This is a genomic window from Oceanospirillum sanctuarii, from assembly GCF_002150805.1.
Classification (GTDB): Bacteria; Pseudomonadota; Gammaproteobacteria; order Pseudomonadales; family Halomonadaceae; genus Oceanospirillum; species Oceanospirillum sanctuarii.
Map to the genome: position 1 here is coordinate 1 of NZ_MTBA01000014.1, position 57671 is coordinate 57671.

Consider the following 57671-nt stretch of genomic DNA (forward strand, 5'->3'; position numbering starts at 1 on the left):
CGCCGATGGTAGTGTGGGGTCTCCCCATGTGAGAGTAGGACATCATCAAGCTCTTATCTTAAAAGCCCGTCTCATTTGAGACGGGCTTTTTTCGTTCAAAGCTAGTGGTTTTCCACAGAAACTATTAGCGGAACATCCGGCAATAAAAAGCCCCTGAGTCACTTATGACGCAGGGGCCTCATACTGTCGAATGAAAAACCGAGATTTATTCGTCTGAGGTTATCTCAGCAGGTTCCGGTTTGGGTTCTATCTTCAGCTGAAACAGGCTGGCTTCACCCAGTCGGCTGATATTATCTTCCTGATCTTCTGCGCCTTCACGGACGATGACGTGTCCACCCTGCCCATGCTGACCACCGATAACACTACCCACCAGATAACTTGGGAAGATACTTGAGTCATTCTCATAATTCGGGTTATGGATCAGGCCGATCATCTGGAAGCGTCCCCGGGTATTACGCAGTGATTCCAGAGAGTCTTCAATCAGCTTCTTGTGAGACAGTTTACTGAAGAGACCATCAAGAATGATCACGCTCTCTCGGGAAGCTCGTTCACGCTTACGCTGAGGGCTTGCCACCAGACGCATATCCCGTTCAATAGCGAATTCCGACAGCTTAACCAGCCACATCAGAGAGACGGCTTCACGCTGTCCTTCACTCATCTGCTCATTAAGACTGAAAAGACGACCATGGGCACGGATTGCAGTATGGCGTAGACGAATCGCGATATTTCGGAAAAGCGAGCGATAGATACGACGACGAATCAGTTCCTGTAGGTCTTTCTGCTGTTTGTCTTCGCTATAGCTTTCAGGGTTCTGCTGCTGACGTTTACGGCTGATTTCCTGATGGGTTTCAATCTCGCTTAGAAGGCTGGCAACCATATCGGAAATCGCCTGCTCATCAATCACTTCTGCCTGAATATCAAAGTGTGCACCTTCATCGCTGCTATGGCTCTTGGCGACTCGTTTCAGAATCTGAAGGTTACCGGCGGCATCGGCAATAATACGGCTCAGACGCTCCTGCAGGCCCGCTTCAACCTGGTTCTGAGATGCACGCAGCTGTTCAACACGGCTCTCATGCTGCTTCAGCTGGCTCTTCAGGGTGACTTCAAGACTGAGCAGGTCGTTGAGTGACTGATCACTGAAACCTTCCTGATCTGGATCCTGAAGCGCTCCAAGACGAGCTTTCTCTGTTGCATTAAACAGCTGTGCTTCTTTCAGAGACTGAGACAGCAATTGCTTCAGCTGTGTCATAAGTTGAGCGATCAGTTTCTCCTGACGGCTTAACTCTTTACCCCGTTCGTTCAGCTGCTCTGCACGAAGGGATTCAATCAGCTGTGATTGTAAACTCTGCAGCTGTTCGACAGGCTGTTCATCATCTTTCAGTTGCTGCGAGTAAGCTGCAAAGAGTTCATAAAGAGGGCTGTCCTCAATCGCTTCTGTTAGCGGTATGGTGTGCTTAGAGTTGTAATCCAGCTCACGCAGTTGCTCCAGCCATTCCATTGCCAGCTCGTCGATCAGTTTCATCAGGCTTTCTGAACGACTGATCTGATGACGAAGATCTTCGATTCGTTGCTGCAGCTCTTTACGCCCTGTCTTCAGCTGTTTGATCTGCTGATCCAATGTCGCCAGTGTTTTATCCAGCTGACTGTCAGCGCCCTTGCTGCCGCGCATCGCCAGATAATCTTTAATACGTTGGAAATTCCAGCGCATACGACGGGTGCAGCGTTCCTGCTGGGCGATCAGTTCAGCTTCGCGTTCTGCGTGGTTTGCCATAAAGCTGACATCATCGCTGGCAACATAAGCGCTCAGTCTCTCCAGACGGCTCTGCTCGCCATCAGCAAATATCTGTTCCAGCTGCGAGGTCAGAGATTTCAGTTGCTGTTGCAGGTGTTCTTTTTGAGCCGAGGTCTGGCTGACACCTTCTTCCAGTTGGGCGATCTCAAGTTCAGACTGGCTGACACGGTTCTGTAGCTGTTGATACTGTTCTTCACCACCGGCCTGAACATAGTTTTCTGCTTCCAGCGCCTGACGCTGAGACTGGTGCAGAACCTGCTCCAACTGTTCGATTCTTGGCAGCAGAGGGTTCAGCTGAGGCTCTGTCTCTTTGATCTGTTGAACAGCCTCAGTCAGCGCGGTATCACCCCCCAGTTCCAGATAACGCTGGAAGTCAGCAATAGTACTCAGAGATTCCGGCGTTAACTGGTTTTTCAGGTGTTCGGCATCCTGATTGAGTTCGCTAAGCTCCTGACTCAGTTGTTCTAGTTGGTTAGGGCTGTTTTCGCGGATTGCCTGAACGGCCAGTTCAACTAAGGCATAGGATTCGCCATAAGGGTTGTACAGCTCAATCTCGATGCGGATCTCTTCCTGCCGTTGCTGCAGGTAAGCGATGCGTTGTTGAACCTGTTCTCTCAGCTGACTGATGCTGTCCGGGTCTGTTGCGGCTTTCACCGCCAGCGTTTCATAGCCCAAAGCAGCACCCATGAGTGGCTGGCCAGCATCCAGACAAGCTTTCAGGCCGGATTCGCAGAATACTGGTAGGGCAAACTGCTTCTGCAACAGGAGTTTAGCGGCTTTCTGTGCTTCTTCCTGATCGGTCAGTACCGGTGCAAACAGAAAGGCTGCAGCCTGAATCAACAGCGGCTGTTTTTTGCTGCTATCCGGTTCCAGTTGCTGAAGCGCTTCATGCAGAGGGCGAGGGGTTAAGCCCTGCTCCTGAAGCAGAGTCAGTGCTCGCTGCTCCTGATCGCTGGCCGCCAGTGGGTCGGTATCTAGGTGCTTGATATAATGATCCAGTCGCGGCAGCTCTTTTTCGATCTGGCTGGCTTCAGCCGCCAGTCCCGGATAAGCCTTTTGGGCTTCTTTCAGCCAGTCTGCCGGTTGCTTATCGGCATGTTGCTGACGGAAAGCATCCAGTGCCTGTGCAGAACGCTGATGCTGTCGGATCTCGCTTTCCAGTTGTTCCAGATGCTGTTTGAGCTGACGTTCCTGTTCCAGAAGCTGCTCTTTCAGACCCACCGGTTTCGCATCGCCGAACAGATGCTGGAAGTGATCCCGCTGCAGCGCCAGAGGTTGCAGCTGTTGCTGTACCTGACGTGCCTGAGTCAGTGCGCTTTCAAGGGGCTGCTTTTGTTGCAGTAGGTTTTGGTGCTCTTCCTGAATACGCTGAATAAAGCCTGTTGGCGACTGGCCGGGATAAGCGGCATTAAAGGCTTCCCATGAGCTGCGGTTCTGCTCCAGCTGTGTAAGCTGATGGTTCTGTTGCTGAGTTTGCTGCTGCAGAGCGATCAGTTTTTTTTCCAGTTGCTGCTGGTGATCGGACTTGTTTTCCAGTTGTTCACTTAACTCTGCCAGTTGCTCCTGAAGTTGCTCCTGACGGGCTACTTTCTCTTCCAGTAACAGAGTTGGATCACTGCCCGGATGTAGCTGTTTAAAGGTCTGCCACCAGTTGTCCACTTCCTGAAGCTGGCCGGTTTTACGCTGATGTTCACTCAGTGCCTGCTGAGCGGAATCAGCTTCCTGCAGCGTTTTAGCCTGAGTTTCATCGGGTTGTTCCAGCTCGTCTTCTGTGAACAGGCCTTCACTGAGAGCATCACGGTAATAACTCTGGTTGTCGATAAAGGCTTGAGAGCGACTGGCGAAAGACTCTTTCTCCTGCTCGGCCTGCTCCAGTTTCTCTTCCAGCTGCACCAACTCCTGCTGGCTGTTTTTCAGAAAGAGTTTGTCTGCCAGATAGTCTTCCCGGGCGCTGTTGCTGTCCCAGTCGAGGAAAGTCTCACTGGCGTCCTCAAGACGCTGTAAAGCTTCAAGGCGAGCGGCATCATCAGAGAAGTTCTGACTGCCTGCGATCAGCTCACGGGCTTTTTCCAGCGGATACACATTGGTTTTGCGATCACTGACCCAGTCCGCCATCGGGTGATGCAGCAGACGTCGGGTCGGGTTACCGCTGAAGCCTGCCTGATCCATATAGGCCTGAGCGCGATCCAGCGGGCAATCTAACAGACGGGCAATCAGCTGACCGGTAACCACAGGCTCGGTTTGACCCGGTAACAACGCCAGTTGCAACGCATCATCGTTTCCACTGATATTCGCCTCTGTGCTCGGAATACCCGGCAGTGGCGATTGGGCGATATGCAGCAGAGTATCCCGGCTGGTGGCCATGCGTGCCTGTTGCGCACGCAGCTCTGACTGAGCTTCCTGCAGTTCGGCTGCCTTCTCGTTCAGGCGCTGCAGCTGATCAACTTTGCTTTGGGCTTTAAACTGATCCTGTTCGGCGGCATCGATACGATGGCGAAGCTCCGAAACCTTCTGCCCCGAGTTAATGATCACATCTTCAATGAACTCTTCCGCCTCATCGGTTTCGCCCTGAGTGGCACCGGCGAGAATCTGAGGTGCGAGTACTTCATAGAAGAACGCCTGATCCGGCTTTTCACCCTGACGGGGACGGATGGCGTTAAAGATCTGGCTCTTATCCGCACCACCTTCTTTCTGGAAGCCTGCTAACTGTTCCAGTTCTTTGCGGCTGATATGGCGACTGATGGATTCCAGCCACTCATCACGGGTAGACGGGCGGATGACTTTGATGCTGCGGGCGTTATTGAGAAAATCCCGGTTGCTGGCCAGACGTACTTTGCCATCGAGAGTAGTTTCCCGAATCGGGCACTCTTCCAGTGAACCCTGGAAGTAGTAAAAGTGACTGTCACTATCGCTGTGACCGTAGAGACCAAACACCCAGTTTTCACCGGTTACCTCTTCGCCAGCCTGAGCCAGCAGATCATTTTGCTGACGATCCTGCTGTGCGGCACTTCTGAATTCAACACGGATATGGCTCCAGGGACGCTCCTGACCCTGAACACGGGCCGGGCTCATTTTGCGGCGGGTGTTGGACATCAGCTTACGGTCGCGGGACAGCATACCGATCAGACCGTCACTTAGGGTGGTTTTACCAAAACCATTTTCCATGCTCACGGCGGTGGATTGGCCGTGCAGGTTCAGCAGCAGGTGGCGCATCTTAGGTTCCCAGGGACTGGAAACGTCGCCGTGCTTGTTGAGCAGGTTAGCAATTTCAATTCGGTTGATCACAGACATGCTTAGTGCTCCCCGGATGGAAAGAGACCGTCAGCAAAATCGACGGCTGGTGCAGGGTTAGGAAGAGACTGAGATGAATCGCTGTTATCAGGATCACTGTCAGCAGAATCTGTATCCTGAGCGGTTTCATCTGCAAGGCTGAGATCATTCAGCAGATGGTGAATATGGTGCACGCCGATCTGCTCCGCCTCCAATGCTCCCAGCAGAGTTTGCTGGTAGCTGTTGCCGGTAGCCTGATCGGTTTCCTGCTCATTGGAAGTGCTTTGTTCGCTGTTTTTATCACTGACCCGCTGCAGATGACCGGCGGCTTCCAGTAGTTCGATAAAGGCACGCACCCGGCGGGGGATATCATCACCTTTCTCATCCGCCAGCGTCTTCACCACCGCAGAGAGTGCTTCGGTGTGGGTTCCGGTCTGACGCAGCTGTTCAATATGCTGACGCATCGCTGCAGTCAGTTCCTGAGGGGCAACAACGGCTTCCTGATAGAGGCTGACATCGGTCAGAGAGCGGTTATTTCGGGTGTAGAGCAGCCCCATGAGCAGTAACCAGAGGTGCATAAACCAGAGAGCAACTTCCTCCTGGGTTTCCTGACGCAGGCGCAGAGCCTGATAAACCGGTTGCTGGCTGAAAAGCGCTGGCAGATCCGCATCCGGCAGGCGTTGCAGGACAAACATCTGACTGCCGGCAGCGATACCCGGGTAATCTGTGGCATCCAGAATGGTCAGTTGCAGACCCTGACCGCCCAGAAACTGGCGCAGTTGGCTCAGTTCTTCTTCGCTGGACTGGGCCAGCAAGGCGCAAACATCCCGTTCTGAAATCAGGCCCGCCCGTGACGGACGGCGATTACGGTTGGCCGGACGGCTTTCGGCCATGCGATAACGTAGCAGGTAGGCGTAAACTTCGCCCATTTCACTCATATTCATCGGTTAAATTCCTGATTCCGGTGCGTTTGGACCGGAATGGGCGGTCTGTTCGGTATGACGGATTATCTGGTCTGCGGATGGCTCTGAGATTCGAAGCATCAGGGTTGGGTTGTCGCCCTGCAGGCGTCGTCCATCCGGCAATGTAATATCCAGGGTTTTATCGGGATCCAGCGCGATCACAAGGTTCTGCTGCAGCTGGTCGGGATCAACAAACATATTCAGCAGCTGAGGCAGGAAATCCTCGTCGCCAATCCGGCTCCAACCATCCTGAATCGCATCTTCAAGGGATAGCGGGCGCTCCGCCAGATGCTGCCGCAGAGCCTCACCATGGTAACTGAGGAAACGGTGCAGAGCTGTATCCTGACGTTCATCGTCATCGCTGCCATCAAACACCAGTGCTTCTTCACTGCGTTCGCTGCGCTGATCCTGCAGTAGTTGGGTAAAGTCGTTAACGGACGGGAAGCAGGCTTCCACGGCAAAGGGCATGGTGCGTTCGACAACGGCCTGAGTCAGAGCCTGTGCCGGTGGTTTGCGGGCAATATCCAGAGCCAGCTGGCTGAAGTCGATGACACCCATACTCCGGATACGACCATCGGCGATATCGGTGAGCAGTTCTGTCAGGCGACGACTGAGGTTCTCAATCGCATTCAGCACCCGGTTAAGGCTCTGGGTCAGCATCAGCAGTTCCCACTCCTGCGGGTGTTGCTTCTGCCATTGCTCGAAAGCTTTTTGCTGCTCCGGGCGACTCAGCAACTGACGGCATTCCAGAATGGTGCGTTGAATACTGTTAAGAGCATTGTGGTAGTGACGTTGATTTTCCTGAAACGCCTGCAGTTTACTTTCACGGGTCGGGTTTTCCCGGATACGCCGGATATCCTGAGTCAGGCCGCGAATAGCCAACAGAATCGAGTTACAGATATCCGGTACACGGGCGTAATCGCCACGGGTGATTGCGGTCAGCGCTTTAGCAGCATCGTATTCACTATAGAGCAGGTCTTCCACCTGACCCGCCAGATTCACCGCCTGACGGCCTGCGGCAGTTAAGCGTACATGGCCGGTCTGGGGCTGACGCTCGACCAGTGAGGTGCGCTTGGTACTGGCCAATGTCTGGCGGGTTTCACCCTGGCTTTCCTGTTGAGAAGCGGCCCGATTGATGTAGTAAAGCTCGCTGGGCGTAGACAGGGTGTTGATGACAAAGGTCAGGTCATCGGCACTCAGGTTTGGATAAAACTCGCGGATGAAATTCCGGCATCGGCTTTGGGAGACAAAAGCACCATTGGTGATGAAGTCTTCTTCCAGCAGGAAGTCGAGCAACAGGCTGGCCAGATCGAGCCAGTATCCATCCTTGAGTCCGGGGCGTTGCTCCTGGGAAACCCGAACGTGGGGTGACTGGCGTTCGTGGTTGCTGTCGTGCAGATCCAGCAGCCGAACCGTTGTCACCAGAAGATTGATCCAGGGGGTCATAGTTAACGCGTTGCCTGTAGTTTTCGTCTTTTAAATGCGTTTTAAGTGCCTTTCAGCCGGTTTCGGCAGCACTTAAATCTGAGCTGAATTGGGTCTCCGCCAGACGTGGATTTTACGTCGCGGAAACCGTCCATTATGCCACAATCCAATGCTGCCAGGCTAAGCGTAAACTGATCAGAATAACCAGTAATACAAAGACACGTCTGACCCAGACATTGCCCATGCGGATCGCGGAATGAGAGCCGCACCAGGCACCTAACATCAGGGTTGAACCCATGGCGATACCCAGTCCCCAGGCCACATGGCCCAGCCAGGCAAAGGTGACCAGAGAGGTGAAGTTGCTGATGAAGTTCATGGTGCGGGCTAGCCCCAGTGTTTTCAGCATCTCCATACGGTAGAAGTGCAGGGCGCTCGCGGTCCAGAAGGCACCGGTCCCGGGGCCTGCGACGCCATCATAGCCTCCCAAAATAAAGCCGTGGATACCCTGAAACAGACCGCTTTTCTTTTCCGCATTTTCATCCGGAGTCGCAGGGCGGGAGATCAGGGTGTAGATAGCTGTGGCGATGATGATCAGCGGCAGGGCTTTGGCGATAAATTCAGCATTAAGGATGCTGGCGATGAAAGTGCCTGTGGTTGCGCCGATCAGGGTACCAAGCGCCGCTACTTTCCAGAGTGCCGGATCAAAAAGCCCTTTGCGAAAGAAGGTGATAGTTGCCGTTAAAGATCCAAAACTTGCGGAGAGTTTATTGGTGCCGAGGCTGAGGTGAGGTGGTATGCCTGCAGTCAGCAGTGCAGGAATGGTGATAAGACCACCGCCGCCGGCGATCGCATCAATAAAGCCAGCCAAAAAGGCCACCAGCATCAGAAACAGCAGGTGGCCCAGAGTTAAGTTTTCCGCCAGGGGCAGGATAATGTCCATAAAGTCCGCATCGTCAGGGTGCGGACGGGGGACAAGTTACAGATGGCGCTGTTTGTCTTCGTCCGCAATTGCGTTGAGTACATCCACCACCAGTCCGCTTTGCTGTTCCATCGCTTCCAGATGTCTCAGGGCTGTGACGCAATCACCGGACTGAGCCGCAGCAACGGCAGCTTGTCCTTCGCGGTGAACCGCTTCATGGGGGGCTTCGAGATGGCTGAAGTTATGCAAGCTGGAGAAGCGCTCGCGGCCATCGCCCTGATAATACCATTTTCCCAAACGGCACTGGTGGTGATCGGTAAAATCTTTTGCAGATTTACGGTTCAAACCCAGATACGCCTGATAAACCTCATTTTTATAGACAATGTGGTCGAGCTTAACGGTTTCGATAAAGCCAAGCGTGGTGGACGTATCGATGGTTTTCTTCATGCTGCGTGAGAGGGCGACAACGGAATTGATCAGGGTTTCCGCTTCGCCAACCGCTGTGTTGATCTCACTGGATTCCTCATCCATCGCTTTGGCGCTGTCAGCTGTTTTGCGGGTCTGTTCTTCAATCACAGAAACCAGAGTGGTGATCTCAGAGGTTGCATCGCTGGCTCTTTGGGCAAGGTTGCGTACTTCATCTGCTACCACTGCAAAGCCACGGCCATGCTCTCCGGCACGAGCCGCTTCAATTGCAGCGTTCAGTGCTAGCAGGTTGGTCTGTTCTGAGATGGTATGAATGATGTTAACGAACTCAGAGATACGACCGGACGCATCATCGAGTACAGCCACCTCTTTATGAGTGGAACTGGATTGCAGGCTGATCTCCTGCGCTTGCTTGTTGATCTCGGAAAGCAGGCTCAGGCAGCGGTCAAACAACTCGTTGGAATCTTTCAGCGAGAGGCTTTCTTCCATCAGGGACTCTGCAGAGTAGGCGACCTTCTCTCGAACTTCGTTCAGGGAGCTGTGGCCGGAACCCCAAAGGGTATGAAACCTCTTATTCAGCGCTTGCTGTTCAGAGTCTGCGGATTGCGTGTCTTGCTGCTGGTTTAGCTGTTGGCTCAGACTCTGGTTTTCCGACATCAGGGACTGGTTTTCCTGTTCCAGTTGACGCAGGCGACGCTCTAATTCATCTATTTTTTGTTTATTGCGGTTCCACATAGGTTGCTCCGGGCCTCTGTAGGGCCTTGATGTCCAAAGAATTCTTCCGTGATTATTACAATGTAATAAAACGCTAATCTTAACTTAAAGGAACTTGAATGTAAGATTTGTTTTGTCGCAGCTGATAATGAACTGACCGCATGATTAGGTGATGGTCGGAGCGCACGATATAAGGAATGGATTAGGTGTTGAAGACAGGGGTACAAGGCACTGTTAATTCAGCAGGGTTAACAGAGCACCGTTAATAAAGCACTACAGGAGGTGTAGTGCTTCGGGGTTAGCGGATCAGGTCAGAAGATTTAAAGACCTGATCTATCAAGGCGTTAATCAGAGATGTTCAAGCACGGTGACTTTTTCCGGCTCTGCCAGCATGGCGGCGATAGTGCCCGAGATCTCGTTACGCTCCGGTGAGCGATTCCAGCGCTGCCAGGCACTGTGGTCACGCCAGAGGGTGAAAATAAAGCGGTGATTAGGATGCTCTGCATCCTTCAGGGATTCCCCTGAAATAAACCCGTCAGCATGTAGCGCTTGCTGAAGAATGCTGCGGGAGAAGTTTTCGTAGTCTGGTTCCAGTCCGGGGATAATGATGCGTTCTATCATTACCTTGATCATGGTGTTCTCCTTAGTTTTTCTCTTGCTTACTGTTTTTCTTATTGCGTTTGTGTCGTTGTAAATTTCCGGTCGAACTTATGCGCTATGACTCATTGAGTTGAAGCCTCTAAGTTGATCCGGGGGGCGGGTCTGGTAAACTTCCCGCCTTTATTTTTTCAGGAATCGATCATGTCTGAACTGACCTATACCCATGAATTAGACACCTCAGGCCTGATGTGCCCGGAACCTGTGATGATGCTGCACGGCAAAGTGAAAGAGATGGCGGAAGGTGATGTGTTAAAAGTGATCGCCACCGATCCATCAACTACCCGTGATATTCCTAAATTTTGCCAGTTCCTGGGTTTTCCTCTGCTGGAGCAGAAAGAAGAGGACGATCTCTTTTTCTACTACATCCAGAAAACCGCTTAAGTCATAAGGCCCGGCTGATACGCTTCTCTGTTCGCCTCATGAATTAAACTGGCAGCCCAGCATCATGCGCTGAAGTGCTGCCAGTGCCTCAGGCTCTTCCCGTTTAATCTGGTTCGCTACCTTGTATTGAAAGTAGTAACTGGTGCCTTCCAGTTCGCTGAACGGGAAAAGGCAAGGGTCACCGGGCAGCACCGGTGTATTGGTAACCTTATTTTCATCGACCAGCATTGCCTCGACCCGGCCGTCACTGAACAGCGCCCAGCTGTAAATCTCCGATAACTGATAGATGGAATGCTCCGGTATCAGGGTTAATGCATGGGTGCCTGTGGTATCCGGTAGTTCCTGCATCACATAGACCTCGTCAGAGGGCACAAACTCATAGGCATCCAGACTGGCTCTTAGCTCCTGTACTTTATGCTCCGGTGGCTCACTGAAGACAACTTCAGATTCCGGATCATAGTAGCCCTGCCAGAGCCCTCCTTTAGGATCATCCGCCTGTTCCGCTGAAATCACACTGGTCAGCCAAGGGATAATGCCGACGACATGCTCGTCTTTCTGCATGCCCCAGCCCAGAAGGGGAACGGCAAACAGGCTTCCCGGATCGTGGGGGTGAGAGTACACCATGCAGAGGTGGTCGAGTTCAGGCACGATACGAATCAGCTGCTGACTGGCAGGATCGTCGATCGGCTTCTTGCTGAAGAGGCTGATCACATTATCCCGGTTAGCTGTTTGAGCGGCGCTGTGAGTCATGTTGCCTCCTTCTCCGCTGGGGAGCTGGTGGTCAGAAGCGGCAGCTTTGATTCATTCGTATCATTCAGAGCTGCCCTTACTAGAAAAAATAGTCGATAACTTATTGTTTGAGAAGTTGATTTTTAATTGGCAAAAATGGAGCAGAGGTTTGCAGTCCTGATATTTAAGCCTTCAACCTCTCTGGGGAAAGAGGCCGCATTGGCGTAAAAGACGGTTCCAGACCGCAGTATGTCTCTGGTTGGCCTGTTGAAAGGATTGCCACAGGGCTTCAGGTTTATCCATCGATAGCCAGCGGTTCTGATAGCTTTTCAACTCAGGAGTTGCGTACTCTTTTGGCAGGTTATTAAGGGTGGCATCAAAAATCTGATTCACTGATGGCAACAGCTGATTCGCCATGCGGCTGTGATGAGCAATCACCGGCTGGATGCCCTGCAGGTAGTATTTATGCAACACGTTATAGAGGTTTTTGGAACGCGGTGTACTGCCGCCATTAAGGCAGACAGGGCGTTGGGCAAGTTTGGTTTCCAGAAGCAGGGAGACCCGATTCAGTGAGTGGGTACTGACCTGCAGGGATTTCAGCAGGCTATGGAGAATAGGCTGGCTATTCAGTACCTGCAGCTGCTGCTCAAGGGTGTTGTTTGGCTGAGGGTTATCGGTGACCTCTGCGAGCTGTTTTAAAGCTGCTGCTACACTTTGGTATTCCGGACGGGCATCCGGCAGGAACGCCTGCTGAGACTGGCTCAGTTGATTGGTCAGTTCATCACCGGCAAAAAACAGCTGATGGCTGACTAAAGGGCGGATTTGTTGTTTGTGCCGGTATGCGTCCTCAAGCCGTTGGATAAAATCACTGTCCTCAGCCAGCCATTGCTCACGTTTCTGATAGCAGGGTTCCAGTTTCTGCCAGAACGCTTGCTCATAGATAAAACGTTGTGACGGCATCATCACCTTGCCGAGATTGCTGTTCTTCTGGTTGATCAGTGACATCAGACCACAACGCTGAAAATCCCAAACCTCCACTAAACCCTGCTCAAAGCTTGGAATCTCAATAAGGCGACTGCGACGATCAGGATAGGCTATTGCGGGAAGCGAGGCTGCCTCTTCCGGTTCCAGATCGAGAATATTGCTCACCCGATCCAGGTAATCCTGATAGCGGTAACTGAGGGTATTTTCCTGCTGACAGCCACTGATGAGCATGACAAATAAGACTAACAGGGTGATGGACAAGAATCGTGGGAAGGGGTTGCTGCTGCCCTGAAGACTTGAACGGAGGCGGGTTTGCGCAGATAAGTTAATGTTCACTTTTCGCCTCCGTTATCCTGTTGCTGACGGTTATACGGCCGTTGCGTGTTTCCGGTTTGTGACGAAAAAACGCCAACCCAGAAGCACCGCCGCCATGCTCAAACCGGCAATCAGGCCGTACCAGAAACCGGCAACCCCCATGGCAGGAACAATCAGATCGGTCAGCGAGAGGATATAGCCCAGTCCCATACCCACAACCCAGTAGGAGAAGAGGGTAATCGGCATAATGATCTGGGTATCTTTATAGCCGCGCAATGCTCCGCTTAAGGCAACCTGTAGCGCGTCTGAGATCTGGAAGATCGCCGCCAGATGCAGAAGAGTAATCGCCAGCGCAATGACTTCTGCCTGATCGGTGTAGAGTGTTGCGATCATTCCCGGCAGGAAGTACATGATGCCTGCCGTGAAAAAGCAGGCGAAAACCGTGCAGCCAGTGCCCACAAGACTGATGCGCTTGCCATAACCGTAACCGGCGGAGCCAATACCGTTACCGACGCGCACCGTCAGTGCCATCGCAAGGCTTAAGGGCACCATAAAGGTTACCGAGGTGACATTCAGCGCGATCTGGTGTGCAGCTACCTGAGTAGAGCCCAATCGGGCGATAAAAAGTGCGATGGTGGTAAAAAGCCCTACCTCGAAGAAGATCGCTATACCGATAGGAATGCCTACACCGGACATCTCCTTAATATCGGACCAGCGCGGCAGTGCAGGGTGGTCCAGCAGCCGGGTCTCTTTATAGCGATGATTAAAGCGGATGTAGCACCAGAGCAGAATCACACCGGTCCACATAGCAATCGCCGTTGCAAAACCACAGCCCATGACGCCCAGAGCAGGAATCGGCCCCATGCCGTAGATGAGCACCCAGTTGGCGACCAGATTGAACAGCAGCATACCCACGCTGATCAGGAGTACTGGGCGGGTAAAACCTAAACCCTCGGTATAGCTACGCATGGTCTGGTAGAAGCCGAGTGCCGGGAAACCGATCATAATCCCCAGCATATAATCCCCCACCAAAGGCACCAGATGATCCGGCACCTCCATTAAATGCAGAATATCCGCGTAAAACAGCATGACGCCGATACTGAGCATGCTGATCAACAGTCCAAGCCAGAAGCCCTGAAAGGCAAAAGGGCCAACCTTTTGCGGGGTATCTGCGCCTAACCATTGGGCGATAAAGGGTGTCAGGCCCAGCAAGACACCGCTCAGGAAGAGAAACAGAGGCATCCAGATACTGGTGCCCAAGGCTACTGCAGCCAGGTGATCAGCACCCAGACGGCCAACCATCAGGGTGTCGATAACGCCCATGCCGGACTGAGCCAGCTGAGCGCCCATAATCGGCAGCGCAATCGCCAGAAGATATTTGATCTCAGTAGAGAGTGATGGAAAGACAAAAGTCTTTTTTGCTGATGTTTGCATATCTGGTCTGAAAATCCTTGGCGGTAAAAGCACTGCCCGATAAAAAGCGGATAAAGATAACCGGGTTGCAGGTGAAACCAACCGGGCAGGGGATTGTACTCAGTCGCCCCCGCTTTGTCTTGAGTAGGGGCTGCGTGATCAATTTTATTTCCGATTGCTGCCAGCGCGTTAAGTGACTTGTTACGGATCAAAAAGAGTGTAGAAAAGCCCGGTGTTTTTTTCCGGATACCCTGCATAAGCCGTATAATGCGCCCTTTTTTCCGTCGTTAGAAAATGATTGTTGAGGTTACTGTGAGCGAGCAACACCGTTGTGAAGATCTGATCCGGATTTTTGACCAGCTTTTTCTGGAGTCAGAGCAGACCCGTCTGGTGAAGGGGGATGATGAACCTATCTATCTTCCGGCATCCATGACAGGGAATGAGCATCAGGTGATTTTTGCCCATGGTTTCTTTGCCAGTGCCATGCATGAGATTGCTCACTGGTGTGTTGCCGGTAAAGAGCGTCGCTTACTGGAAGACTATGGCTACTGGTATGAGCCGGATGGCCGTTCCGAAGAACAGCAGCGTCTGTTTGAAAAGGTTGAGGTGATTCCTCAGGCGATGGAGAAGTGTTTCTGTCTGGCTGCAGGTTTTCGCTTTCGGGTCAGCGTAGACAATCTGAACGGCTCTCCGGGGGATACCCGAAGCTTTGAAGAGAATGTTGACCGTCAGGCAGAAAAGTATCTGACAGAAGGTCTTCCTGATCGTGCTCAGCGTTTCTTTGATGCACTGTCCTGCTTTTATCAGACAGGAGCCCGAACCGGCTTGTCTCCAGTCAAAGCCGATCCTGAATTAAACAAGGCTGAGGTTGCTGAAACTGAATGCTAGGGCGCTTTAGAGTCCTGATTCTAAAGAGGTTTGATGTTGATCAATAAATGAAAACGATTTGCAATAAGTATTGCATTCGGAGTTTTTATTGGGTTAAATACCAATTATTCTCATTTCGATGATTGATTAGAACTGCAAAACTTTTTCCGTCAGGAGACACGTTAATGGCTCAACAAGGTTTCACTCAAAAAGCATTTAAGAAAGCGGTTGCTGCTCTGGTTCTGGCTGCAGGTTCTGCTGCCGCGTTTACTGCACAGGCTGCTGATGAGATCAATATCTATTCTGATCGTCAGGCGTTCCTGATGAAGCCGATTCTGGATGCTTTCACTAAAGAAACCGGCATTAAAGTTAACGTGGTATTCGCTAAAAAAGGCCTGATTCAGCGTCTGAAGAGCGAAGGTGCAAATAGCCCTGCAGACCTGCTGCTGACTTCTAACGTAAGCAACCTGACCCGTGCGGTTGACGCTGGCGTGACTCAGAAAGTTGACGATGCGGTTATCAATAAAAACGTACCGGCTAAATTCCGTGATGCTGATGGCCAGTGGTTTGGTCTGACGACCCGTGCCCGTGTTGTCTACGCATCTAAAGATCGTGTGAAGCCGGGTGAGATCGAAACTTACGAAGATCTGGCTGATCCTAAATTCGCTGGCCGTATCTGTACCCGTAAAGGCGACCACACCTACAACATCGCTCTGATTGCTTCTATGATCGCTCACCACGGTGAAGCTGAAGCTAAGCAGTGGCTGGAAGGCGTTAAAGCAAATCTGGCGCGTAAGCCTCAGGGTAATGACCGTGCACAGGTTAAAGCGGTTAAAGAAGGCGTTTGTGATATCGCTGTAGGTAACAGCTACTACTACGGCAAAATGCTGACTAACGACGAGCAGCGTGCCTGGGCAGAGTCTGTCAACATCGTTTATCCGAATCAGGGTGATCGTGGTACTCACGTAAACATCAGTGGCATGACCATGACCAAGAGCGCGCCAAACCGTGACGCAGCTCTGAAACTGATGCGTTTCCTGACCGAAGATGAAGCGCAGAAGATCTACGCAGAGCAGAACTTCGAATATCCGGTTAAGCCGGGTGTTTCTGCCAGCAAGCTGGTCGACAACTGGGGCGACTTCAAAGCTGATGATCTGCCACTGTCTGACGTAGACAAGTTCCGCAAGCGTGCCGCTATGGTGGTGAACGAAGTGGGCTACAACAACTGATCAGCGGATGCTGAAATCAGTAATCACTTTGGCTGATGTTTGCCCGGGCTGTTATTACTGCCCGCTGGCAGATGTCGCCAAAGTTGTTATAACAGGCCGGCCTAAGGTGCTGTTATAATTAGAAATTCCGGGGCAGCCATGGCTGCCCTTTTGTGCGTTCTGAAAAACACTTTTTATCGTTTCTGACAGGTAGGCGCGGATGGTTTCGCAAGCAGAGGAAAATACAGTAGTGAGTGGTCGTTCCCGACTGGCGACACTGTTTCAAAACCGCTCGGGCAATGGCTACTGGCAGTTTGCAGTATGGCTGATTGCGGCCATCGTCTTACTGCCGGTTCTGGCTGTACTCTGGCTGGCGTTTTTCCCTGAAGAAAACATCTGGCCTCATCTGCTTTCTACTGTTCTGCCGGATTATGTCATCACCACGCTTGGTCTGATGCTGGGGGTCGGTGTTCTGGCCGCGTGGTTGGGGGTGTCTACCGCCTGGGTCACCACCATGTACGATTTCCCCGGTCGTAAAGTCTTTGAATGGGCGCTACTGTTGCCCTTCGCGGTCCCTGCCTATGTGATCGCTTACGTTTACACCGATATGCTGGAGTACTCCGGCTGGGTTCAGATGGGATTGCGGGATCTTTTTGGCTGGCAAACGGCGCGGGATTACTGGTTCCCTGAGATCCGGAGTCTGGGTGGTGCTGTGGTGATGCTGGCGCTGGTACTGTATCCCTACGTTTTTATGATGGTACGGGCGACCTTTATTGAACAGTCCGCGTCTTTGCGTGATGCTGCCCGAACTCTGGGTTGCAGCCGTCGAGAGGTGTTCTGGCGTGTATCCTTGCCCACTGCTCGTCCTGCTCTTGCCGTAGGTTTAGCGCTGGTGCTGATGGAAGCCCTGAATGACTTCGGTACGGTGGATTATTTTGCGGTGCGTACCCTGACTGCGGGTATTTATGATGTTTGGCTCAATATGGGCAATATCGGTGGTGCTGCTCAGATTGCCAGTGTGATGATGATCTTTATTCTGGTGCTGATCGGCCTTGAGCGTTATTCCCGTCGTCGTCAGAAACAGTTTTCCCGTGGCGATCGTTTTAAAGCCTTTCAGCGCACCCGTCTGACCGGCCGCAAGGCGGTTGCCTGCTGGCTGATCTGCCTGATTCCTTTGCTGTTTGGCTTTGTCGTGCCTGTACTGTCGCTGGCCCGCCATGCGGTGGTTTATTTTGATGTTTCCTGGACACCGGACTTTTTCCAGATGAGCTGGAACAGCTTTATGCTCTCAGCGGTAGCGGCTATCGGTACTATCCTGTTGGGTTTGATTCTGGCTTATGGTAAGCGACTGGTGAAAGCACCGAGTGTGCAGAAGGCGGTGCGCCTTTCGGGCCTGGGTTATGCTATGCCTGGTGCTGTTCTGGCGGTAGGTGTGATCATTCCTCTGGCTGCTTTTGATAACACCATTGATCGTCTGTTTGAGAGTTGGTTTGGCATCTCTACTGGGTTGCTGTTGAGTGGCACCGTATTTGCGGTGATCTTTGCTTATATCGTGCGTTTTCTGGCGGTATCTGCCGGAAGTATCGAGTCCAGTCTGGATAAGGTAACGCCGAGCATGGATATGGCGGCCCGTTCTCTGGGCTACAACACTCTGCAGATTCTCTGGAAAGTTCACGTGCCTATGATAAAACCAGGTGTTCTGACAGCGGCACTGGTGGTGTTTGTGGACTGTATGAAGGAGCTACCGGCGACTTTGGTGCTGCGTCCTTTTAACTTCGATACCCTGGCGACCCACGTTTATCAGTTTGCATCCGATGAGCTGCTGGAAGAGTCTGCCTTGTCGGCGTTGGTGATTGTACTGGTGGGGATTATTCCTGTGATTCTGCTAAGCCGCTCCATTATTGCCTCCCGTAATGAGAAGCCGCAGAGCTGATCCATGACGCGAGCAAACAGCAGATAAAAAAACGGAGCAGCCTGATTCAGGTGCTCCGTTTTTTTGCCTGATTGAACAGACCTTACTAAGAAGTCAGAACTCTTCGCTACCGCCACTCAGTGTCTGATGTACAAACAGCATGGAGAGTACGTTAGCTTCCGACTGATACGGATCCATACCACGTTCGGCCATCCACTCGTTACGCAGATCCTGCCAGTTGTCGTAGCCAACTTCGTAGAGGCTGGCGGCAGGCTCAAGGGCAAAAGGCGTATTCATCTGATAGCTGTCGAACAGCATATCCAGCCAGTGTTCATCTTCGCCCGCACCATCCACGTAAACGATATCAGTATCAATATCCGCCTGCAGTTCGCGAATCACCTCTAAAGCGCTGACACCGTGCAGCATCAGATCATCAATGTCGATTCCGGCATCATCAAACTGATGGCTACTAGTGTCCAGCCAATCATCTTCCGGTGTGATCAGGGTGCTTTTTACCTGGCCATCCGGCGTCGACCAGCAAACCGCGATGGGAAAACCATCTTCATCGGGGCTTGAGCACTCAAAGTCGATAAAAATCGGAAACTGGGTCATTAGCTACCTCATTAGCAGGGCTGAAACTATCGGGTAAACGGAAAAAACGACGCGCATTGTCACTGGTTTTGTGGGCAAGATCCAGCTCAGAAAGCTTCATGTGCTGGCTCATCTCTTTCAGTACCCAGGGAAGGAAGGCGGGGCGATTGGTTCTGTCTTTCGGCTTCTTATCCATGTTACGGGGCAGCAGGTAAGGCGCATCGGTTTCTATCATCAGGCGGTCGGCCGGGATGTTATGCACCAGCTCCTGCAGGTCGGTGCCACGGCGTTCATCACATACCCAACCGGTGATGCCAATATAAAGATCCAGATCCAGATAACCGAATAATGCTTTCTGACTGCCGGTGAAACAGTGGATAACGCCATCGGCGATATGATCGCGATAACTTTTCAGAATCTCATGCTGGCGCTCAAAGGCATCCCGCTCATGCATAAAGAGCGGCTTCTGAAACTCAATGGCAAGTTCAAGCTGGGCTTCAAAAGCTTTTTCCTGCTCCTGAGGTGTCGAGAAGTTACGGTTGAAATCCAGACCGGTTTCGCCAACGGCAACACACAAAGGATGCTGCAGCAGATCTTTCAGATTCATAGGAGTCTGGCTGGTAAATTCGGAGGCATCGTGGGGATGAATACCAACGGTGCTGCGCAGCTGTTCGGGAAATTGCTCACAGAGCTTCAGGGCTTCTTCTGATGAACTCAGAGAGGTGCCGGTAACGATCTGAGTCAGTACGTTGGCTTCCAGAGCCTGTTCTATAATTTCACTGTGTTTGCCGTGAAAACGGTCACTGGTCAGGTTAACGCCGATGTCGATCAGAGCGGCAGGGGCTTTTAGCAGTGAATTTTGTTTGCTGTCACTCATTAGTTTCCTGAATCCTGATAGAAATAAGGTGCGAATTTAACTACTATTGACTTCCCAAAGGAAGAAATCCGGCATTGATCGCCTTTAATCTGAGACCACAAAATTGGAGTAGCCCATGGCAGGGGTATTAGCTAGCGTAGATTCCCGTACACAGTTGGTAGGTGAAAACCGGTTAGAGCTTTTGATGTTCCGTTTGCTCACGGGGCAGTTGTTCGCCATCAACGTGTTCAAAATTCAGGAAGTGATGCGTCTGCCTGCACTGTCCAATTTGCCGCACCATCACCCGTATGTAGTGGGTGTAACGCACCTGCGTGGCCAGACCGTAACGGTTATCAACCTGAGTCAGGCGATCGGTATGCCTGCTCTGCAGCCTACAGAAGAAAGCAATCTGATTGTGACCGAGTATAACAACTCTGTTCAGGCTTTTCTGGTAGGTGGCGTAGACCGCATTATCAACATGAACTGGGATGAGATCATGCCGCCGCCGCGTACCACCGGCCGCTCTCACTACCTGACTGCCATTACCCGTGTTGAAGAGAAGATTGTTGAAATTATCGATGTAGAGAAAGTATTGGCTGAGATCTCGCCATACCTGATCAGCGTGGATACTGAAAACCTGGATGATCAGATCCGTCAGGCTGCCAGCAAAATGGAAGTTCTGATGGTGGATGACTCCTCAACGGCTCGTGCTCAGGTTAAAGAGACTCTGGGTCATCTGGGGATCACCATTCACGAAGCCCGTGATGGCCGTGAAGGTCTGGATAAGCTGCGTGCTATGGCCGATGCTGGAGAAGATGTTCCGAACAAGCTGCTGATGCTGATCACGGATGCCGAAATGCCGGAAATGGACGGTTATCGTCTGACCCGTGAGATTCGAGAAGATCCTCGCCTGAAAGATCTGTTTATCACGCTGCACACTTCATTGAGCGGTAGCTTTAACAAGGCGATGGTACAGAAGGTGGGTTGTGATGACTTCCTGTCCAAGTTCCAGCCGAAGCAGTTGTTTGATCTGGTGGTGCGTCGTATCTGTGAAGTTGAAGGCCTTGAAGCGCCTGCGGCATCAGAGTAATCACTACACTGAATAACAAAAAGCCCGCAATCCATGCGGGCTTTTTTGTGTCTGAATGTTTTATCTTGCCGTTCAGAACATCATCAATTTTATGATGATTTAAGCATTAGTCTGTCTGAATCGGAACTTTCTTTTCCAGAATCGGTTCTGCCATGCGCTCACTGAAGATTTTACGGATCTCCTCGATACGGCGGCGGTTGGCGCCAAGGTCAGAATAGCCAATTCGCGACGCGGAGCGTACCGCGATAACGCCCGGTACCTGAAAGTAAAACTCGACGTCATCAATAAAACCCATCAGCGGCGTGCGAAAGTCTGCACGCAGATAGTGAGCATGTTCACGGGTCACTATGATGGTATCTGAGCGTTCTGAGAGCAGACCTTCCATCTGGTCATAAGCCAGTGACTGTTCTGCGGTGTAGAGAATTGGTGGTACTTTCTGGCTTTCCGGAGTATCCGGATGAGAGGCAACACAGTTGGGCGTGCCTGGGCATGGCTTGAGGCGGTTGTTTTCCACCCCCAGGTTAGGAATATCGTGCATACAACCTGTTAAAAAGGCGATAATGGTTCCCAACATAACTGTTTGTCTTAATACGGGAAAATAAATCATTCGGGTTTCCTGTCTGATCATCCTGATACGACTGTTTAAAGTAGCAAGTTTTAGGTGGATACCTCAACATCGGATCCGTTTTTTTACAGATAATTCCAAAGTTTTTTACAGGCATTTCATGGCGTTAGTTAGATTAGAAAAAGTCAGTATTGCATTTGGTCATCATGCGTTGCTGGATGAAGCCTCTCTGGTCATCAGCAAAGGCGAGCGAATTTGTGTGGTTGGCCGTAATGGCGCCGGTAAATCCACCATGCTGAAGCTGGTTTCCGGCGAGCAGACACTGGACTCAGGCTCTCTGTGGTGTCAGCCAGGGCTGAAAATTGGCCAGCTGGCGCAGGACCTGCCGGCAGCCGGTGACGATACCGTTTTCGATATTATTGCTGATGGCATTCCTGATGTTGGCAAGCTGATCCGTGATTATCACCATCTGGTGATGAACATTAACGGTGATGACGATCTGAAAAAACTGGAACATCTGCAGCATGATCTGGAAAGCAAAGATGGCTGGGCACTGAGTCAGCGTGTTGAATCCATTATCTCCCGCCTGAACCTGCCTGCTGATACGCCGATGAAATCCCTGTCCGGTGGTTGGCGTCGTCGTGTAGCACTGGCCCGCGCTCTGGTGAGTGAGCCTGATCTGCTGCTGCTCGACGAACCGACTAACCATCTGGATATCGAAACCATCGCCTGGCTGGAACAGCAGGTGAGTGAGTTCCGCGGTGCGGTTCTGTTCATTACCCACGACCGTGCCTTCCTGCAGAAACTGGCAACCCGTATTGTCGAGCTGGATCGTGGCAAGCTGACGATCTGGGAAGGTAACTACCCAAGCTTCCTTGAGCATAAAGAACACATGCTGGAAGTAGAAGAACGCCAGAATGCTGAGTTTGACAAGAAGCTGGCGCAGGAAGAAGCCTGGATTCGTCAGGGCATTAAGGCTCGTCGTACCCGTAATGAAGGCCGGGTGCGAGCACTGCAGGATCTGCGTAAAGAGCGCTCTCAGCGTCGTGAGCGTCAGGGCACAGCCAATATCACGCTGGATAAAGCGGAATCCTCCGGTAAGCTGGTGGCTGAACTGGAAAATGTCAGTTACAGCTGGGGCAATAAGCCGATTATCCGCAACTTGACCACTCAGGTGATGCGTGGTGACCGTATCGGTCTTCTGGGCCGTAACGGTGCGGGTAAATCCACCCTGTTGAAGCTCTTTTTGGGGCAGCTGGAACCTCAAAGCGGCAACCTGAAAATGGGTTCTAAGCTGGAAGTGGCTTATTTTGATCAGCTGCGTGCTCAGCTGGATCCCGAGCGCAGCGTGATGGATAACGTCGCGGAAGGACAGACCAGCATCACCATTGGCGGTCGTGATAAGCATGTAATGAGCTACCTGCAGGATTTCCTTTTCAGCCCTGAGCGTGCCCGTACGCCGGTTAAGGCGTTGTCAGGCGGTGAGTGTAACCGTCTGCTGCTGGCGAAACTCTTCACTAAACCTGCCAATATGTTGGTACTGGATGAGCCAACCAACGATCTGGATGTGGAAACGCTGGAACTGCTGGAAGAGCTGATCGCCAGCTTTGACGGTACTGTGTTCCTGGTGAGTCACGACCGAGCCTTTATGGATAACGTAGTGACCAGCGTTTTCGCCTTTGAAGGTGACGGAGTGGTACGTGAGTACGTTGGCGGCTACAGTGATTGGGTGCGTCAGGGTGGTAAATTCCCTGAAGAGATCGCGGGTGGTGACGGTAACAGTTCGCCAGCTACTCCTGCAAAGGCAAAAGAAGAGCCTAAAAAGGTTGCTGAACCTGTGCAGGAGAAGCCGGCTGCTAAAGGGAAAAAGTTGAGCTACAAGCTGCAACGTGAGCTGGATCTGCTGCCTGCTGAGATTGAGAAACTGGAAGCCGAGCTGGAAGAATTACACACCATCACAGGTGATGCGGCTTTCTATCAGGGTGATCCCGTGAAGGTGGCCAAGACTCTGGATAAGCTTCAGCATAAAGAAGGTGAACTGGAGAAAGCGATGGATCGCTGGGTAGAGCTTGAGGCGATGAAGGAAGAATAAGCTTCTTATCTCGTTCAAAGTTGTATCGCTTACGTGAAACGAAAAAGCCCGGAACAGAATGCTGTTCCGGGCTTTTTTGATCGTGTTATAAGCTCAACTTCGGGGCTTATTTCTCGTCCTGAATGCGAACAGCCAGAACGTCACACTTGGCACCATGCAGAACGCCAGTGGAGGTTGAACCCAATAACAGAGACAGGCCGTGACGACCGTGGCTGCCGACAACAATCAGGTCAACGCCTTGCTCTTTAGCCATGCGGTGGATCTCTGCATCCGGGACACCAACCAGAATATGCTGCTGCTCAGCAGGAATATTCAGAGGCGCACCCAGTTCAGCCAGTTTGTCTTTGGCATGTTGCTCCAGCTGATCCTGAATAGTGGTCAGATCCATAGGGATGTCGCCACCATAAGCAAAGCCCAGTGGCTCAAGGGCATGGATCAGGCTGATTTTGGCGTTATTACGTTCTGCAATCGCCTGACCTTTCTCGATCACCTGACCGGATTCATCAGTCAGATCAACGGCGATCAGTACGTGTTGGTATTGGCTCATTTTTTTGTCCCCTTGCTAAAAAATCCTTATCTGACTGTACTTTATCCCTTGTCTATCGATTAGTATAGGCCGCAATTCGATTAACAAAACGATCAGCAACACAGTTTTGGCGTGGATCATAAACGGGATCTTTTTCCGATAATCCATTGAACTTTAATTGTTCTGATTAACCCAGATTATCGGTTTATTCCGATGCCCACAGAGGTGTTATATGAGTACCTGGCTTATTGTCGTTCTTATTTTTGCGGCTGTTCTGAGTCCTATCGCCTGGATCCTGCCATCCAAACGTCAGCGTTATCAGATGCACCTGCGTCAGGTTGCTCTCTATGCCGGGATTAAGGTTCGTCTGGAACAGTTCGAACTTCTGGGAACTAAAATCAACGCGGTGGCCTATCGCATCATGCGTGACCCGGAAGAAAAGCAATCAGCGCATCGTTTCCGTTTGGGGCACGGTCCCCGTCTGGACAAGGAAGAACTTGAGTACCGTGGTGATGAGTTTATTCCCGGCTGGGTATGGCTGGAGCCTGCAACCCCGGCATTAAGCGAAGAACAGGAAGAACGTTTGAAGGCGCTTCTGCAGGTTTTGCCTCAGGATACGATGATCTTTGAATCCGGCACTGCAACCATGACCCTTTGGTGGCGTGAAAATGGTACTCCGGAGCAGGTAGAAGCGTTAGCAACTCAGATGACTGAACTGAAAGTCTGATCTCACTCTTATGTCTCAGAAATTGAATGCAGCACTGCAACAGATGTTGCCCGCGGCTCGGGTAAAGGCTGTTTCGTTACCTGAGGCCGAAGCAATAAAGCTTTGGCTGGTTGATCCTGAGCCCGTTGATCGGGCCTTCACACCGGATGAAATTGTCGCCATTCTTGAGCATGCCCCTTACTGGGGATTTTGTTGGGGTAGCGGTCTTGCCCTTGCCCGTTATATTCTTACTCATCCGCATGAGCTTGCGGGTAAACGGGTAATCGACTTTGGCGCAGGTTCCGGTGTAGTTGCGGTTGCCGCGGCTAAGGTGGGGGCTGAAGTGATCGCTTGCGATATTGATCCTGTTTCTCAGCTCGCGTGCCGGGAGAATGCACAGCTCAATGACGTTGAGTACGAAGTTGCAGATGATCTGCTGGCACTACCTGAAAAGGGAGCGGATCTTCTGATTGCGGCGGATGTGCTCTACGACCGGGACAATCTGCCCTGGCTGGATACCTTTTTCCGCTTTGCTGATGAGGTGTGGGTCGCGGATTCCCGGGTGAAAAACTTTAGTCATCCCCGATATGAACTGGCAGATATCTTCACGGCGAGTACCCTGCCGGAACTGGGAGAACCCTATGAGTTCTCCTCCATTCGTTTTTACCGCTCTGTTTAATAAGAAAGCTCAGGCATTTCGTATCGGTCGTACTCGGTGATATCGCCATTACAGATCATATCGGCCAGATATTTTCCGGAGCCGCAGCCCATGGTCCAGCCAAGGTTATGGCCGCTGTTGATCCAGAGATTGTCATAACGGGTTTTCCGGATGCAGGGGAGGCCTGATGGTGTAGCGGGTCTTAAGCCTGTCCAGAATCGGGCCTGATCAAAACCACCGGCTTCAGGGAAGAGGTTTCGGGCGTGCTCCAGAATACGGTCGCAGCGTTTTACGTTCAGTTCACGGGAATAGCCCCCCAATTCACCTGTTCCGGCCACCCGGAGTTCATTGCCAAGACGACTGAACACCAGTTTATTGGCTTCATCGGTCAGACTAACATTTGGTGCATTTTCCGGGTGTTCCAGTGGTACCGAGATGGAATACCCCTTAATCGGATAGATGTTCGGCCAGACTTTTAATGGTCGTAGCATTCGGGCTGACCATGGCCCCATACAAACGATCAGGTGATTTGCCGTCAGGTGACGGTTACCCAGCTCGCCATTGACCCGGACATGGATGCGTCTGCCTTCCCGAACCAGCTGCATAATGTGAGTGTTCATCGCAAATTCAACGCCCATCTCTTTGCACACCTCAGCCAGCTGCTGGCTGTAGGCGCGGGCATCGCCGGATTCATCGGTTTCGGTATAGGTAGCGCCAACGATTTTTTCGTTACTCAGGCGGAGAGTCGGCTCAATATTGAGGGCTTCTTCGGTGGAGATGATTCTTCGGTTACAGCCAAAGGCCTGCATCTGCTCAATGCTTTTCTGGCTGACCTCCATTGCTCTTTGGCTGCGATACAGGTGCAGCACCCCCAGCCGTTTCTGTTGGTAGTCCAGTTGGTGCTCTTCCTGAACCTGCCGGGTCAGTTGTTGCGAGTAGGCGGATAAGCGCATCGCTTCAAGAAGGTTGTTGCGCCATTGCCCTGGCGTGCAATGAGCCAGCCAGCTGCCGAGCCAGCGCCATTGCTGAATATCGATACCGGGGCGGAACAGAAGAGGCGCATCATCCCGAAGAAGATCCCGAATCACAGAGAAGGGAGCAGAAGGCTTTGCCCAGGGTTCGGCATGGCTGACGGCGATCTGTCCTCCATTGGCGTAGGAGGTTTCATTGCCGGGGATAGGCTGACGATCAACTACCAGAACCTTATGCCCCGCTTTGGCGAGCCAATACGCAGTATTGACCCCGATAACGCCACTTCCTAATACAATACTGTCGTACATAAGGCTATTCCCTCGCAACGGATAAAATCTCTTGTCTTTTCATCAGTGTAGACGTTTTTTGGGGAGGTGAAGGGGCGGGTAGAATTCTGTTCTACAGGTTTGAACGGGCATGAAAAAGGCCGGATCGAATCCGGCCTTATCGGAGGGGGGGGAGATACTCAGATAATCGAATCAGGCGGAATGAATGGTGGTCTGGTTACGACCGTTGCGTTTTGAGCTGTACAAAGCCTGATCTGCCAGTTCCAGCCATTGATTGTACTCGGTCATCTCGTTACTGATCTCACAAACCCCAAGGCTTATCGTGAACTGAATCTCCTGACCTTCGTAATTTACCTTGGCCGCTTCCAGAGAGATCCGCAGGCGTTCTGCCATGATTACGGCTTGCTCGGCATTGGTTTCCGGCAGGATGATACCGAACTCTTCGCCACCGTAACGGCCGGAGATGTCGGTTTCCCGCTGCAGTTGCATCAGAGTATTGGCAACCAGCTTGATCACTTCGTCACCCGCCTGATGGCCGTAGGTATCGTTCACTTTTTTGAAGTGATCGATATCGAACATCACCAGAGAGGAGGCGGTTTGGCTGCGTTTGAAGCGGCGGAACTCCTGATCCAGGCGCTCTTCCCAGTGTCCCCGGTTGTTAAGTCCGGTCAGGCGATCGGTACGGCTAAGACGGGCCAGCTCCTGATTCGCCTTTTCCAGCTCAATCTTACTAGTGGCGATATCGGTTACGTCATAAATCAGAATCGCCGCATGGGTTACGCTCTTGTCCATGCCGGTCAGAGGAATGATAGTGACGTTCTGATACATCTGATCAGACTTACCGGTTAAAGGGCGATAGCTCTTAAATTTGAACAGATGAGGGCGTTGCTCCCAGGTCGAGTACGCGCGACTGTCCAGTGTAAATACTGATTCCAGCTTTCGGGTCAGCCATTGCTCGGGCAGTTCCGGAAACAGGCCAAAAATATTACTGCCACGGGCGCGGGAGGTGCGAACGCCACTGTGGTTTTCCATAAAACCGTTCCAGAGCTGGATATCAAAGGCTTTATCAACCACCACCAGACCCACATCGACCGTTTGCAGCATCTGCATCAGCCAATGCAGGCGGGACATATCCAGTTCCTGATTGTCATTCATCATTTCAGATACCCCGCGCGTTCTGTCAAGGCTGGTAAAGAGTCTTCCGTCAGCACAAGGATAAGGTCGCATTCAACCTGATGATCCGGGATACCGTAGTCAATTTCGATGGCCAGTACTTTCTGATCTTTCGCTGAGGTTCCCAGAAGCGGAGGCAGGGCTTTTTTCTGCCCCAGAATAACCGGGTGACTGTAGCTGAATTCAATGTCCAGCTGTTCAGCAATTCCTTTCAGACAGGCGCCGATCAGAATGCCGGACAAGTCCATCAGAACTTCAAGATCGTTATTACTGGTACCGCCTGAGGTCATTTGGTCGTATTGCATCAGACGGGTCATATGAGGAAAACTTTCGTCGCCCACCAGCAGAATCGCTTCACCGGCGATGCCGGAGCCATTAAAACCCTGTGACACCCCTGACAGCGAGATAGCGTCTTTGGAGGCAAGCACAGATTTCAGGTCGCGATAGGACTTCAGGTGGACTTTGGGCACCGGTAGATGGATAAAGGTGTTCAACAAACCTGCCAGCAGGCTACCAGCTTGTCCCATAGAGACATTGACCACTTCCTGAATCAGATCGGTCAGAGCCACTTCTTCATCGAAGCGCGCCAGTTCTGATGCGGTTCGAGGAACGGAGCTACTGATAATGCCGTACTGAACCAGAATCTCGGTGATCTTTTCGGTGGTGACCGGCTTTTTGATGAAATCCAGTGCGCCCAGAGCCATTACCCGTTTGTGGGCTTCCGGCTGAATATCACCGGAGACTACCAGCACCATAGTGGGCAGATCTTCTTTACGGATAGCTTCCAGAACGGCATAGCCATCCATGACGGGCATGTTCAGGTCGAGAAAGAGAATATCAGCTTTACCGGCTTTGATGGCTTCAATCGCTTCTTCGCCATGGTTGGCGAAGCTGATTTCAACATCCCAGCCGCCGGGCAGGGCGCGGGCCATCTGCTTGCGGGCGAAGCTTGAATCATCACATATGACGATGGGGGTAGTCATCAGCGGTACAGATCCTTTAGCTGTTGCATTAAACCCTCAGGTTTAGTTTATAGACCGGTTCAGCGTGCGGTGCAGACCAGTTCTTGTTTTGTTTACAAAATGATACATATCTTCTGCATCTAACAATAGAGCCTAACAGAAAAAAAAGCGCTGTGTGAAAAGAGTGTTACAAAATGGCGCGCTTTGTCACAAAATGTAGGCTGTTATTGTTTTTCTGTTGGCGGAGGATAACCTGCAAGAAAAATAAGGGTATAGTGCCCAAAAAGATGTTGTTTTTATTCATTTTTTCCAGAGTTAGCTCTTTTTATATTTTAGGTCGACCTAATAATGCGTGACAAATCTATTCTGACCGATATCGACTCATTGACGATGTCGCAGCGGCTTCGTTTTTTGTTTGAGCAGATCCGGGGTTATGAACTGCTTGGTAGCCGCGAACATCCGGCCGACTTCAATCTGGTACGGGCAGAATATATCAATACCCGCGTACGTTTTCTGGCGCTGCTGTTTTCTGTGCTGACGCCGCTGTGGATACCCGTGGACTATTTCATTCTGCCTGAGAGTGACTTTGGCATGATGGTAATAGCCCGTATGCTCTTCTCTCTGTCGCTGCTGGCGCTCTGGGTTAAGGCTTCTTATGTCTTCTCGTTAGGCCATGCCCGTTTTCGGCTGGTGGTGCTGATGGTGATGCCGGCACTTTTCCACCTCTCGACCCAGTTTATTCTCGGCAATCACCTCGATGATGAGCGGCTGGCCTCTTATACCTTCCTGCCGTTTCTGATTATTGCGATTCACTGTGTTTTCCCTCTGACCCTGAAAGAGGGCTGCCTCCTCGCGTTCTTTACCATCTTTACGTTGTCTCTGGACGAAGTGGTTCAGCATCAGGTGTTTACCCTCACTTCGCTGAATAACCTCTGGTTGCTGGCCGTGATTATGGGAATTGCTATCTGGGCGCAGTTGTCACAGCTGCACATGCAGCTGAAACTGTTTGAGCAGGCAACAACCGATGCCCTCACAGGTCTGCTGACCCGGCGTTCTTTTATGACTCAGGCGGAGTCTGAACTCAGCCGTGCTGAACGCTATAACCGCACACTTTCCATTGCCCTGATCGATCTGGATCACTTCAAAGCGGTGAACGATACCTTTGGTCATCAGGGGGGGGACAAGGTGCTTATCTCCTTTGCCAAACAGCTCAAAGATGCGTTAAGGACCACGGATATTATCGGCCGTTATGGTGGCGAGGAGTTTATTATTGTTTTGCCCGAAACACCTGTAGAAGAAGCACGAAAAGTGATACAGCGGGTGCTGGATACTTGCCGCGAGACTGTGATCAGCCATGACAATAAAGAGATTCGCTTTACTGCCAGTGCAGGCTTAGGAGAGGTCCTGGTAGATGTGCAGTCCTCAATCCATTACGTCGATCAGGCGCTTTATAAAGCCAAAGAGGACGGGCGGGACAGGATTGTTCTGGCTGCCGGTGAACGTGAGTTGCTGGCTGAATAGCGCATAAAACACATCAGAACCCGGTCATTAGCACCAAAAAGTAAGGCTGCATCACTGCAGCCTTCTTTGTTTCTGTTTTCTGATTATTCGATGCAGCATCATTGAAATTCTCAGGATGCTTTAGCAGCCTTGCGGGCTCGTTTCTCATGGTACATCGCGTGATCCGCCTGCAGCAGGAGTTCATCTGTTGTGGTCGCATCGGTGGGGTAGGTGGCATACCCCACGCTTGCTTCAAGGTGAAGGTTTACCACGCCGAGATTTGCGCGTTTTTCGTTGAGCGCATCCGTCAGGCGTCGTTTGATCGCCAATGCACCGCTGATATCAGTATTGGTCAGCACCACAACAAACTCATCGCCCCCTAACCGGATCACCAGATCTTCCGGTTTGACTCTGTGCTTCAGAACCGAAGCAAAAAACACCAGAGCCAGATCGCCCGCCTCATGGCCGTAGGTGTCATTGATTGCCTTAAAACGATCCAGATCAATCAGCATCAGTGTCAGTGGTTGCTCGGTACTGCGGCTTTTACGGATCAGATTAGGCATCTGTTCGTTAAAGTAGCGACGGTTAAAGAGACCAGTCAGAGCATCGGTATAGGAATGCTCCCGCAACTGATCGTGATAGTCCTCAAGCTCCTGTGCCAGCTGATTAAAGCTCTGAGCCAGCTGAAAGGGTTCGCGCAGCTGAAACTGATCGGAGTTAATCCGGTTCACACTCAGATCATCTTTGATCGCGTCCCGTATCTGATAGGAAAGATCCTTCATGGGGCGCACGATTCTGAGGCGAAGAATAAAAAACAGAGCACTGCAGAGCAGAACCACGATAGTCAGCGTAGTGGCGATATAGACGTTAAAGGTATGAGACAGTGGAACCTGCATCGGCTGGTCGCTGAAGCGCAGATCAATCACGCCGTGAATCGCACCGGAATAAGAGTTTACGTGGCAGGAGAGGCAAGCTTCGGTCGCTCTGATGACATACAGATATCTCAGCTGGTTATCCTGATGGATAATTTGAGTTTGACCGGTGCGCATCACCTCTGCCAGTTGCGGATCAGCATTAACCAGCTCCTGACTGGCATCAGTTGCGCCGAATTGATCTTCGATGATTTTGCTGCGTACCAGAAGCACCTGTTTTTCCTGGCGGCTCAACTCGAGTGAATGGATAAAGTAATCCATATCCTGCTTCGTCCAGCCCTGTAGCATTCCCTGCCAGAGTGCTTTAAAGATGATCTCTGCCTGTTGTTCAGCCTGGGTAGTAGCCAGCTCCTGAATGGTTTGTTTTTTCAGATAATTGGACAGGAGGAAATTAAAGAGCACGCCAGTCAGGGTGACACTGATAAAGGTGTAGAGCAGAGTCTTGTAGGTTGAAGTCTTATGGTAGGCAGCGGGCAGCTGCAGGCCATCGGGCTGCGTCATAGCGGCAAGTCCATTGTTCTTGTGTGGGGATTAATAAGTATAACTTTTACACGTTAATCATGAAATTAAATAAAGGTTATAACGGGCTGCGCTATTAGTATAAGTATGTGCTTAAGTTGTTCGGTTTTATTAGCTTGTAGCAGAGTTTAGTTATGGTTTGGAGGGCGATTGAGCGACCGATTTTAGCCCGGTTCAGTGAGGACAACGGATTAGAGCGGAGACTCTTGGTATTACGTGTTAGAATCGCCGCCGCTGCGGATTCGGATTAGCCGGGGCGGTTGTACAGAAGTCAGGATTGTCAGGTTAAGCGCCCCTCCAAAACAGATAGGCTTAACCGCTAGCTGTGCAGCCAGTTACTTTGGATTTGATCTCGTATTAATTGCGATTTCACGCTAGCCGGAATACTCATGTACAGCATTAAAGAGATGTTTTACTCCCTGCAGGGAGAGGGTGCCCATGCGGGACGCCCTGCAATCTTCTGCCGCTTCACCGGATGTAATCTTTGGTCCGGACGGGAAGTTGACCGTTCAAAAGCACAGTGTAATTTCTGCGATACTGACTTTGTCGGCACCGATGGCAATCTTGGTGGCAAATACCCTGAGCCCGCTGATGTGATCAAAGCACTGCTTTCACTCTGGCCTGAAGATAGCGGTGTCGCACCCTATGTCGTTTGCACCGGTGGTGAGCCACTTTTACAGTTGGATGAAGCCCTGATCGATGCGCTGCACGATGCCGGTTTTATTATCGCTCTGGAAACCAACGGTACGCTGCCACTGCCCAAGCCGATCGATTGGGTGTGCGTCAGCCCTAAAGGTCAGTCTGAACTGGTTTTGAAACAAGGCGACGAGCTGAAGTTGGTTTACCCTCAGGAAGGGCTGACACCGGAACAATTTACCGGCCTTAGTTTCAGACACTTCTATCTGCAGCCTTGCGATACCTCCTGCCTGACAGATACCCAACGTCAGAATTTATTAGCTGCCGACACAGCAGAACAGGCCACCGTTAACTATTGTTTAAACCATCCTCAATGGCGGCTTAGCCTTCAGACCCACAAGCTATTAGGAATCGAATAACGTGGAAATCTATAAAGACTTTACCTTTGAAGCGGCGCATCTGCTGCCAAATGTTCCGGATGGCCATAAATGCGGTCGTCTGCACGGACATTCGTTTTTTATCCGTATTGTGGTGAGCGGTGAGGTAGATCCCCATACCGGTTGGATTATCGACTTTGGCGACATCAAAAAGGCGTTCAAGCCGATCTATGACCGTCTGGACCACTACTATCTGAACGATATCGCAGGTCTTGAAAACCCAACCAGTGAAAATCTGGCGAAATGGGTCTGGAAAGAACTTAAGCCGTTGCTGCCGGAACTGAGTCGTATCGAGATTAAAGAAACCTGCACTTCCGGCTGTATCTATATCGGTGACTAAGCTTTAGAAACCGGGATTCGGTACGGTATAAAAAAGCCCCTGAGATCACAACCGATCACAGGGGCTTTTGCGTATGGGGGGCAGAACTCTCAGGACGGGTTTGTTTTATCGCCTGCATTGTCGGCGTTATTTGAGCCGTTGTTCGTCACGCCATTGGGCTTTTCATCCGTTTCTATATCCATCTCTTCATTCTCCCCAGTACCTTCCTTTGCGGTTCCGAATGGGGAGGTCTGGGCAAAGTAATGACGGGCTTTGCCATTTTGTTTAGCTAGTCGCATCGCCTGATCCGCACTGTGCAGCGCCTGATTGGGACCGGAGTCGCCCGGGTGAATCAGCGTAATACCAATCGATGCCGTTACTGGATAAAGGTCAGAGATACCGGCTACCGGCAAAGCAATATTGTTCAGGATCTTATCTGCCACCATTGCGGCTTCATCCTGACTGCTGATATTGCGGATCAGAACCGCAAACTCATCTCCACCAATGCGGGCAGCGATATCACTTTCCCGGGTCAGAGCGCATAGCTTCTTAGCGGTGTTTTTTAGAAATTCATCCCCTTTGCCGGAGCCCAAACGCTCGTTAATGGTGCGGAAGTTATCCAGATCGACTACCAGAAGCGCTGCAATTGAGGGTTTCTGATCCATCTCTTTCTGTAGCGCTTCAAGGGATGATGAAAGACTTTGACGATTGCAAAGATCTGTCAGAGGGTCTGTATAGGATTGCTGGCCGAGCTGTTTTTTCAGGCCGCTGATCTGCATGCGCAGATATTCCGGCTGTCTCAGTAAGTAAAAACTGATCAGGTAGCTGGTCAGAGCGGCAACGGATAAAAGAATTAGCGACAGCAGGAAGTTATGGGGGCTGCTGTGTTCCGACAGGCCGATTTTAAGGATCCAGAAACCGTTAGGAACCTGAATACTCTCCTGATGCCAGAAATCCCCAAGCTGACTGGCTGAAGCCTGAATCATTTTTGTTTTACCCGTACCTATCTCCTTAAAAGAGAGTTCATAGGCGTAGCCCTGTTTTTCCAGTTCATCAAAGCGAGCGACCTTAAGCAGTTCTTCAAGATGAATCAGGGCAGAGGCAAAGCCCCAGAAGTTTTCCTGACGACCATCTTCCACAAAAACAGGTTGGCGACCAATAACTGCAACGCCACCCTGAATCAGTTCAAATGGACCAGCCAGTGTGGTTTTTCGGGTGCTGATCGCTTTGCGTGCCTCATCCCGGCGGCGGTCATCTTTAAGAATATTATGACCAATGGCCCGTTCATTACCGGCAAGAGGGTAAATATCGGTGATGATGCCATTAGGTGCGAGCTGGATATTGCCGACACCTGGGGTTGTGGCCAGAATTTCCGGGGCGTATTCATGAAAGCCGATGCGACTGCCATTGTTCAGGCGGATCTGAACCTCCAGCATTCGGGTTGCCATCAGGGTTAACGCCAGATGCTGTTCAATCGCATCTGATTTTGAGGACACAAGTGCTGTCAGCTTAAGATCTTCACTGAGTTCATCGGCTTCGTTATGCAGTTGTACCCAAAATAAGCCAATCAGAAAAACACCGCATGCAATCAGCAGTGCCAGCAGGTTAACCCGCAGGGTTTGTGTTTTTGAGAGTTTCTCAACGGTCATGATTCCCCGTTACCTGACTGTGTCAGGAAAAATAAGCTGTTGATTAATAATACGCTCATTAATGGCTTCTGTGGTCAGAGGGCGGCTGAAAAAATAGCCCTGACCCAGATCACAGCCCAGTTCCCTTAGCGTATCGAGCTGAGACTGGGTTTCGATGCCTTCTGCTACGGTGATTTTGTCCAGCTCATGGCAGAGATTAATAATATTCTTCGCCAGAATCCGGTCGTGCTTGTTGGTATCGATATTCTGGATAAAGGCGCGATCCAGTTTTACCTTGGTAACCGGTAAACGCTGCAGGTAGCTGAGAGATGAGTAGCCGGTACCAAAGTCATCGAGTGAGAAATCGATGCCGTGGCGCAGAATCTCTTCCATGTTGTGAATTGCCCGGTCGATATCCTTCATCAGGCTGGTTTCTGTTACCTCAAGCTGAAGCTGTGAATGCGCCAGATCATTATCGTAGATGGCGGACAGCACCAGACTGTTCAGGTTTTTCAGGCTCATCTGTTCGCTGGCAAGGTTAACGGCGACCGGCAGATGGGCATCTCCCATATAGGGTCGCCAGGTTCCTATCTGACGGCATACCGCCCTCAGCACCCACTCGCCCACAGGCAGTATCAGCCCTGTGTCTTCTGCGATGGGAATAAACTCTTCCGGTGATATCGGGCCTTCATCCACGTTCAGGCGCAGCAAAGCCTCCAGACTTTTCAGTTCACCGCTCTGAATATCAACAATGGGTTGGTACTCAACATGGAAGCGGTTTTCGCTCAGAGCGTGCTGCAGATGTTGCTCCACTTCAAAGCGGCGACTGGTTTCGCTGGAATACTCCTTGGAATAGTAATTGATGGTTTTTTCCCGTTTGCTGGAGGACTTGGCCTGTTCCAGTAAAGAGTCCGGTGTTGCGCCCGTGGTGGGGTAGTGACTGACCCCGAGTTTCAAAGGTACATGCAGTACAGCGCCATCAACCCGTATCTCCTGTTCGCAGAGTTCCAGAATACGTTTGGCCAGATTTTTATGGCTGTTGGAAGTGGATCGGCCATGGCTTTTTTCCACACTGAATACCGCGAGCTTCGCGCCTTCAAGGCGGGCAACTGTGGTGGAAATAGGCAGGCTGCCTCTGAGGCGAATGGCGGTGTAGAACATCACCTTATCTGCCCACTCTTTGCCCCGGGCGTGGTTCAGTTCCGCAAAGCGACAGAGGTGCACAACACAGACATTGATCTGGCTGCCATCGGAAACACTCATCAGAGCCTGATCCAGACGATCAGTAAACAGGCTTTGATTTGGCAGGCCGGTTAGGGGGTCGTAGTAGGTGGAGTTAACGGCCTGATGTTTAACACTCAGCAGTTCGGCATGATGCCGGATCTGGGTTTCCACCAGTTGTGCGAACAACAGGAGTTGCTGAATTTCGTTATCGGTAAAGCCCCGTGGGCGTCGGTCCATAACACAGCAGGTGCCTACAGGTTGGCCATTAGGACCTTTGATAGGAACACCAGCGTAGAAACGAATATAAGGATCATTTTTAACCAGAGGGTGGTTTTTGTACCTTTCGTCAGCGTGAGTATCCTGAATAACAAAGTAATTGGCCTGCAGGGTTGCCGCGCTGCAGAAGCTCTCCTCAATCGGCAGCTCCTGCTTATTCAGCCCGGTTTCCGACTTAAACCACTGCCGGTTTTCATCAATAAAGGAGATCGCCGCGACCGGAGCGTTAAAGGACAGGGTCATCAGCGCAATCAGCTGATCGTACTGATCCTCCGGTTCGGTGCCGATAATCTCAAGTTCAGCGAGTTCCTTCAGGCGCGGTCTGTTATCGATCGCGGTATTCACTAGAGGGAAATCCTTTGGCTCTGCACTCATCGCTTAAACCTCACCTCAAATGCTTTGGGCTAGTTGTGGCTTGTGGGCTTTATTCAGCCAGCCTGATTTTGGCTCTTTAATCTTAAAGCAGCGAAGTCTGTCTATCAGCGTAGCTGCTTTTGAGTCATAAATTCCCTGCGACTTTGTCCTGCGTTATCAAGGTTTAATACAATATTAAAAAAGTATCTTTATTGCACTTAAAAAGTGCATTTCTTCTCTCGTCTATGGACGCGACCTGGCAAGCTGCTTAAGTGTGCAAGAGGCATTTAAGACTCTTTTGGCAGCAGGTGTTTTCAGGATGTTATTGAGGGCTTGTTAAGAACTAAGCGGCAGCTGAGTGGTGTATTTGATCTCTTCCATCGCAAAGCTTGAGCTGACATCGCTAAGACCCTCAACGCCGGATATCAGCTTTTTATAAAAGCGATCAAAGGCTGCAATATCTTTTGCCACCACTCTGAGCAGGTAATCCCACTCTCCGGCCATTCGGTAGCACTCCATCACTTCATCAAAGGCAGTGACCCGTTCGGCAAAACTTTTCAGCCAGGCATCATCGTGGCGCTGGGTTTTCAGATGAACAAAAACAGAAACCCCCAGATCAACCTGGGCAGGTTCCAGCAAAGCCACCCGCTGGCGAATAATGCCTTTTTCTTCCAGTTTGCGGATGCGTTTCCAGCAAGGTGTTACAGAGAGATTAACCGCATCGGCAATCTGCTGAACCGGTGTGGTGCAATCCTGTTGAAGAATTTTAAGTATGGTTTGGTCTGTTTTATCCATTTAGATTTATCTTTATTGGTTACGCTGGAGAAAAATTTTCTCTTTCGGTGCTGTTTCTCTCAGCATATAGCAAATTTTTTCTCCCGGTCTCTTTTTATAATTTTTCCGTCAGCTTTCCAGCGGGTTTACACCTTATTTCAATCAATAAAGATAACAACGGAGCAATATCATGAGAGCCTGGGTCAGCCAATCTATTGCCAGAATTAATGCCGATTTTCAGCGTTCAGCAGATACCCATCTGATTAAACTCGATCTGCCGGATTTCGCTGGTGGCCAGCTTGATGGTGTCGATCTTTATCTGAAAGATGAGAGTACGCATCCCACAGGCAGTCTTAAACACCGGCTGGCGCGTTCTCTGTTTCTATACGCACTCTGCAACGGCAAGATCACCGAAGGTACACCTGTGATTGAAGCATCATCCGGCAGCACCGCAGTTTCCGAGGCTTATTTTGCCCGCATGATCGGCGTGCCTTTTATTGCTGTGATGCCTCAAAGCACCGCGAAACGTAAGGTTGAGCTGATTGAGCAGTACGGTGGCCGATGTCATTTTGTTGAATCTGCCACTGAGATGCATAACGCAGCCGTCGCGCTGGCTAAAGAGTTGGACGGATATTTTATGGATCAGTTTGCCAACGCTGAGCGAGCGACGGACTGGCGGGGGAATAACAATATTGCTGAAAGCATTTTCAGTCAGATGGCCTGTGAGCGTTATCCGGTTCCCCGTCATATTGTGATGAGTGCAGGAACCGGCGGTACTTCTGCGACCATAGGGCGTTATATCCGCTATAAAGGGCTGGATACCGAGCTGACCGTGGTAGACCCGGAACATTCCGTTTTTTATGACGCTTACCAGAACAATAATCGTCAGCTGACCGCCAACAGAAACAGCCGTATTGAAGGCATCGGGCGACCTCTGGTTGAGGATTCCTTCCAGCCGGATGTGATCGATCAGATGCTGAAAGTGCCGGATCTGGCCAGTGTTACCACCATGCTCTGGTTATATGACACAACCGGGCGCAAAGCGGGACCTTCCACGGGAACGAATCTCTGGGGTGCTCTGCATCTGGCACGGCAGATGATCGCACGGGGGGAGAAAGGCTCTGTAGTAACCCTGATGTGTGACAGTGGCGAGCGCTATCCGGATACCTATTACAACCCTGAGTGGGTGCGTGAGCATATCGGCCGTTAGGAAATATCGTTTGATAAGGGGATACGGAAGAAGGAATTAGACAAGGGAAGGCGAGGGAATAAGGAAAGACAAGGCATAAGAAAAGTGGACAGGGAAAGATTCAGGCAACTTTAATCGCGGTTTGTTATCTGAGAGTTATCAGACTGTTAGCGAACACTGTTCTCAAGCGGAACGATCCTATACCGTAATCGTATGAGGTTTGAGCCGTTACAGGTTTTAAAACAATAGCTATCAAATCGACAAGCGCTCAATAAGGAATAACTGCCCATGACTGAACGCGAGCCCAGCCCGAAGCTTTCTACCCCGGATATGGCGAACACCAGTAATGGACTGCCATTAGTGTTAGCGGGACCTGTGCTGCGCCGTTGTACCTCCGAGACGTTAACCTTCTGGTTGGCGACCTCTCAGCCCGTTGCCGGGCAGGTCAAGCTGATGCCTGATTCCTGTGATGCACTCACCATTACGGCGGAACAATGGCGAAGGGGTTGTCGGCAGATTCAGGCAGCGGAGCATCTCTGGTTTCAGATGGCAGAGATCAAACTCCATAACCCGTTACCCAAGGATTGCTGGATCGGCTATGAGCTGAGTTTTGCCCCTTTATCTGCTCCTGAACAAGCTCTTGATGGTGTGGCTGACAATGACTTTATCAGCTGGCGACAGTGGGCACCTGATCTGGCTTATCCGGGAAAAGAGACTCCGGGTTTTGTACTGAAAAGTCGCCTGAACAAGCTGCTGCATGGCTCCTGCCGCAAACCGCACCATGAAAGTGGTGATGGCCTCTGGCGAGCGGATGATGAACTGGCAGCCAGCGACCCGATGGAATGGCCAGCCCTGCTGATTATGAGTGGCGATCAGATCTATGCGGATGACGTTGCCGCTCCTTTTCTGGCCTCTATCCATCAATTTACTAATCAGTTGGGCTTTCCCGATGAATCCCTGCCTTGCTCAGATGTCAGCTCATCTCATCAGCTGCATACAGATCAGCCGCATTACTATCAGCGGGAAGCACTACTACCGGATACCGAAGGCGGGCAGGCGGTAACAGATCTGGTCTTTGGTGGCGCGCGAAAGCCGGTTTTTACTTCCGACAACGCTCATAACCATCTGATTACCTTAGCAGAAGTGCTCTCTATGTATCTGCTGGTCTGGTCGCCAGCGGGTTGGCAGAATTTGGCTGTGCCCGGCGTAACGGATCTGCCGCAAACCCTGTCACCGGATCAGGCGGAGCGTTACCTGAAAGAGAACCGTGAGCTTGAGCACTTTGTCAGCGGTTTATCTAAAGTTCGCCGCCTGATGGCACACTTGCCGGTGGCGATGATCTTTGATGATCACGATATAACCGACGACTGGAACCTGACCGCCGCCTGGGAGCAAACCGCCTACGGCCATGATTTCTCCCGCCGGATTATCGGCAATACTCTGATCGGCTATCTCTTGTGTCAGGGCTGGGGCAATGCGCCGGAGCAACTGCCGGAAAAACTGATACAGCTGACAGAAACCTGTCTGGCAGCCCCCGGTAGTGCCCCGCATAATCAGCTGATTGAAGAGCTGATCCGCTTTCCCAACTGGCATTATCAATGGGATACCCAGCCGGTACTGCTGGTACTGGATACCCGAACCCATCGCTGGCGCTCAGAACGCTCGCTGGATCTGCCATCGGGTCTGATGGACTGGGAAGCGCTAACGGATCTGCAACAAAGCCTGATCGGCCATGATGCGGTGGTGATGGTGTCACCGGCACCTGTCTTTGGGGTCAAACTGATCGAGGTGATCCAGCGTATCTTCACCTGGTTTGGCAACCCCCTTATGGTGGATGCCGAAAACTGGATGGCGCACAAAGGTGCCGCCTACGCGCTGATGAATCTCTTCCGTCACCCTAAAACCCCGAAGAACTTTGTGATTCTCTCCGGCGACGTGCATTACTCCTTTGTTTATGACATTGAGTTACGGGGGCGAGAGCGTGGGCCGGATATCTGGCAGATCACCAGTAGTGGCTTTAAAAATGAGTTTCCGGCCACGCTGTTGACGGTTTTTGATCGCCTGAATCGATGGCTCTATTCACCTCGATCTCCTTTGAACTGGTTTACCAAGCGGCGGAAAATGCGGGTTATTCCTAGAAAGCCGAAAACTGCTGATCCCGGTGAGCGCCTTGCCAATGGCGCTGGCATAGGTTTAGTGGAACTTAATGATGACGGCGCACCGATTCGGGTGGAACAGCTCTGTGCCGATGGCCGAACCGTAGGCTTTAAACTGCAGCACGATGAGGCCCGCTGGGAGTAGCTTTAATTTCCCCGCGGGGGGATAGTCAGCCCTGCTGAAATCGCATATAACAGAGGTATTAACAGACTTTTTTGCTTTGATCCGGAGTGTCTCTATGGAACGCTTTAATTTCTCCCGCTGGAAACTGCTGATGCAGCAATGGGGGCTGGCTGAACATGGCCCACTGTTTGAGATGCTGCAGGATGCTTATCGCAAAGAGGGGCGTTATTACCACACCGAATACCATGTGGATGCCTGTCTGAAACATCTGGACCGTTTTCGCGCTGAACTGCAATATCCGGATGAGGTTGAGCTGGCGCTCTGGTTTCACGATGCCGTGTACGACCCTTTCCGGCAGGATAATGAGCTGAAAAGTGCCCGATGGGCGCAGGCATTTCTGCAAAGCCAAAATGCCGATGCCAATAAAACCGAGCGGGTTTATCAGCTGATTATGGCGACCTGTCACGGGGCTTTACCTGACACTGATCTTCAAGCGGCCTCCCATCCTGATCAAAACTGGATGCTGGATATCGATCTGGCGATTTTGGGTGCGCCCTTTGATGGTTATCGCGCCTACGAACAAGCTATTCGCAACGAATATCGTGAAGTGCCTCTGGCTATCTACTGCCAGAAACGGGCTGAGCTTCTGAAGGGCTTCCTGCAGGAAGCCTCTCTTTACCAAACAGAAGTATTCCGCATCGAGCGTGAACAGCAGGCGAGGGATAATCTGAGTTGGGCTATTGAGAGTCTGGTTCAGGGGGCAATCCCCGGGGCATAAACAGCGTCTTCTCACGGGTTATTTTCCGTGTTTAGGCTCAAGATCCACGGAGTTTTGACCAATCGCATTGTTTTAAACCGCATAAATCAAGAGGATATCCCACCTGCCGGTTTCGGTAGGCTGACACTCAGATCCTAAACTCTTGTGAATACGACGGCGGTTGCTATGACTTCCTCAAAAGATGCTGCAAAAACCACTTTGAGAACACTTAAGGCGGGCGAGATCGCGCCGGGTATGCGTTTGCAGTATTACGAACACGCTGCGATGGATCGGGCACACCATAAATTTACCGCCCTGTTGGGGGCTTTGCCGCTGGTGGATGAACGGGCTTTTGGCAATCTGCTGGAACAGATCTATCAGGAAGCAAAAGAGCATTTCGAACAGGAAGAACGCTTTATGCTGGCAACGGAATTTGATCAGTATGCGGGTCATAAAGCTCAGCATGATGCCTTACTGGACGTATTGAATGCCCATCGGGCCAACCTGAAAGCCGGTGAGCAACCGAACGCGGTTGAGCTTCAGCTGGAGATCTGCCGCTGGCAGGATCAGCATCAGCAGGATTGGGATTACCCGCTGGCGGATTTCCTCCGTTGCCGTGCCAGCTGGATGAACAGTGAATCCAAGGTGATCTGATTCAAAGAAAAACCTCAGTGCGCTAACACTGAGGTTTTTTTATGCCTGTTAGTTGTCTTTTCAGTCTGGGGCCCAGCCAATCTGCTTTTAGCCATTCAGCAGGCGATCCCCAAAGTGCTGCACCTGTTCCTGCAGCCAGACCCGGCCAGGTTCCTTGGCAAAGAGCGGGTGATAAATCTGCGTCATCTGCACACTTGGCAGCCCTTCCGGCGGTTCGGCCAGAGCTACCGGAAAGAGTTCACTGAAGAGTAATCCCATCTGATAGGGTAGGGTCATAATCGCCTGAGTCTGGGCGACAATTTTTGCAGCCGCCATATAGTTTACGGTTCGGGCGATACTGCGACGGCCGAGTTTAGACTCTGCCAGCCAATGGTCGATAGCATTAGCGTTGCTGCCCGCCAGATCTGAAAACACGATGTGGGGGCGCTGAATATAATCCTTCAGATCCAGCTGTTCCGGCAGGTCAGGATTGCTCTGGGCTAACAAACAAATCTGCTGCTCGCTGATCCAGTTTTCCACCACCAGATGCGCAGGAACCTGCTCATTCGCATCCATGCCGACCACCAGATCCACCTCACCGGTTTCCAGGTCAGAAAGAAAAGCATCTTCGTCGATCATGCGGGCTTCTACGGAAATATTGGGGGCAATATTCTGAAAGTGGCTGATCATGTCGGGAAAGACAACCGCCTCGAAATAGTCGGTACAGGCGATCACAAAAGCCCGCTCACTGTCGGCGGGATTAAAGTGTTCCGGTGGGCTGAGGCTACGTTCAATCTGCCTTAGGGCGTTGCGTACTTCCGGTAGCAGTTCCAGTGCCCTTGGGGTTGGTTGCAGGCCGTTTTCGGTGCGGATCAGCAGGGGGTCATCCAGCTGTTCCCGCAGTCGGTTCAGGGCGTGACTCATGGCGGACTGGCTGAGAAAAACCTTTTCTGCCGCACGACTGACATGACGTTCGGTCAGCAGGGCTTCAAAAAGCACCAGTAAATTCAGGTCAAACTGACGCAATGATTTCATCAAAACAGCCCTCAACGCCTTATCTTTTCTTAATTATTAATTTGGTGCATATCGATATTATAACTATGCGTTTCACTAATGTTTTCTGCAAGCCTAATCTTTAAAAAAGCCAACGAGGTGAGCCAAAAGGGCCGCACCGAAGAAAGTAAATTGGCAATTAACAACCCATTAAAAACGCTACAACAAGAAAACGTAGAAGTTGAATTTAGGAGAGTTACCCATGTCTGCAACCGCACCTCAACATACCGGAAGCGTCGCTAACGCTGATCTGCCGCTGTACGGCGAACTGGGCATGACCTTCATGCAGTTTCCGCTGGTGCGAGATATCCAGGCCTCTCTGGCTGATGTCGTTGTCAGTGGCGTACCTTTCGACATGGCAACCTCCGGCCGTCCGGGTTCCCGTCTGGGGCCTCAGGCGATCCGTCAGGCATCTGCCAACCTGATCTGGGAAGGTGCCCGTTGGCCGTGGAAATTTGCACTGGATGATCACCTGACGGTGACTGACAGCGGTAACGTCCGTTTCAAACACGGTGAGCCACAAACCATGGTTGACGGTCTGGAAGCGCATATCGGCGCTATCCTGAACGCTGGTAAAAGCGCGCTGACCTTTGGTGGTGACCACTTTATCTCTCTGCCGATTCTGCGTGCTTATGCGAAAAAACATGGCCCGCTGGCGATTGTTCATGTGGATGCCCACACAGATACCTACTCCGGTGGCAGCCAGTACGACCACGGCACCATCTTCCACCATGCGGTTGAAGAAGGTCTGATCGATACCGAGCATTCTATCCAGATTGGTATCCGTACTGCCTATACCTACGAAGGCCATCCTTTTGAAGTTCTGGATGCAGCCTGGGTGGGTGACAATGGCCCACAGGCGGTTCTGGAGAAGATTCGTGCCCGTGTTGGTGACAAGCCGGTTTACCTGAGCTTTGATATCGACGGTATCGACCCTGCGTTTGCACCGGGTACAGGTACTCCGGTTGCGGCAGGTATCAGCATCGATTGCGCACTGAAAATTGTTCGTGGTTTGCAGGGCGTGGATCTGGTAGGTATGGATCTGGTGGAAGTTGCTCCGGCCTACGATCACGCGGAGATCACAGCTCTGGCTGCAGCGACTCTGGCACTGGAATACCTCTACGTGCTGGCAGCTAATAAGCAAGCCAAAGCCTGACAACTCAGCCGCTATGAATTAGCGAATACCAAAAGAGAAGGCCAGCATCTGCTGGCCTTTTTGTGTTTGGCGTTCTCTGAAATCGGAACCTAACGCATCTCAAACAGCTCCTGATGAATCGCGCTCTGGTGAATACCGTGCTGGTGGAAGTCAGTTCGGATCGCCTGTCCGAACTGTTTCGGGCCACAGAACCAGAGGCTTGCTTCACGCCAGCCGGGAACCTGATCCCTTGTTTGCTCCGGTGTCAGTCGTCCCTGTTGGCTGCTGATTACCAGATGCAGATTGACATCTGCGCCTCTGGCCAGAGCCTCTACCTTGCGGACCAGATCGGCATCCGGATGCTCCATGCAGAGGAAGAGGTCGATAATCTGACGATCCTGTTGCTTGTTCTGAATCAGATGCTCCATGCGGGCGATAAAGGGTGTAATGCCGATGCCTGCGGCGATCCAGATCTGCTGTTCTTTGTTATCGGTAAAATCAAAACAACCGTAGGGGCCTTCGATCTGCACGGGTAAACCGGTGCGTAGGCGCTGCTTCAGTTGACTCGTCCAGTCACCCAGCTCTTTTACGATAAAGGTCAGTTGTGAGTCGGCCGGATTCCACGCCGAAGCAATCGTATAGGGATGCGCGCCTTCAGCGGGATCGGAAGTCACAAAGGCGAACTGACCCGGAGTATGTCCCGGCCATTTGCGGGTTTCCTGATCCAGCGTAATCTGACCTTCCAGAGTGTTCTGATACTGATTCAGACTTGTGATGGTGCCATCGACCTTACGCTTCTGGCCGACCCTGCCTGCCAGAACCATAACCGCAGACCAGCTGCCGCCAATCATCGCCATCAGCGTCAGCCAGCCGATGGGCTGAGACCAGTAGTCATACTTCACCAGAATCAGACTATGGAAAACCAGCAAGAGGTAAGCCAGTGAGATCCAGAGGTGAGTTTTACGGAACAGGCGATAGGGGAAGCGTTTGATCAGAGCCAGTGCGATAAAAATCACTACCCCGTAGAAGGCCCATTCGCCAATGCTTTCAGCTAAACCCCGTTGGCTGTTCAGCCACTCCTGCAGGGCGGGTAAAACCTGCTCACTGTGGGGGCCTCGTTCCGGTCGATCCAGCCAGCCCCAGCCAACCATCCACTTAGTGCCCTTCGCCATCCACCAGTGCAGGGTTGCAATAACCAGAGCACCTATGCCCAGCCATTTGTGCAGGCGGTAAGCTTTGTCCATGCCGCCCAGCCAGGGTTCCAGCCAAACCGGACGGGTCGCCAGAATCATGGCAACGCTCATCACCATAATGCCCAGCACACCGGAATATTGCGTAAATACCTGTCGGAATGAGAAGTAGCTCAGAGGTTCCGGCAGCAGAGTATCGGCCATAAGCCAGAGCAGGGTGGTGATGCTCAGCAATCCCCAGAAAGCAGTTTTATATCGGTTCATCATTAATCCCAAAAAAGTGCGGTTCAGCCGATGCCTTTCGGCAGAAAGAAGATCGTGTTGGGGCGGATTATTCCAGCAAAGAAACCGGCAGGAGAAGGCTTTGAGCCGGTGTTTTACCTAACTTTACTCAGGTTTGTAATTCTTAAAGTTGAAGCTTAACTGAGGCTTAAAAAGACGGGCTTTATCGGTCGTTTCAGCCCTTTTGATGGATTAAATCCGGCTCTATATCCTGAGGGGTATAGCCCCACCTGCGGACTCCTTTCTACACTGGCTGACAAGTAATGATCAGATCCTGCCGGATCTGCACCGAATTCAGCTGAGGTAGACAATGACAGTTAAATCCCCTGCGACCCGTGAAGAGTGGTTCGAACTCAGTAAAACCCTGACGTTGCATGGTCAGTCCTACATCAATGGTCAGTTTTGTGATGCCGAAAGCGGCGAGACATTTGCCAGCATCAACCCGGCAACTGAAGAGCACCTGACCGACGTTGCCAGTTGTGATCAGGCTGATGTTGATAAAGCCGTTGCTAACGGTTTAGCAGCTTACCGCAGCGGCGAATGGGCGGAAGCCTCTCCTAAGCACCGTAAAAAAGTGCTGCTGAAACTGGCCGCACTGGTTGAGCAGAACAAAGACGAGTTCGCGGTTCTGGATACCCTGGATATGGGTAAATCCATCTCCGAAATGACCGCGATTGACGTGCCGGATGCCATCGACTGCATTCAGTGGACTGCTGAATCTATCGACAAGGTTTATGGCGAGATCGCACCGACAGCACCGGGTTCTCTGGCGCTGATCAGCCGCGAGCCGGTGGGTGTTGTTGCTTGTATCACCCCATGGAACTATCCGCTGATGATGGTGAGCTGGAAGATCGCTCCGGCACTGGCGGCGGGTAACAGTGTGGTGCTGAAACCTTCGGAAAAAACCAGCCTGAGCGCCCTGCGTCTGGCTGAACTGGCAACTGAAGCCGGTATCCCGAATGGTGTCTTCAACGTCGTGACCGGCTACGGCCACACCGCTGGTAAAGCGCTGGCGCTGCATAACGATGTTCACGTACTGGCCTTCACAGGTTCTACCCGCGTTGCCGGTATGCTGCTGGGTTACGCTGGTGAATCCAACATGAAGCGTGTCTGGCTGGAAGCAGGCGGTAAGTCGCCAAACCTGATCTTTGATGATTGCGACAACATCAAAAAAGCCGCTGGCGGTGCTGCAGCAGCTATCTTCTCCAATCAGGGTGAAGTCTGTATCGCCTGCTCCCGTATCTATGTACAGAAGAGCATCAAAGACGAGTTTATCGCCGCGCTGGTTGAAGCCGCATCCCGCTATCAGCCTGGCGACCCGCTGGACCCGAACACTAATATGGGCCCTCTGGTCGACAAGATGCAGCTGGATACCGTCAGCCACTATATTCGTTCCGCACAGGAAGAGGGTGGTGAAGTGATTCTGGGTGGCGAGCCTGAGTATCAGGAAGGTGAAGGCTTCTTCGTAAAACCGACCATCGTTACCGAAGCCCACAACGGCATGACCTTCGTAAAAGAAGAGATCTTCGGCCCTGTACTGGCGGTTTGTGAGTTTGAAACTGAAGAGGAAGCGATCGCACTGGCCAACGACTCTCAGTATGGTCTGGGCGCAGCTATCTGGACTTCTAACCTGTCCCGTGCGCACCGTGTCAGCCGTAAGATTCACAGCGGCATGGTTTGGGTGAACACCTGGGGTGAAGGTGATACCACGGTTCCGTTTGGTGGCGTAAAAGCTTCCGGTAACGGTCGTGATAAATCCCTGCACGCGCTGGATAAGTACTCCGAGATCAAAAACGTCTGGATCAATATCGACTGATCCCGGCTGTTTTCTCCTCATTAAGAGCCTGGTCGTGATCAGGTCAGAACCGGCCTGATCACATTCCGGCAGAGGCGTCCCTGTTCTAGCTTCTGCCACATCCAGAGTGCCTCACTCCCGTGGGTTCACTCTGGTCTTAGCACCCTTTAGCATCTTTTGGGTGCTTTTTTTGTTTAAGACCCTCCCGTTGTTTCCCTACTTTTAGAAGATGAAAACCGAAAAGCCAGATCGAAATGAGTGCTGATTTAAACCGTATATTTCCGGTTTGATGATAAACCATGCTCGTTTTGTCCGACTTAATGCTCGGTTTACCCGTGTGGTAAAACTGGATAAGCTGCAAAATCAATGAATTATGGAAAGCAGTCGTGGAATAACAGGCGCCTGCTTATTTGCGATAACGCGCATGCGCGTTTAGCAGGGAAGCGGTCAGATCAGAAAATGGATTACTCCTTTATTATCAAAGCCTTTCCTCAGTTTTTGTCGGTATATTTAAATCGTCAAAACGCGCATGCCTGATATTAAGCTGTTATACATCATGGAAATAAATATGCTTACACCTCCAACTGACAATTTATACAAGTTCATGGCGATTTTTGGGCTTGTTATTGTTTTTTCATCTGCTACTTTTTGGTGGAAGGCTTCTGATGAATTCGATCAGTTTTTTGAGTCAAACACAGATTATGTGAATAATATTTTTAAAGGCGGAGACGCCTATGAAAAATTTGCCGATGAGACAAATAAAGGTATTGAAATCTATAATAGTGTTCGCGGCGATTGGAGTAAGCTAACCGAGCAGAAGAAGGAAGAATTAGCCATTATAGTGAAGGAATCAGAAAAACTTAGAGATGAGGCAGACCAAATCATCAATGGTAATCCAGCCAAAAGAATTGCATTGCAAAGTAGAACTGAAAGGTATCAGTTAGCTAAAGTGGTTAGCTTTATTGGTATAGCTCTTGGGTCAATAGTCTCGGCTCTAGGTTTTTTTCTGTGGCATACACGTTTGCAGAAATATATTGATGATCTTCACCGCAACCAAAATGTATAACAAAGCGTTTAAGACGGATTCACAACGCATGGCATTTTCAGTTTTAACTGGCTTTTGTGTATACGGAACAATTAATTAAGTAGGGTGGTCGCGTTGTTCACCACTTAACGCGGCGTTAGATTTTCAAGGAGGCATTATGGAAATTAAGGACATTTTACCAATTCTTGGTGTTGCCCTTGGCTGGGGCCTTAGTGAGTTAGGTGGCGCAATTAAAGCTCGTGCTGCGCGTGCTAGAGCGATAAGAAAATCTATTACAGCTTTATATAAGCTGAATTTCGAAATGCTACAAATAAAAATGGCACAAGAATTTTATAAGAATAATAACCCTAGCTCGTTGGCTGAATGGGAAAGAGGACGCCAAAGGTCATTTGAACAATATTCTGATGTAACTGACGAAACCAAGAAAAACATCGATGAGGCAGTATCTCTAATATCCCAAGAATATCCACTAATAGCATTTCGTCTTGGAGAGGCCATAAATAAGTATAATTTCCTGAGAAATAGAAAGCTTGATTCTTTCGTAGAGAAGCAAGAAGTCTACATGAAAATGCTTTCTGGTTTTGAGCTTGGTCAGATTGCATCTCAACATATAGTGGAAAAAACAATTTTTAAACTCGCATTTAAAGTTGATATTGTACTATGGGCACAATTAAAGCTAGACACTAAAAAATTTAAGAAGAATGTTAAGAACGGTGATCTAGTTCACTCTAGCCAAATTTTTAGTAGGAAAAAATCTAACAAGTCAAGTCAGCAGGACGCTGCAAGCGGTGCCTCTGCTTGAGGCGTTAGCCCCTGAAGGATTCGAGATCGTGAATGATTCATATTGGAGCTTTGTAGATGAAATATGGGATTCCGTCAGCATTTATGATGGAGGTGACGTATTTCTCAGAGAATTCAACAAAGCTACAGAAAAGCAAAAAGTTTTATTTTCTACACATTGGACCCAATCTGAAATAATGAACGGGGGTTAGGCCAGTTTTTCTCTAATGATACTGGTGTTCTAGCTCCTGAAGCAGTTGAAGGGTTTAAAGCTCTTGGTATGCCAAAGTGTGCTGACACCTTAAAAAGAGCAATGCTATTTTTTTGGAGAAGATTACCCAAGAGATAGAAATACGAGAGAAGACTATTTTGAGAAGTTTTACGAAGACTTTGGTGAAGATAAGATTCCACTAGAAGAACTAGAGGATATTATGGCGACTGAAATCGAAGACGAAAACGGTGGCTTCGAGAGTGCTGCAAACACTTATGCAGAAAGAGGCTAACAAGGTGCAGCAACGGACTGTCAACCCCGTCACTTTTTGTGCTATTCACACAAAAATCGCCAGCCGCTGTTGGCGGCATTCCCGTCCCCAAAATCCTAGAAACACCAAAACCACCGCTCAACCACCGGTGGTTTTGTTGTTTCTGAAACCCTGAAAATCAGGCTTCCAGTGTCGCTGGAGCATGACTGTTGTAGCGTAAAAGCCTCTGGTAACTGTCCTAATCAGCACAGAACCAGTCTGATCTTCAGCTTCTGATACAGCCAGAATGCTTCTCTTCCCCGTTATAAGCGTAATAGATCCGCTGTTTATAAAATCCAATAAAATCATATAGATACTTTGCTCTGTTGGATTCTGTAAGATTTCTATTTTGATCTGTATCAGAAATCCTCAAAGATTCAGGTGATAAATAGCTTTGGGTTTCTATACTCGCTGAAACTTCAACAATAAGAATGCTCACAATTTTCTGAAAGGTGTCTCATGTCCCAGTCCATCGGTAATTTAATTCGGCAAAATTATATCCGGTCGGCGCTGGTGCCTATTCTGGTGATTGAAGTGATGTTGATCGTGCTCTACTTCGCGATCAACGCTTACATTACTGATCGGTTCGGTGAGCTAACCCTACAGGAATCGCAAAACAACCTGCAGGAAGTAATCGACAGTCAGGCGAATAACATCGATCTGCAGCTGAACGAAATCTCCCGAAGTCTGCAGATTCTGCGAGATGAACAGCAGGAGATTCTGAATAATCCGCCGCGTAATATCTCAGCCAATTTCGGTCTGAGTGATGGCGGAGCCTGGGTTAAACAGGAAGATAATGGCGGTTCTGCTGTAATTGTCTCATCGGTACAGGCACTAACCGAAGATATTAAAAATCGGGTGCAGCACAGCGAAGGCTTTGACCGTCTGTTCAAGAGTGTGACCGACCATAATCCCCGCATTGTGGCGACCTATTTCACCAGTCATTACCACATGACCCGCTATTACCCATATTTCGACGGCATCGAGACGGTTCTGCCGGAAAACTACGATATCAATAACTACAACTTCTATTACGAAGCCAACGCGACCAACAATCCGGATCGTAAGGTTGTCTGGACTGGAGCGTATCTTGATCCTGCTGGGCAGGGCTGGATGATCAGTGGCTTGGTGCCTATCTATCGGGGTGTTGACTCTGAAGGTGCTAGCTTTGAGGGTACTACGGGCATCGACGTTACCATTGATAGTCTGGTGAGTAAGATTCTCGATTTGAAACTGCCTTATCAGTCCTCGGCTTTTATTCTGGATGCAGAAGGCACTGTACTGGCGATGCCGGAAAAGGTTGAAACCGTTCTGGGTCTGCAGGAGCTGAAAAGCCATGATTACAAAGAAAGCATCGAAGGTGATGTGTTAAAGCCAGAGGACTTTAACCTGCTGCGCCACCACAATGCGGATATTCGTTCTGCCGCTAAAGCGCTGGTTGAAGGGGATAAGGATCGTACCTATTTCCAAAAGGATGGTCAGGGCTACTACCTCTATAAAAGCCCGGTGGATCTGACCGGCTGGCAGCTGATGGCACTGGTGCCGGAAGAGGCGATCAGAGGCGCGGTTCAGTCTCTGGAAGACCTGTCTCAGTTTATTGGCTATCTGGCCGTGGCCGGTATGCTGCTCTTCTATGTACTCTTCTTTATCTACCTGATTCGTAATGCCAAACATACTGCTGAAGATCTGGCTCAGCCTGTTATTACACTGGCTAATAACACCGCCAATCTGGGTAAGACAACGAAGCTTCAGGAGGTCAAACTGACCGGTATTGACGAGCTGGATCAGCTGGCGACCCGCTTTAATGAGATGAACCGCGAGCTGACTGCCCGCACTGAGCAACTGATTCTGTCTGAAATCCAGCGCCGTGAGAGCCAGAGTAAAGCTAATACCGACTACCTGACCGGATTATTTAATCGCCGCTACTTTACCGAAACTGTCGAAGAGCGCTGGCAGCGGGCGATCTCGGAGGATTCTTCAGATAGTTCTTCAGATAATAGCCACGACAAGCGGGAGAATATCCTGCTGGCGATCGATATCGATCACTTTAAGCGCATCAATGACACCCACGGTCACGATATTGGCGACGAGGTGCTGATCGCTTGCGCCAGAGTGCTGAAAGAGGCTGTTGGTGATCAGGGCGTTGTCGCCCGTATGGGTGGTGAGGAGTTCTCGGTTTACGGCTATATGAATTATCGGGATGCCGTGGCACTGGCGGATAAAATTCGTAAAGCAGTTGAAGCGGGCAGCTTTACCAGTAAAGGGCTTAAGCTAACTGTGAGCATCGGGTTAGACTCCGGCAAGGATATCGGCTTCAGTGACAGCTTCACTCTTGCTGATAAAGCGCTGTACGCTGCTAAGCGGGATGGCCGCAATCGTGTGGTTTCCAGCTCTACTCTTTTCCATGAAGAGGAGAGCCATCACGGACATTGTGCCTGATTGTTTGATTTTCCCTATTCGCAAAAACCACCGAGCATCTGCCGGTGGTTTTTTCGTTATGAGGGCTTAGCTTTTCAGTAAGACTTAAGAGCGGTTTACCCTAAGATATTTTTTGTATATTGTTTTTGCCTAATAAATGGCGAAGATAGCTCATGTGGGTTATGAAAACCTTCGCGTTTTCCCTGATGAATAATTTGTGTCCACCACTTTGGCAAGGAAGCAGTCATGTTCGATATCCTGTTCGCAAGAACTTTCTTAATTGTGGGCGGGATGCTATGCCTGACCGCTTTAGCCGCAAAAGTGAACCGGGCTTATGAAAGCTTTCTCGAATTTCTACTCAATATTATCGTGACGTTTTTCACGTTAATTCTGATGTCGCTTGTTCCTGATTTTTATCCCACAAACCTGATTCTGGTGGCTGTGTTTTCCCTCAGCATCGGCTGGCAGCTTGGGCCGACTATTGAACGTTTTGGTTTGCGCTATAAGCTACGTCAGTCTTTAAAGGATGCTGGGACACCGCTGGCTAAGGGAGAGAAGGCTACCCGTGAGCAACGAGAAGCCTTCGAAGCCTCGTTTGATAAAGATAAATACCACGAGGCCTGGCAGAACAAAGTCTCAATGGCCTTTTTGGGAACCGCTTTGGCGGTTATAGCGACTTCGGGAATTGTCTTTCTGACCGATTTCGATTTCGGTTTTCTGGGTGGGATTCTGTTTGTCTGCGTGATGTTGCTTGCGGTGATGGGGCTTGCGAATCTGATTTTTTTCCGCTCGAAACTCTTCTCTCTGATTCAGGCCTATATCGGGGCTGTCGTTTTCACACTTTATCTGCTGTACGACTTTAACCGTCTTGAGAAACACGCAGGCGATGATAGTTGGTCAACAGCGATAGAGATCTCGGTGGATATCTATCTGGACATTATTATCCTCTTTCTGGATCTGCTGGAGATTCTGGCGGAGTCGGATTAAACCGATAACTGGGCTGAGAGGTTAGAGGTTAGAGGTTAGAGGTTAGAGGTTAGAGGTTACTCAAACGACTCTAAAAACGGGATCACGGTCAGGCTGGCAATGGCGATAATAGCGATAAGGCTTAAGATAAAACGGGCGGGTGCTTCGAAGAAGCGCTGGCCCATTGTCGGCACAGGATGCTGGCGTACCTCTTCCAGCCAGTCCGCCTGAATATCATCCAGAAGTTCTCTTGCAGCCGGATAGTCATCTTCATTTCTCAGCCAGATTCCCGCGAGGGAGATACCAAAACGTCCCTGGCTGGTCTCGTAGTAGTCCACTTCTGCTTCATCAAGACGTGCCCGTACAAAGTTGGCTTCTTCGTCTGTCACGCCGTTAAGTTTAAAAAGCAGTTTGGCCACGATTTTTCCTTTAGAAGATGAAAGTATTGAAGGGCAGTGTAAGGGGCTGAATCTTAGCTTTGTTAGCCGCTATCTTCCACACCTGTAAACGTAAAACGCCCCGATCTCAGTGAATGAGGTCGGGGCGTTTAGGCAGAGCAGAAGCTCAGCTCTGTTTCAGCATCTGCGATTAAACGCGGCCGCTGAACTTACGCTCTTCGACGTTAACCTTGATACGGTCACCGGCAGAGATATGCTCAGGCACCTGTACCACAAGGCCGGTACTCAGAGTCGCTGGTTTGGTACGGGAGGTTGCAGACTGACCTTTAATAGAAGGATCGGTTTCTGCAATCACCAGCTCAACCGTGGTTGGCAGTTCAATAGCAACCGGGTTGTCGTTTACCAGCAGTACGTGAATACCCTGAGTCTCTTCAGTGATAAAGCCCACTTCGTCGGCAATCGCGTCTTTACGCAGGTTGTACGAGGTGTAGTCCTCGTTATCCATAAATACGTATTCTTCGCCATCGATGTAAGACAGCATGGATGGGCGACGGAACAGGTCTGCCAGATTCAGCATGTCGGAGTCTTTAAAGGATTCGTCACGCTTGGCACCGGTTACCACATCGTACATACGCATACGGTAGATGCTGCCGCCGGCACGGCCCTGAGGCACGGAGCGCTCGATATCACGGACAATCCAGACGTTGCCGTCCAGTTCAACTGCTGCGTTTTTCTTGATTTCACTTGCCTTTGGCATGTTGTAATTCCTCAGAACGGGATAGCCATAACCTGTAAAGCAGGCAAGATTACTACAATTTGTGATCAGATCGGGAGCAGTTTTTATTGCCTGGTTTGCTATTCGGGCAGCTATTGTCCGGTGGCAAAATATTTTCCGTAGATTTGGTGAAAACTGCCATCCGCTTGCATATCCGATAAGGCCTGCTGCAACCGACCTGCGGTACTGTTCGGATCGACCTTGTTCAGGGTGTTTTCCGGTGTGATTGGCTGGTCCGGATCGAAAGCGGGATTAGGAATCAACCGAATATTGTCGGACTTTTTAGAGAAGCCTAAGTACATTTTCTGTGCAACATCGCAGCAGTTACGATGAACTTTCAGCTTTTGGGCTTTATCCGGGTTGTTCTTCAGGTAGTACTGAACCGCCAGCAGGTTGTAGGCGTGAAAGTCTGCTTTATTGTTCAGGATCAGATCTACCATCTCTCCCAATGTGTAGTCGTGGGGTTTGCGCAGGTGAATACCATAGTCTGCAGCATTGTGATCGTAGCCACCGTAGGAGACCACCATCACCATATTGCGCTTGGCCACATCATGCAGACTAAGAACTTCCTGCTCATCTTTGCGGGTAAGGCCGATATTACCGTCTTTTAAACCATTCTCGATAAAGGTGATGGTTTCTTCCCTGCGGGTGGTAAACGACAAGCCCGGATAGAAATCGATATCACCGGCGCGAATCAGATGCATGATGCGACCTTTGGGCTGGCGCACCACTTTAAGAGTACAACCGATACGCTTAGTTGCCTCGACATACAGATCCCGATAGAGGCCGGAGCTGTCAGGCATCTCAGCAATAAAAGGAGGCTTGGCGTTGGTGCGGTAGCCCATGGTCAGCTCGCAGGCATGAGTAAGCTGAACAGAAAAAAGAGTCGCCGCCAGCAACAGCAGGTATCTCACCATAGAGATCCTCCGTGGGTAAAAGATGAGTTGGTTACTAGCTAACAGTTTAGGCGAATCATAGTCCACTGCCATACCTCTTTATCTGCCAAAAACCGTTACCGGAACAACATTTTTTGATTACAACGTGATCACAAATTACCCCCTGGTGGGTATATCTGAAGAAAGGGGGCTGAGCGTATCTTTAGCCATAAATAAGATTCCGTGAAAAAAGTATGAAAGCTGATACACAATTTCAGCGGCTTGCTTCACGAAAGAAGAGATACCTTTTAGACGACTACTCCCTCGGGAGAGAATGCCGGAGTCAACATTATGACCGCACCTTCACATACCACTTCTTACTACGCCGCTTCGGCGAATGATAAATCCCTGCGTCCTGAGCTTCTGGGCGAAGTTGCTGCTGATATCTGTGTGATCGGCGCAGGTTTTACCGGTCTGTCCAGTGCGCTGCATCTGGCAGAGCGTGGTTTTAATGTTGTGGTTCTGGAAGCAAGCCGTATCGGTTTTGGTGCTTCCGGCCGTAACGGCGGCCAGATTGTACACAGCTACAGCCGTGATATGGACTTTATCTCCCGTCACTACGGTAAAGAAACCGGTGACAAGATGGGTTCTATGGCCTTTGAAGGCGGCGAGATCATCCGTGGTTTCGTGAAGAAGTACAACATCGACTGTGACCTGAAAGATGGTGGTATCTTCGCAGCCTGCAACAGCAAGCAGATGAAAGAGCTGGAAGAGAAGAAAGCGCTGTGGGAGCAACACGGTCACACCCAGCTGGAACTGCTGGATGCTAATTCTATTCAGGATCATGTTGGCACTACCCGTTATCCTGGCGGTCTGCTGGATAAATCCGGTGGTCACTTCCACCCGCTGAATCTGGTGCTGGGTGAAGCCGCTGCTTTTGAATCTCTGGGTGGCACCATCTATGAAGCGTCTCCGGTGACCCGTGTAGAAGAAGGTGAAACCGCTAAAGTTCACACTGCGCGTGGTTGTGTTAACGCTAAGTACGTGATCGTTGCCGGTAACGCTTATCTGGGCGGTCTGATTCCTAAGCTGGAACAGAAAGCGATGCCTTGCGGTACTCAGGTAATTACCACTGAGCCTCTGACCGAAGCTCAGCAGAAAGCGCTGCTGCCAAAAGACAACTGTGTTGAAGACTGCAACTACCTGCTGGATTACTATCGTCTGTCCGGTGATGGCCGTCTGATCTACGGTGGCGGTGTAACTTACGGTGCCCGTGAGCCGGATAAGATCGAATCTCTGATCGTACCTAAAATGCTGAAAACCTTCCCTGAACTGAAAAATGTGAAGGTGGATTACGCATGGACCGGTAACTTCCTGCTGACCCTGATGCGTCTGCCTCAGTTCGGCCGTATCGGCAGCAACATCTACTACGCACAAGGCTACAGCGGTCACGGTGTAACCAGTTCTCACCTGGCGGGTCGTGTTCTGGCGGATGCGATTCAGGGTCAGGCAGAGCGTTTCGACGTGATTGCGAACCTGCCACAGTATCCGTTCCCTGGCGGTCGTATGTTCCGCGTGCCTTACACTGCGATGGGCGCTGCGTACTATAACCTACGTGACAAACTGGGTATCTAAGCTGCGTGACAAACCGGGTATTTAACCCGGGCGAAATCCCGGTACCTGATCCCGCATCAGAACCGGGGGCTAAACCCTAATAAAGCGGATGCCCGACAGGGTGTCCGCAACAAGAGCTCAGTCATCTCCCGACCCGGCAGACCCCTGTGGGAGTTGAATTTTTAATACTAATAATGAATGTCGTGGGCAAGGAAACGGTCCGCGGTGGATTACTGCGTTTTGTATCTATCGATTAGTAGGATGTTTTGCCGTTTGTTGAGCAATTTTCTGAACCAAAACAGATTGTTGAACGAGCTGTAGAACTATGCGTTGAAGTAGTGCAGGCAGAACAACACAACACCACCTGAGGAAAGAAGGGCTTTCTGACCACAGGGTATAAGAAATATAAACAGGTACATTTATGAGTAGTGAAATTGTTCATCCAATTATGGATCGAGAAGCTTCCGGCATGGGTATGCAACGAACCCCGACCATCTGGATCACCTTTTACGGACTGATCTTTGCCGGTTTTGCCTACCTTTCAACCCTACATGTGGAAGGCGAAGCCTACGGTTTTCACAGTATTCTCCCCGTTTGTTTTATTCTGATTGTTGCGGCGGTTAGCCGTAAAGCCCTTGAAGCCCTGTTCGCTGGTGTGGTTGCCGGTCTGTTACTGCTGGACCCGGTTAATATCTTCAGCAGTCTGGGCGAAGTTTCCATGAATGTTGTGATGGATGAGACCATCGCCTGGATCGTGCTGGTTTGCGGCATGATGGGCGGTCTGATCAATATTCTGGAACGTGGTGGTGCGGTACTCAGCTTCGGCGATATGCTGGCCCGTCGCGTAAAAAGCAAACGTGGCACCATGCTGACCACGGTTTGTCTGGGTATTCTGGTCTTTATTGATGACT

The 57671-nt window shown here is 50.7% G+C and carries 48 protein-coding genes and 1 pseudogene (1 of these 49 running past the window's edge); 24 read left to right on the forward strand and 25 right to left on the reverse strand.

Translation table 11 applies throughout. The features are described from left to right. Positions 1-205 precede the first annotated feature (205 nt). The 6 genes from BV405_RS16750 to BV405_RS16775 all read right to left on the reverse strand — a co-directional run bounded on the left by BV405_RS16750 (position 206) and on the right by BV405_RS16775 (position 10141). Positions 206-5083 carry a coiled-coil domain-containing protein gene (locus tag BV405_RS16750; protein WP_086482042.1) on the reverse strand — a complete coding sequence of 1626 codons (4878 nt, stop codon included), beginning with the start codon at positions 5081-5083 and terminating at the stop codon, positions 206-208. A gap of 2 nt (positions 5084-5085) precedes the next feature. After that, positions 5086-6006, reverse strand: a complete 921-nt coding sequence (locus BV405_RS16755) for a hypothetical protein (protein ID WP_176330206.1) — start codon at positions 6004-6006, stop codon at positions 5086-5088. A gap of 3 nt (positions 6007-6009) precedes the next feature. After that, entirely contained in the window at positions 6010-7470 is a 1461-nt protein-coding gene (locus tag BV405_RS16760) for a hypothetical protein (RefSeq protein WP_176330207.1), read from the reverse strand. A 133-nt stretch (positions 7471-7603) separates the two neighbouring features. Continuing rightward, a complete protein-coding gene (locus BV405_RS16765; RefSeq protein ID WP_086482043.1) occupies positions 7604-8389 on the reverse strand; it encodes a sulfite exporter TauE/SafE family protein in 786 nt (261 codons plus the stop codon). Positions 8390-8425: 36 nt separating this feature from the next. Continuing rightward, on the reverse strand, positions 8426-9529 hold the full coding sequence (locus BV405_RS16770; protein WP_086482044.1) for a methyl-accepting chemotaxis protein: 1104 nt from the start codon (positions 9527-9529) through the stop codon (positions 8426-8428). A gap of 327 nt (positions 9530-9856) precedes the next feature. Beyond that, positions 9857-10141: an antibiotic biosynthesis monooxygenase family protein gene (locus BV405_RS16775; protein WP_086482045.1), complete on the reverse strand. Its 285-nt coding sequence runs from the start codon at positions 10139-10141 to the stop codon at positions 9857-9859. A gap of 168 nt (positions 10142-10309) precedes the next feature. Here BV405_RS16775 and tusA point away from each other — a divergent pair, with 168 nt between their 5' ends. After that, positions 10310-10549, forward strand: coding sequence for a sulfurtransferase TusA (gene tusA / locus BV405_RS16780; protein ID WP_086482046.1), 240 nt, complete (start codon positions 10310-10312; stop codon positions 10547-10549). Positions 10550-10585: 36 nt separating this feature from the next. Here the strand turns inward: tusA and BV405_RS16785 are convergent, their stop codons facing one another. The 3 genes from BV405_RS16785 to BV405_RS16795 all read right to left on the reverse strand — a co-directional run bounded on the left by BV405_RS16785 (position 10586) and on the right by BV405_RS16795 (position 14011). Continuing rightward, a complete protein-coding gene (locus BV405_RS16785) occupies positions 10586-11299 on the reverse strand; it encodes a hypothetical protein (RefSeq protein WP_086482047.1) in 714 nt (237 codons plus the stop codon). 171 nt (positions 11300-11470) lie between these two features. Next, on the reverse strand, positions 11471-12598 hold the full coding sequence (locus BV405_RS16790; protein ID WP_086482048.1) for a DUF3080 family protein: 1128 nt from the start codon (positions 12596-12598) through the stop codon (positions 11471-11473). A 30-nt stretch (positions 12599-12628) separates the two neighbouring features. Continuing rightward, positions 12629-14011 carry an MATE family efflux transporter gene (locus BV405_RS16795; RefSeq protein ID WP_086482049.1) on the reverse strand — a complete coding sequence of 461 codons (1383 nt, stop codon included), beginning with the start codon at positions 14009-14011 and terminating at the stop codon, positions 12629-12631. A 291-nt stretch (positions 14012-14302) separates the two neighbouring features. On the opposite strand from BV405_RS16795, the gene BV405_RS16800 reads away from it, so the two are divergent. The 3 genes from BV405_RS16800 (at position 14303) to BV405_RS16810 (ending at position 17998) form a co-directional block, all read left to right on the forward strand. Beyond that, positions 14303-14878, forward strand: a complete 576-nt coding sequence (locus BV405_RS16800; RefSeq protein WP_245832364.1) for an elongation factor P hydroxylase — start codon at positions 14303-14305, stop codon at positions 14876-14878. A 164-nt stretch (positions 14879-15042) separates the two neighbouring features. After that, a complete protein-coding gene (locus tag BV405_RS16805; protein WP_086482051.1) occupies positions 15043-16086 on the forward strand; it encodes a Fe(3+) ABC transporter substrate-binding protein in 1044 nt (347 codons plus the stop codon). A 199-nt stretch (positions 16087-16285) separates the two neighbouring features. Beyond that, on the forward strand, positions 16286-17998 hold the full coding sequence (locus tag BV405_RS16810; protein WP_086482052.1) for an ABC transporter permease: 1713 nt from the start codon (positions 16286-16288) through the stop codon (positions 17996-17998). Between the two features lie 93 nt (positions 17999-18091). On the opposite strand, the gene BV405_RS16815 is transcribed toward BV405_RS16810, so the two are convergent. Continuing rightward, a complete protein-coding gene (locus BV405_RS16815) occupies positions 18092-18589 on the reverse strand; it encodes a hypothetical protein (RefSeq protein WP_086482053.1) in 498 nt (165 codons plus the stop codon). Then, entirely contained in the window at positions 18558-19445 is an 888-nt protein-coding gene (locus tag BV405_RS16820; RefSeq protein ID WP_086482054.1) for a TatD family hydrolase, read from the reverse strand. The genes BV405_RS16815 and BV405_RS16820 overlap by 32 nt, the downstream gene beginning before the upstream one ends. A 115-nt stretch (positions 19446-19560) precedes the next feature. Here BV405_RS16820 and BV405_RS16825 point away from each other — a divergent pair, with 115 nt between their 5' ends. Beyond that, positions 19561-20514 carry a chemotaxis protein CheV gene (locus BV405_RS16825; RefSeq protein WP_086482055.1) on the forward strand — a complete coding sequence of 318 codons (954 nt, stop codon included), beginning with the start codon at positions 19561-19563 and terminating at the stop codon, positions 20512-20514. 106 nt (positions 20515-20620) lie between these two features. On the opposite strand, the gene BV405_RS16830 is transcribed toward BV405_RS16825, so the two are convergent. Then, the gene (locus BV405_RS16830; protein ID WP_217895694.1) at positions 20621-21121 is read right to left on the reverse strand and encodes a DUF1499 domain-containing protein; all 501 of its coding nucleotides are present in this window, start codon (positions 21119-21121) and stop codon (positions 20621-20623) included. Positions 21122-21239: 118 nt separating this feature from the next. Between BV405_RS16830 and uup the strand changes: the two genes are divergently transcribed. Then, positions 21240-23171 carry an ATP-binding cassette ATPase Uup gene (uup, locus tag BV405_RS16835; RefSeq protein ID WP_086482057.1) on the forward strand — a complete coding sequence of 644 codons (1932 nt, stop codon included), beginning with the start codon at positions 21240-21242 and terminating at the stop codon, positions 23169-23171. Between the two features lie 106 nt (positions 23172-23277). On the opposite strand, the gene BV405_RS16840 is transcribed toward uup, so the two are convergent. After that, a complete protein-coding gene (locus tag BV405_RS16840; protein ID WP_086482058.1) occupies positions 23278-23718 on the reverse strand; it encodes a universal stress protein in 441 nt (146 codons plus the stop codon). A 211-nt stretch (positions 23719-23929) separates the two neighbouring features. On the opposite strand from BV405_RS16840, the gene BV405_RS16845 reads away from it, so the two are divergent. Together BV405_RS16845 and BV405_RS16850 are read left to right on the forward strand one after the other, a co-directional pair. Further along, the gene (locus BV405_RS16845; protein ID WP_086482059.1) at positions 23930-24424 is read left to right on the forward strand and encodes a hypothetical protein; all 495 of its coding nucleotides are present in this window, start codon (positions 23930-23932) and stop codon (positions 24422-24424) included. 10 nt (positions 24425-24434) lie between these two features. Then, positions 24435-25082 carry a class I SAM-dependent methyltransferase gene (locus tag BV405_RS16850; protein ID WP_086482060.1) on the forward strand — a complete coding sequence of 216 codons (648 nt, stop codon included), beginning with the start codon at positions 24435-24437 and terminating at the stop codon, positions 25080-25082. Here BV405_RS16850 and BV405_RS16855 read toward each other — a convergent pair. The 3 genes from BV405_RS16855 to BV405_RS16865 form a co-directional block, all read right to left on the reverse strand. Next, a complete protein-coding gene (locus tag BV405_RS16855) occupies positions 25079-26341 on the reverse strand; it encodes a D-amino acid dehydrogenase (protein ID WP_086482061.1) in 1263 nt (420 codons plus the stop codon). The two genes, BV405_RS16850 and BV405_RS16855, sit on opposite strands and share 4 nt — an antisense overlap. 171 nt (positions 26342-26512) lie before the next feature. Further along, positions 26513-27478 carry a sensor domain-containing diguanylate cyclase gene (locus tag BV405_RS16860; protein WP_217895695.1) on the reverse strand — a complete coding sequence of 322 codons (966 nt, stop codon included), beginning with the start codon at positions 27476-27478 and terminating at the stop codon, positions 26513-26515. Next, positions 27475-28476, reverse strand: a complete 1002-nt coding sequence (locus BV405_RS16865) for a response regulator (RefSeq protein ID WP_086482062.1) — start codon at positions 28474-28476, stop codon at positions 27475-27477. The genes BV405_RS16860 and BV405_RS16865 overlap by 4 nt, the downstream gene beginning before the upstream one ends. Before the next feature lie 327 nt (positions 28477-28803). Between BV405_RS16865 and BV405_RS16870 the strand changes: the two genes are divergently transcribed. Then, positions 28804-29976 (forward strand): GGDEF domain-containing protein, encoded by a 1173-nt coding sequence (locus BV405_RS16870; protein ID WP_086482063.1) that lies wholly within the window; start codon positions 28804-28806, stop codon positions 29974-29976. Between the two features lie 110 nt (positions 29977-30086). Here BV405_RS16870 and BV405_RS16875 read toward each other — a convergent pair whose 3' ends face one another. Continuing rightward, positions 30087-31388 carry a GGDEF domain-containing protein gene (locus BV405_RS16875; protein WP_086482064.1) on the reverse strand — a complete coding sequence of 434 codons (1302 nt, stop codon included), beginning with the start codon at positions 31386-31388 and terminating at the stop codon, positions 30087-30089. A 407-nt stretch (positions 31389-31795) separates the two neighbouring features. Here BV405_RS16875 and queE point away from each other — a divergent pair, with 407 nt between their 5' ends. Then, positions 31796-32461: a 7-carboxy-7-deazaguanine synthase gene (gene queE, locus BV405_RS16880; protein ID WP_086482065.1), complete on the forward strand. Its 666-nt coding sequence runs from the start codon at positions 31796-31798 to the stop codon at positions 32459-32461. A 1-nt stretch (position 32462) separates the two neighbouring features. Continuing rightward, a complete protein-coding gene (gene queD / locus BV405_RS16885) occupies positions 32463-32819 on the forward strand; it encodes a 6-carboxytetrahydropterin synthase QueD (protein WP_086482066.1) in 357 nt (118 codons plus the stop codon). A gap of 89 nt (positions 32820-32908) precedes the next feature. Here the strand turns inward: queD and BV405_RS16890 are convergent, their stop codons facing one another. The 3 genes from BV405_RS16890 to BV405_RS16900 all read right to left on the reverse strand — a co-directional run bounded on the left by BV405_RS16890 (position 32909) and on the right by BV405_RS16900 (position 37075). Beyond that, complete coding sequence (locus BV405_RS16890) at positions 32909-34447, reverse strand: sensor domain-containing diguanylate cyclase (RefSeq protein ID WP_086482067.1); 1539 nt, start codon at positions 34445-34447, stop codon at positions 32909-32911. Positions 34448-34456: 9 nt separating this feature from the next. Next, positions 34457-36301: a bifunctional diguanylate cyclase/phosphodiesterase gene (locus BV405_RS16895; RefSeq protein WP_086482068.1), complete on the reverse strand. Its 1845-nt coding sequence runs from the start codon at positions 36299-36301 to the stop codon at positions 34457-34459. 315 nt (positions 36302-36616) lie between these two features. Next, positions 36617-37075 carry an Lrp/AsnC family transcriptional regulator gene (locus BV405_RS16900; RefSeq protein ID WP_086482069.1) on the reverse strand — a complete coding sequence of 153 codons (459 nt, stop codon included), beginning with the start codon at positions 37073-37075 and terminating at the stop codon, positions 36617-36619. 169 nt (positions 37076-37244) lie between these two features. Between BV405_RS16900 and BV405_RS16905 the strand changes: the two genes are divergently transcribed. The 4 genes from BV405_RS16905 to BV405_RS16920 all read left to right on the forward strand — a co-directional run bounded on the left by BV405_RS16905 (position 37245) and on the right by BV405_RS16920 (position 41934). Continuing rightward, on the forward strand, positions 37245-38264 hold the full coding sequence (locus tag BV405_RS16905) for a PLP-dependent cysteine synthase family protein (RefSeq protein ID WP_086482070.1): 1020 nt from the start codon (positions 37245-37247) through the stop codon (positions 38262-38264). Between the two features lie 267 nt (positions 38265-38531). Beyond that, the gene (locus BV405_RS16910) at positions 38532-40544 is read left to right on the forward strand and encodes an alkaline phosphatase D family protein (RefSeq protein WP_245832365.1); all 2013 of its coding nucleotides are present in this window, start codon (positions 38532-38534) and stop codon (positions 40542-40544) included. Positions 40545-40638: 94 nt separating this feature from the next. Next, positions 40639-41301: an HD domain-containing protein gene (locus BV405_RS16915; RefSeq protein ID WP_086482071.1), complete on the forward strand. Its 663-nt coding sequence runs from the start codon at positions 40639-40641 to the stop codon at positions 41299-41301. A 165-nt stretch (positions 41302-41466) separates the two neighbouring features. Next, entirely contained in the window at positions 41467-41934 is a 468-nt protein-coding gene (locus BV405_RS16920) for a bacteriohemerythrin (RefSeq protein WP_086482072.1), read from the forward strand. Positions 41935-42021: 87 nt separating this feature from the next. Here the strand turns inward: BV405_RS16920 and BV405_RS16925 are convergent, their stop codons facing one another. Beyond that, positions 42022-42948, reverse strand: coding sequence for a LysR family transcriptional regulator (locus tag BV405_RS16925; RefSeq protein WP_086482073.1), 927 nt, complete (start codon positions 42946-42948; stop codon positions 42022-42024). 220 nt (positions 42949-43168) lie between these two features. Here BV405_RS16925 and speB point away from each other — a divergent pair, with 220 nt between their 5' ends. Next, the gene (speB, locus tag BV405_RS16930) at positions 43169-44122 is read left to right on the forward strand and encodes an agmatinase (protein WP_086482074.1); all 954 of its coding nucleotides are present in this window, start codon (positions 43169-43171) and stop codon (positions 44120-44122) included. A gap of 89 nt (positions 44123-44211) precedes the next feature. Here the strand turns inward: speB and BV405_RS16935 are convergent, their stop codons facing one another. After that, positions 44212-45555 carry a ferredoxin reductase family protein gene (locus tag BV405_RS16935; RefSeq protein WP_086482132.1) on the reverse strand — a complete coding sequence of 448 codons (1344 nt, stop codon included), beginning with the start codon at positions 45553-45555 and terminating at the stop codon, positions 44212-44214. Positions 45556-45883: 328 nt separating this feature from the next. Between BV405_RS16935 and BV405_RS16940 the strand changes: the two genes are divergently transcribed. From BV405_RS16940 to BV405_RS16975, 6 genes and pseudogenes are all read left to right on the forward strand, one after another. After that, a complete protein-coding gene (locus BV405_RS16940; protein ID WP_086482075.1) occupies positions 45884-47389 on the forward strand; it encodes an aldehyde dehydrogenase in 1506 nt (501 codons plus the stop codon). A 547-nt stretch (positions 47390-47936) separates the two neighbouring features. Further along, positions 47937-48434, forward strand: a complete 498-nt coding sequence (locus BV405_RS16950; protein WP_086482133.1) for a hypothetical protein — start codon at positions 47937-47939, stop codon at positions 48432-48434. A 136-nt stretch (positions 48435-48570) separates the two neighbouring features. Next, complete coding sequence (locus tag BV405_RS16955; RefSeq protein WP_086482077.1) at positions 48571-49215, forward strand: hypothetical protein; 645 nt, start codon at positions 48571-48573, stop codon at positions 49213-49215. 189 nt (positions 49216-49404) lie between these two features. Beyond that, positions 49405-49542: pseudogene (locus tag BV405_RS18135) on the forward strand (DMP19 family protein); the annotation flags it as partial. Positions 49543-50173: 631 nt separating this feature from the next. Continuing rightward, positions 50174-52153: a sensor domain-containing diguanylate cyclase gene (locus BV405_RS16970; protein ID WP_086482080.1), complete on the forward strand. Its 1980-nt coding sequence runs from the start codon at positions 50174-50176 to the stop codon at positions 52151-52153. Between the two features lie 225 nt (positions 52154-52378). Beyond that, entirely contained in the window at positions 52379-53119 is a 741-nt protein-coding gene (locus BV405_RS16975) for a Bax inhibitor-1/YccA family protein (RefSeq protein WP_086482081.1), read from the forward strand. A gap of 56 nt (positions 53120-53175) precedes the next feature. Here BV405_RS16975 and BV405_RS16980 read toward each other — a convergent pair whose 3' ends face one another. From BV405_RS16980 to BV405_RS16990, 3 genes are all read right to left on the reverse strand, one after another. Continuing rightward, positions 53176-53517, reverse strand: a complete 342-nt coding sequence (locus tag BV405_RS16980; protein ID WP_086482082.1) for a DUF6164 family protein — start codon at positions 53515-53517, stop codon at positions 53176-53178. A gap of 169 nt (positions 53518-53686) precedes the next feature. Continuing rightward, positions 53687-54253, reverse strand: coding sequence for an elongation factor P-like protein EfpL (gene efpL, locus BV405_RS16985; RefSeq protein ID WP_086482083.1), 567 nt, complete (start codon positions 54251-54253; stop codon positions 53687-53689). Between the two features lie 110 nt (positions 54254-54363). Beyond that, on the reverse strand, positions 54364-55188 hold the full coding sequence (locus BV405_RS16990) for a substrate-binding periplasmic protein (RefSeq protein ID WP_176330208.1): 825 nt from the start codon (positions 55186-55188) through the stop codon (positions 54364-54366). Positions 55189-55497: 309 nt separating this feature from the next. On the opposite strand from BV405_RS16990, the gene BV405_RS16995 reads away from it, so the two are divergent. Both BV405_RS16995 and BV405_RS17000 read left to right on the forward strand, forming a co-directional pair. Next, positions 55498-56781 (forward strand): NAD(P)/FAD-dependent oxidoreductase, encoded by a 1284-nt coding sequence (locus BV405_RS16995; protein ID WP_086482085.1) that lies wholly within the window; start codon positions 55498-55500, stop codon positions 56779-56781. Between the two features lie 400 nt (positions 56782-57181). Beyond that, positions 57182-57671: the 5' end (the start) of a Na+/H+ antiporter NhaC family protein gene (locus BV405_RS17000; protein ID WP_086482086.1), read on the forward strand. It continues 1013 nt past the right edge of the window; only the first 490 of its 1503 coding nucleotides appear in the window; it begins with the start codon at positions 57182-57184; its stop codon lies beyond the right edge, outside the window.

Bases quoted from the DNA above. Each gene is read 5' to 3' on its own strand.
- BV405_RS16875 (WP_086482064.1), bottom strand. From the start codon at position 31,388: ATGACGCAGCCCGATGGCCTGCAGCTGCCCGCTGCCTACCATAAGACT.
- BV405_RS16870 (WP_086482063.1), top strand. From the start codon at position 28,804: ATGCGTGACAAATCTATTCTGACCGATATCGACTCATTGACGATGTCG.
- BV405_RS16935 (WP_086482132.1), bottom strand. From the start codon at position 45,555: ATGAACCGATATAAAACTGCTTTCTGGGGATTGCTGAGCATCACCACC.
- queE (WP_086482065.1), top strand. From the start codon at position 31,796: ATGTACAGCATTAAAGAGATGTTTTACTCCCTGCAGGGAGAGGGTGCC.
- BV405_RS16840 (WP_086482058.1), bottom strand. From the start codon at position 23,718: ATGAGCCAATACCAACACGTACTGATCGCCGTTGATCTGACTGATGAA.
- BV405_RS16795 (WP_086482049.1), bottom strand. From the start codon at position 14,011: ATGCAAACATCAGCAAAAAAGACTTTTGTCTTTCCATCACTCTCTACT.
- tusA (WP_086482046.1), top strand. From the start codon at position 10,310: ATGTCTGAACTGACCTATACCCATGAATTAGACACCTCAGGCCTGATG.
- BV405_RS16860 (WP_217895695.1), bottom strand. From the start codon at position 27,478: ATGATGAATGACAATCAGGAACTGGATATGTCCCGCCTGCATTGGCTG.
- BV405_RS16990 (WP_176330208.1), bottom strand. From the start codon at position 55,188: ATGGTGAGATACCTGCTGTTGCTGGCGGCGACTCTTTTTTCTGTTCAG.
- BV405_RS16750 (WP_086482042.1), bottom strand. From the start codon at position 5,083: ATGTCTGTGATCAACCGAATTGAAATTGCTAACCTGCTCAACAAGCAC.
- BV405_RS16910 (WP_245832365.1), top strand. From the start codon at position 38,532: ATGACTGAACGCGAGCCCAGCCCGAAGCTTTCTACCCCGGATATGGCG.
- BV405_RS16970 (WP_086482080.1), top strand. From the start codon at position 50,174: ATGTCCCAGTCCATCGGTAATTTAATTCGGCAAAATTATATCCGGTCG.
- BV405_RS16905 (WP_086482070.1), top strand. From the start codon at position 37,245: ATGAGAGCCTGGGTCAGCCAATCTATTGCCAGAATTAATGCCGATTTT.
- BV405_RS16820 (WP_086482054.1), bottom strand. From the start codon at position 19,445: ATGAGTGACAGCAAACAAAATTCACTGCTAAAAGCCCCTGCCGCTCTG.
- BV405_RS16950 (WP_086482133.1), top strand. From the start codon at position 47,937: ATGCTTACACCTCCAACTGACAATTTATACAAGTTCATGGCGATTTTT.
- BV405_RS16850 (WP_086482060.1), top strand. From the start codon at position 24,435: ATGTCTCAGAAATTGAATGCAGCACTGCAACAGATGTTGCCCGCGGCT.
- BV405_RS16865 (WP_086482062.1), bottom strand. From the start codon at position 28,476: ATGACTACCCCCATCGTCATATGTGATGATTCAAGCTTCGCCCGCAAG.
- BV405_RS16900 (WP_086482069.1), bottom strand. From the start codon at position 37,075: ATGGATAAAACAGACCAAACCATACTTAAAATTCTTCAACAGGATTGC.
- BV405_RS16995 (WP_086482085.1), top strand. From the start codon at position 55,498: ATGACCGCACCTTCACATACCACTTCTTACTACGCCGCTTCGGCGAAT.
- BV405_RS16765 (WP_086482043.1), bottom strand. From the start codon at position 8,389: ATGGACATTATCCTGCCCCTGGCGGAAAACTTAACTCTGGGCCACCTG.
- BV405_RS16825 (WP_086482055.1), top strand. From the start codon at position 19,561: ATGGCAGGGGTATTAGCTAGCGTAGATTCCCGTACACAGTTGGTAGGT.
- BV405_RS16890 (WP_086482067.1), bottom strand. From the start codon at position 34,447: ATGACCGTTGAGAAACTCTCAAAAACACAAACCCTGCGGGTTAACCTG.
- BV405_RS16855 (WP_086482061.1), bottom strand. From the start codon at position 26,341: ATGTACGACAGTATTGTATTAGGAAGTGGCGTTATCGGGGTCAATACT.
- BV405_RS16810 (WP_086482052.1), top strand. From the start codon at position 16,286: ATGGTTTCGCAAGCAGAGGAAAATACAGTAGTGAGTGGTCGTTCCCGA.
- BV405_RS16940 (WP_086482075.1), top strand. From the start codon at position 45,884: ATGACAGTTAAATCCCCTGCGACCCGTGAAGAGTGGTTCGAACTCAGT.
- BV405_RS16920 (WP_086482072.1), top strand. From the start codon at position 41,467: ATGACTTCCTCAAAAGATGCTGCAAAAACCACTTTGAGAACACTTAAG.
- BV405_RS16895 (WP_086482068.1), bottom strand. From the start codon at position 36,301: ATGAGTGCAGAGCCAAAGGATTTCCCTCTAGTGAATACCGCGATCGAT.
- BV405_RS16925 (WP_086482073.1), bottom strand. From the start codon at position 42,948: ATGAAATCATTGCGTCAGTTTGACCTGAATTTACTGGTGCTTTTTGAA.
- BV405_RS16955 (WP_086482077.1), top strand. From the start codon at position 48,571: ATGGAAATTAAGGACATTTTACCAATTCTTGGTGTTGCCCTTGGCTGG.
- BV405_RS16845 (WP_086482059.1), top strand. From the start codon at position 23,930: ATGAGTACCTGGCTTATTGTCGTTCTTATTTTTGCGGCTGTTCTGAGT.
- BV405_RS16770 (WP_086482044.1), bottom strand. From the start codon at position 9,529: ATGTGGAACCGCAATAAACAAAAAATAGATGAATTAGAGCGTCGCCTG.
- BV405_RS16975 (WP_086482081.1), top strand. From the start codon at position 52,379: ATGTTCGATATCCTGTTCGCAAGAACTTTCTTAATTGTGGGCGGGATG.
- efpL (WP_086482083.1), bottom strand. From the start codon at position 54,253: ATGCCAAAGGCAAGTGAAATCAAGAAAAACGCAGCAGTTGAACTGGAC.
- speB (WP_086482074.1), top strand. From the start codon at position 43,169: ATGTCTGCAACCGCACCTCAACATACCGGAAGCGTCGCTAACGCTGAT.
- BV405_RS16755 (WP_176330206.1), bottom strand. From the start codon at position 6,006: ATGAATATGAGTGAAATGGGCGAAGTTTACGCCTACCTGCTACGTTAT.
- BV405_RS16815 (WP_086482053.1), bottom strand. From the start codon at position 18,589: ATGACCCAGTTTCCGATTTTTATCGACTTTGAGTGCTCAAGCCCCGAT.
- BV405_RS16775 (WP_086482045.1), bottom strand. From the start codon at position 10,141: ATGATCAAGGTAATGATAGAACGCATCATTATCCCCGGACTGGAACCA.
- uup (WP_086482057.1), top strand. From the start codon at position 21,240: ATGGCGTTAGTTAGATTAGAAAAAGTCAGTATTGCATTTGGTCATCAT.
- BV405_RS16915 (WP_086482071.1), top strand. From the start codon at position 40,639: ATGGAACGCTTTAATTTCTCCCGCTGGAAACTGCTGATGCAGCAATGG.
- BV405_RS16760 (WP_176330207.1), bottom strand. From the start codon at position 7,470: ATGACCCCCTGGATCAATCTTCTGGTGACAACGGTTCGGCTGCTGGAT.
- BV405_RS16785 (WP_086482047.1), bottom strand. From the start codon at position 11,299: ATGACTCACAGCGCCGCTCAAACAGCTAACCGGGATAATGTGATCAGC.
- BV405_RS16805 (WP_086482051.1), top strand. From the start codon at position 15,043: ATGGCTCAACAAGGTTTCACTCAAAAAGCATTTAAGAAAGCGGTTGCT.
- BV405_RS16830 (WP_217895694.1), bottom strand. From the start codon at position 21,121: ATGATTTATTTTCCCGTATTAAGACAAACAGTTATGTTGGGAACCATT.